Here is a 57,237-nt window from a genome sequence, read left to right on the forward strand (position 1 = left end):
GGCGTCCCGCTAGTTGCCTAGCGAGGACGCCTTTGTCCTGGTCCCGTTCTCTCGGGCAGCGCAGCTTTCTACGTTGAAGGCCGGGCTTTATGTATGTTGGGAAAGGTAATGCAGTGGTTGTGCCAAGTTTCGCAAGGGCCCGATTTATGGGCTCTCGTCATGGGAGGAGGGTGTTTGCGTGCACTGGTTCAAGGCGCGACGCCCGGTTTTGAAGCAGAAAAATCAAAAAATCTGTTGGGTGCAGTGAAAAACTCAGCCATGAAACAACAAAAACAGCAGCACCAGATTCACCAGCAAGGACACCAGCGCCAACGTCCGCCAGACTTTCAACGGTTCGTGCTCTAGCAAAGGTTTGGGGCGCACGCTCAAACTGCGTCGTTCTCCCTGTTCCAGCAGCAACAACCATTCTTCCGCTGTTTCAAAGCGCTGATCCGGAGCTGCCGCCACCGCGCGTTCCAGACTTTGCGCGATCCATTCCGGCAGGTCGGGCCGGTAGCGACTGGCGCTGACCGGCACACCAAACCGTGGGCGCTGGAACGCTTCGATTTCGCCGTAGGGATAATGCCCGGTAAGCAGGTAATACAAGGTCACGCCGACCGCATACAAATCCTGTTGCGGTGTCGGTAAATCCCCGCGAAAGGCTTCCGGTGCGATATAGCTGGGCGTTCCGGGCAGGGCGAAGGCTTGATCTTCGGACAGCCCGGGACAGTACGCGAGACCGAAATCCAGCAGGCGCAACTCGCCGTCGTCCCCCAGAAGCAGGTTCTCCGGTTTGATATCACGATGCAGAATCTGGCGTCGATGCAGTATGCCGACCGCTCGCAGCAGGCGTTCGGCCAGGTCCAGCCATTGAGCCAGTGGCAGCGTTCCGACACGCTCCTGCAATTTAGCCAGGGTATATCCGGAATATTCGCGCATCACGTAGTACAAATGCTGACGCTGACTGGCGGCATGAACTTCAGGAAAATGCCGCCCGGCCACACGTTTGAGGAACCATTCCTCCGACAACAATGCCTGCCCGGCCTGATGATCGTCACGAAGCGCACCGGGCAAGGTTTTCAGCAGCCAAGGCTGTTGTTGAGCATCTCGTACCCGGTAGAGCAGTGATTGCTGGCTTTGGCCGAGGATCCCTTCAATCTGCCAGCCTTCGAAGGTCTGGCCTGGCTTCAATGCAGGCGGGAGTGGCCATTGCTGCAGATGAATCAGTGCATCGCCGATGCTGGTTTCGCCAAGGGCATCGACCCGCACCAGCAGGGCGCTGGCGTTGTCCTGACTGCCAGCCAGGTGCGCGGCGCTGACCAACGTCTGCGCGGCACTGTTCAGGTCAGGTTGATCGCGCAAAATGCCCGCAATGGCGGTATCGCCCAGGACGGCCCAGACGCCGTCGCTGAGCAGCACGAAACTCTCGTTCAAACGCAGTTCGCCATCCAGAAAGTCCAGCACCAGATGTTGATCCAGCCCCAGGGCCCGTTTAAGCACATGCTGCATGCCAGGCTGGTCCCAGACGTGATCCTCGCTCACCCGTTGCAGCGTGTCGGCGTGCCAGCGATAAACCCGGCAGTCGCCGACATGTGCCAAGGTAAAACGCCGGCCGCGCATCACCAAGGCACTGACGGTGGTCAGCAGCGGTTGGCCGCCACCGTTAGCCTGCAACCAGCGATTTTGTGCCAGTAGCAGGCGATCCAGTGCCTGGGCGACGCCCCAGGTTTCCGGGGTGGCGTAGTAGTCCAGCGCCAGTGCCTGCAAGGTCGAACGGGCGGCGAGCCCGCCATCGGCACATTGGCTGACACCGTCGGCAATCGCGAACAGGTAACCCTTGCTCGCGGCCAGCGCCGGAGCCGGCGTGACCAGGCGCAGGGCGTCCTGGTTTTCCTCGCGAGGACCGATGGCGCTGGCTTCGGCAAAACTCAGTTGCAGGCTCATCGAGGCGTCAGACCCGCGCAGCCGTCACGGCGGCCGAACCCCAGGTGGTTCTCCAGCGACGTTTCACGCCGTGCAGACCGAACCAGGCCAGGACGCCGAGGCTGGCAAACAACCACAGCGCCAATTGATAACTGCCGGTGCTTTGCTTGATCGCGCCCATGCCGGCCGCGAGGGCAAACCCGCCGATGCCACCAGCCATGCCGATCAGGCCGGTCATCACGCCGATTTCCCGGCGAAAACGCTGGGGCACCAACTGGAATACCGCGCCATTGCCTGCACCCAGACCGAGCATGGTGCAGACGAAAAGTGCCAGTGCGGCGTAGGAACTCGGCAGATTGAAACCGACCACGGCAATGCAGGTCGCCGCGACGGTGTACATCGCCAACAGAGTCCGAATGCCGCCGAACCGGTCAGCCAGTGCACCACCCAAGGGGCGCATCAGGCTGCCGCCGAACACGCAGGCAGCGGTGTAGTAACCGGCAGTCACCGGACTCAGGCCGTACTGGTCGTTGAAGTAACCGGGCAGGGCGCTGGCCAGGCCAATGAAGCCGCCGAACGTCACGCTGTAGAAAAACATGAACCACCAGCTGTCACGGTCACCCAGGGCCTTGAAGTAGTCGGCCATGGATTTGGCTTTTGGCCGCTCGGGGGCATTGCGGGCCAGCCAGGCGAAGACGATCAGGGTCAGGATCAACGGAATCAGGGCAAAGCCGAACACGTTGCTCCAGCCAAACGCCGCCGCCAGCACCGGAGCGATCAATGCGGCGAGCACTGTGCCCGAGTTGCCCGCGCCGGCGATGCCCATGGCCTTGCCTTGATGCTGCGGCGGATACCACTGCGAGGCCAGGGGCAGGGCGACGGCGAACGAAGCGCCGGCCATGCCGAGGAACAGGCCCAGCAGCAACGCCTGCTCGTAGCTGTGGATCCCGAGTTTCCAGGCGCCGAACAGGGCGCAGATCACGATGACCTGGCCGATCAGGCCGGCGGTTTTTGGCGACAGGCGATCAGCCAGCATCCCCATCACGAAGCGCAACACCGCCCCGGCCAGAATCGGCGTGGCGACTACCAGCCCCCTTTGCTGCGTTGTCAGGTGCAGGTCGGCGGCGATCTGCACCGCCAGAGGACCGAGCAGGTACCAGACCATGAAACTCAGGTCGAAATAGAGGAAGGCTGCGAACAATGTGGGGGTATGGCCGGATTTCCAGAAGCTTGAATTCATTGCGCACCTCAGCTGTGAAGAGTCTCGAAAGGAGTCATGAGCTTGCAGGTGGGGCGCCGATACGGCCGCACCACCGACCCCGTGCTGTGGGGCCAAAACGAAAAAACGCCGCCACCCGATCCGCCAAGGGCAAATGAGGTGAGCGACGTCTTTGTCGTAGGTGGGGCAACCGCCGTTGGTTACCTGTGGTGATTACTTAGCGAGATCTGTGCCAACACTCGAAATCGAGTCGCCGCCATTCGCGAGCAGGCTCGCTCCCACAAGGGAATGGCGTCGAACACAAATCACCTGTGGGAGCGAGCCTGCTCGCGATGGCGCCCGGACAGGCGCTACAGGACTTCAGCCGAGCAACTCGCTCATGGCAATGATCTGCTCCGCCACCTGTATCAGCTTCTGCTGGCGGCTCATCGCTTGGCGGCGCATCAGCGTGTAGGCCTCTTCCTCGTTGCAGTCCTTCATTTTCATCAGCAGCCCCTTGGCCAGTTCGATGCGCTTGCGCTCGGCCAATTGCTGGTCACGGGCATGCAACTGGGCACGCAGGGCCTGGTCGCTCTCGAAGCGTGCCATGGCCACATCGAGAATCGGCTGCAGGCGTTGTGCGTGAATGCCTTCGACGATGTAGGCGCTGACCCCGGACTTGATCGCCTGGCGCATCACATCGGGGTCGTGTTCGTCCGTGAACATCACAATCGGTCGTGGCTGGTCGCGCGTCACCAGCACCACTTGTTCCATCACATCGCGACCCGGTGACTCGGTATCGATCAGAATCACATCCGGACGCACCGTTTCGACGCGTTCGGGCAGGTCGATGGTCAGGCCGGATTCATCGATCACTTCGAATCCGGCCTCGGTCAGGGCGGCCTTCAAGCGTCCGACTTTCCTGGCGGTGTCGTTGATCAGCAGGATACGCAGCATGTTCGTGGTCTCCTGTCAGCGGCTGGCGGATCGGTGCGAGCTGTCGCTCATGGCGTGCAGTTTGAAACTGCGGGCGTAACCGGCCGGGTCCGAGCCGTCCCAGATCTTGCCGTCGATCAATTGGCTGCTGCGCATTTCCCCGGCTGATGAAGCGACGCCGACGGCACGAGCGGCTTCACGGTAGAGGTCCAGTTGCTGGACCTGCCGGGCCACCGCGAGATAGTCCGGATCATCGCGCAACAAGCCCCAGCGGCGGAACTGGGTCATGAACCACATGCCGTCGGACAGGTACGGCAGGTTGACCTCGCCATCCCCATGCAAGCGCAGCGCGTGCGGGTCTTGCCAGCGGTGGCCAAGGCCGTCGGCGTACTCGCCCAGCAAGCGTGGTTCGATGCAGTCCAGTGGTGCGTCAAGGTACTGCGCGGCACTGAGCAATTGTGCGGTACTGCGGCGATTCTCGGTGCTTTCTTCGATGAAGCGGCTGGCTTCCAGAACCGCCATCACCAGTACCCGCGCGGTATTGGGGTATTGCTCGACGAACGCACGGGTGCAGCCGAGGACCTTTTCCGGATGATCGGGCCAGATGTTCTGCGTAGTGGCCAGGGTAAAGCCGAGATCCTGCTGTACGGCGCTGGCGGACCAGGGTTCGCCGACGCAAAACCCGTCGATTCGTCCAGCCCGCAGGTGCGCGACCATCTGCGGCGGCGGCACCACCACGCTGTCGACATCCAGCAGCGGGTGTATGCCTTGGCTGGCGAGCCAGTAATACAGCCACATGGCGTGGGTGCCGGTGGGAAACGTCTGGGCGAAGGTGAGTTTTGAGCGAGTTTGGTGCACGTGCCGATCCAGTGCTTCAGGACTGGTCACTCCAAGCGCTTGCAAACCGCGGGACAGGTTGATGCTCTGGCCGTTCTGATTCAGGCCCATCAACACGGCCATGTCGGTCGCGGCCACGCCGCCTATGCCCAGGTGAACGGCGTAAATCAGGCCATAGAGGCTGTGGGCGGCGTCGAGTTCGCCGCTGACCAGTTTGTCCCGCAGGTTGGCCCAGGACGACTGACGCTTGAGGTTCAGGGTCAATCCGTGGGGCTGGGCGAAGCCCTGGGTGGCGGCGACAACCACCGAGGCGCAGTCGCTCAGGGCCATGAAGCCGAGATTGATTTCGGTTTTCTCCGGGGCATCGCTGCCATTGACCCAGGCCAGAGGGCCGGCTGACGGTTCGTTCATCGCGTGTTCACCTTGCAAAAAAAACGTCGTCCCGAGTTCTTGCATGAGCAGGCCGGGGACGACGCCATTGTCTTTGCACCCATTCCGTCGTTGGCATGGGTGTTGGTGCCCAGAGTGGTGCAAGGCATATGCCATTAACCGCTGATTTGATCACGCGCCTCGCTTGCCACCCCGTTGCCCGGCTATAATCGCCGCCTCAATTCGCCGCCAATCGAGTCAAATCCGCCCATGTACACCCTGGCCCGTCAGCTGTTGTTCAAACTCTCCCCGGAAACCTCCCACGATCTGTCCCTGGACCTGATCGGCGCGGGCGGGCGTCTTGGGCTCAACGGCTTGCTGTGCAAGGCCCCGGCGAAGCTGCCGGTGAATGTCATGGGCCTGGACTTTCCGAATCCGGTGGGGCTGGCCGCGGGCCTGGACAAGAACGGCGCGGCCATCGACGGTTTCGCCCAGCTGGGTTTCGGTTTTGTCGAAATCGGTACCATTACGCCGCGTCCGCAGCCGGGCAATCCGAAGCCACGTTTGTTCCGCTTGCCGGAAGCCGAGGCGATCATCAACCGCATGGGCTTCAACAACCTCGGCGTCGATCACCTGCTGGCCCGCGTGGCGGCGGCCAAGTACAAAGGCGTGCTGGGCATCAACATCGGCAAGAACTTCGATACGCCGGTCGAGCGTGCCGTGGACGACTACCTGATCTGCCTGGACAAGGTCTACGCCCACGCCAGCTATGTGACAGTCAACGTCAGTTCGCCGAACACACCGGGCCTGCGCAGCCTGCAATTCGGTGACTCGCTCAAGCAGTTGCTGGCCGATCTGGCCGAACGCCGCGCGGAACTGGCATTGCGTCATGGCAAACATGTACCGCTGGCGATCAAGATTGCGCCGGACATGAACGACGAAGAAACCGCACAAGTTGCGCAAGCGCTGATCGAAACCGGGATGGATGCCGTCATCGCCACCAACACCACCCTGAGCCGCGTAGGCGTCGAAGGCATGGAGCATGGCGAAGAAGCCGGCGGTCTGTCCGGTGCGCCGGTTCGTGACAAGAGCACCCACACCGTGCAAGTGCTGGCGTCGGAGCTGGGCGGGCGTTTGCCGATCATTGCGGCGGGCGGCATTACCGAAGGCAAGCACGCGGCAGAGAAAATCGCCGCAGGCGCGAGCCTGGTGCAGATCTACTCGGGCTTCATCTACAAAGGCCCGGCGCTGATTCGCGAGTCGGTAGACGCCATCGCAGCGCTACGCTGATCCCCTGTAGGAGCGAGCTTGCTCGCGATGGTCGGTAACGATGACGCGTGATTTCTGGATGCACGCGGTGTTCTCGGGTCCATCGCGAGCAAGCTCGCTCCTACAGGGGATTGTTTGGACCAACGAGCAGGCATAAAAAAGGGCTCCATAAAGGAGCCCCTGGGCCGGAGCCCGCCGTCCGGATGGGACGTGCGTGGTTAATTCAGTACAAGTTCAGATTGTCGTGTCGGAGTGTTGTGCCCTGTAATTAGCCGACGGCGTGAAGTTCGTTGAGTCTGTGGATTCCCGCAGTGCCGGTCATACCGTCCCAGTTGTCGCCGCGTCCTTCTCGCCAGCCGTTGATCCAGGCTTGACGTACCGACGGTAGAGTAAATGGGCAAAGCTCACGGGATTTACCACCAACGCCATATTGATATCCGCGCAAAAATGCTCTTTCCAACGGATCACGCTTAAGTCTTCTCATAGGGTGTTGCCCTCACTTGTTGACTGTATTTATCGCGTCGACCTCTATTGAGGTCTGGCAGAAAAACTCTGCCGTTGGGGGCTCGTTGCCGGCGTGACGAGCCAAGGTGTTGGCGTCATTGCGGCGCCAACCTGTATTGAGTTCTAACCAATGCGTCACATCGAGGGAATGATCGTTTTGTCATAAGGACGTAACCATTAATGTGCTAACGCCATAAGTAACAGAGCGTTTGTAGCGTATTTATTGACCAAACCCCGGTATGATCGGCCCTGCGCTGGATGATGGGCTTAATCCTTTAGTGAGAATGGCTCCCGTTGCCGGGATGCACTATTCGACGAAGGGTCGACTTATGACATTTTGTTGCATCAACTTTTTTATCTGTCCTTGCATCTAAGCTCATTTAACCCGGGCAGCAGGGGTGGAGCGGCACACCTTCGTGCCACGCGGGCGCTCTTCGAGAAAAGCGCCTGATTGAAAACCGGACCGGCAATGCGTTGCCCGGTCACTCAGCTAAAGGTTCTGGAATTCCCATGTCCGATCGTTTCGAACTCTTCCTCACTTGCCCAAAAGGCCTTGAAGGCCTGCTCATCGAGGAAGCCGTCGGGCTTGGCCTTGAGGAAGCGCGGGAGCACACCTCCGCCGTGCGCGGCATGGCTACCATGGAAACCGCTTATCGCCTGTGCCTGTGGTCGCGCCTGGCCAACCGCGTGCTGCTGGTGCTCAAGCGCTTTCCGATGAAGGACGCCGAAGACCTGTACCACGGCGTGCTGGACATCGAGTGGCAAGACCACATGCTCAATGACGGCACCCTGGCCGTCGAATTCAGCGGCCATGGCTCGGGTATCGACAACACCCACTTCGGCGCGCTGAAGGTCAAGGACGCCATCGTCGACAAACTGCGCACCCCGCAAGGCGACCGTCCGTCCATCGACAAGCTCAACCCGGACCTGCGCATTCACCTGCGCCTGGATCGCGGCGAAGCCATTCTGTCCCTGGACCTGTCGGGCCACAGCCTGCACCAGCGCGGCTATCGCCTGCAGCAAGGTGCGGCGCCGCTCAAGGAAAACCTCGCGGCCGCCATCCTGATCCGTTCCGGCTGGCCACGAATCGCGGCCGAAGGCGGCGCACTGGCTGACCCGATGTGCGGTGTCGGCACCTTCCTGGTGGAAGCGGCGATGATCGCCGCCGACATCGCGCCGAACCTGCGCCGCGAGCAGTGGGGCTTCACCGCCTGGCTCGGTCACGTCCCGGCGCTGTGGAAAAAACTCCACGAAGAAGCGTCCGAGCGCGCCGCTGCCGGCCTGGCCAAGACTCCGTTGTGGATCCGCGGCTACGAAGCCGATCCACGGCTGATTCAACCGGGTCGCAATAACGTTGAGCGCGCCGGCCTGAGCGAGTGGATCAAGATCTACCAGGGCGAAGTCGCGACTTTCGAACCGCGCCCGGACCAGAACCAGAAAGGCCTGGTCATCTGCAACCCTCCGTACGGCGAGCGTCTGGGCGATGAGGCGAGCCTGCTCTACCTCTACCAGAACCTCGGCGAGCGCCTGCGTCAGGCCTGCCTGAACTGGGAAGCGGCGGTGTTCACCGGCGCGCCGGACCTGGGCAAGCGCATGGGTATCCGCAGCCACAAGCAGTATTCGTTCTGGAACGGTGCCTTGCCGTGCAAGCTGCTGCTGATCAAGGTGCTGCCGGACCAGTTCGTCACCGGCGAGCGTCGTACTCCGGAACAGCGTCAGGTCGAGCGCGAGCAAGCCGCCTACGATCAGACACCGAATGAACCGCAGGAACGCAAGTTCAACAAAAACGGTAATCCGATCAAACCGACGCCGACACCGGCTCCGGTGGTCGAGCAGCCGCGCCTGAGCGAAGGCGGGCAGATGTTCGCCAACCGCCTGCAAAAGAACCTCAAGGCCCTGGGCAAGTGGGTCAAGCGTGAAGGCATCGACTGCTACCGCGTGTACGATGCCGACATGCCGGAATATTCCATGGCCATCGACCTGTATCACGATTGGGTCCACGTGCAGGAATACGCTGCGCCGAAATCCATCGATCCGGAAAAGGCCTCGGGTCGTATGTTCGATGCCCTGGCGGCGATTCCGCAGGCGTTGAACATCGACAAGGGCCGCGTGGTGGTAAAACGTCGTGAGCGCCAGAGCGGCACCAGGCAGTACGAGCGCCAGGCGGCACAGGGCAAGTTCGTCGAGGTCAATGAAGGCGGGATCAAGCTGCTGGTGAATCTCACCGACTACCTCGACACCGGTCTGTTCCTCGACCACCGGCCGATGCGCATGCGTATCCAGAAAGAGGCGGCCGGCAAACGCTTCCTCAACCTGTTCTGCTACACCGCGACGGCCAGTGTGCATGCGGCCAAGGGCGGTGCGCGCAGCACCACCAGTGTCGACCTGTCGAAAACCTACCTGGACTGGGCTCGGCGCAACCTGTCGCTGAACGGTTTTTCCGACAAGAACCGCCTGGAGCAAGGTGATGTGATGGCCTGGCTTGAAGCCAGTCGTGACGAGTACGACCTGATCTTCATCGACCCGCCGACGTTCTCCAACTCCAAGCGCATGGAAGGTGTCTTCGACGTGCAGCGCGACCAGGTGCAACTGATCGACCTGGCCATGGCGCGGTTGGCGCCCGGCGGCGTGTTGTACTTCTCCAACAACTTCCGCAAGTTCGAACTGGAAGCCAATCTCGGCGAGCGCTATGCGGTCGAGGAGATCACCGCCCAGACCATCGATCCGGACTTTGCCCGCAACACCAAGATCCATCGCGCCTGGAAAGTCACGGCTCGCTAAATAGTTGTGCTGACTCACTGTAGGAGCGAGCCTGCTCGCGATGAACCCGAAAGCGCCGCGTGTATTCAGAAAGCATGCGTTATCGTTATCGACCATCGCGAGCAGAGCTCGCTCCTACAGTGCTGGTCAAATTAGTGGCTAATAGCTATAACTCAACTCAGGGCCAAAGGGCTTTCCCGCACCTGGCGTTTTGAGTTGTGTTTTATGTCGTTGCACGCCATGCGCCCAAAGATCCTGGGGTTTATCAGCGAAGATGCCTCGGCCTGGCTGGTCGCACTGCTGGTATTGCTGATCGGCGGGGTGCTCACCGGGTTGCTGGCGTGGTCGACGCTGAATCTGTTTCACCATCAATTGCGGCAACGCTTCCAACTGCTGGTCAGTGAGCGTTACAGCCGTATCGAAGAGCGTTTCGAAGATCAGGAGCAGCGCCTCGACGGCCTGCGCCGTTTTTTCGCCAATTCCGATTCGGTGTCCCGAGCGGAATTCGACGGCTACACCCAACCTTTACTGCTGCGGACCCAGGCGTATTCCTACGCCCAGCGGGTCACCCGTGACGAGCGTTCGGCGTTCGAGCGCCGAGTGCGTGACGAAGGTTTGAGCAGTTTCACCCTGAGAGAACTCAACGCGGACGGCCAATTGCAACTGGCCGGAGAACGAGATGAGTACGTGGCGGTGCTGTACAGCCAGACCCAAAGCAAACTCGGTTCTCCTCTCGGTTACGACTTGCTGGCCCAGCCGCTGCGGCGTGCCACGCTCGATCGGGCCGATCGGCATGGCGGCATGGCGGTGTCGCAACCGATGCATCTGGTGAGTATCGAGCCGGCTTATGCGCGTGGTGTGCTGCTGGTCGCACCGGTCACGCAGCACAACAGTCAAGACCACAAGGCCGTGAAGCCCTACGGTTATGTCATGGCCGTGATCAGCATGCGCCAGTTGCTGGCGGACGGACTGCCGGACGCCAGCCATGACTATCTCTCGGTGCGCATCCTCGATTTGTCTACCGATGACCAGCACGAAGTGCTGTTTGAGTCACCCAACCCGCCGGCCATCGGCGAGCTGTCCACCACGCGCCTGTTGCGCATGGCCGACCACGACTATCAAGTCGATATCCAGCCCAGCGACGCGTTCGTGCAGGCCAACCATTCCTCCGTGACCAGTGTGGTGGTGTTGGGTGGATTGCTCAGCGTGATGCTCAGTGCCTTGCTGTATGTGTTGGTCAGTCAGCGGCAGCGGGCGTTGAAACTGGTGGAGCAACGCACTCGGGAGCTGCGCGATCGAGAGCAGGAGTTGCGTGGCACCCATGGCCAGTTGCGTGGCGTGCTGAATGCCGCCACCCAGGTCGCGATCATTGCCACCGACCTGCGCGGGGTCATCAGCACCTTCAACGCCGGTGCCGAGCAGATGCTTGGCTATACCAGTGCCGAAGTGGTGGGGCATATGACCCTGGAGAACCTGCACCTGCCCCGGGAACTGGTCGCTCGCTCGGCAGAGTTGAGCACCCGCTATGGCAAACCGGTGCCGACCTGCCAGGCGATGCTGGTCGAAGGCGACACGGAGGGCGACCACGAGGCGCGGGAGTGGACGCTGGTACGCGGCGATGGCAGCCATCTGATGGTCAACATGCTCGCCACGCCGGTGCTCGACGAACAAGGCCTGTGGGTCGGGCACCTGGCGGTGTGCATCGACATCACCGAACGCAAGCGGGTCCACGAGGCACTCGCGGCGCGGGACCTGTTGTTGAAAAAGCTCAGCGCCCACGTGCCTGGTGGCATCTACCAGTTCAAGATGGAGTTCGACGGACGCTTCAGTGTGATCTACGCCAGCGACGGCATTCGCGAGATCTACGAGCTCGAACCTGACGTGCTGCTACTCAATGCCGAAGCGATCTTCACCCGGATTCATCCCCAGGACACCACCCGTGTCCGCGCCTCGATCCGAGCCTCGGCCGACACCCTCAGCCCCTGGCGCGAGGAATACCGCGTGCAACTGCCGCAACGGGGTCTGCGTTGGGTGCGTGGCGAGGCCACGCCGGAGGAACTGCCCGGTGGCGGTGTGCTCTGGCACGGCTACATCTCGGACATTTCCGATATGAAGCGGGTGGAAGAAGAATTGCGCGCGCTGTCGGTCACCGATTCGCTGACCGGTATCCACAACCGCCGTTATTTCCAGGAACGCCTGACCATCGAAATGGCCCGGGTGGAGCGTGGCGGTGGGAATCTGTCGGTGATCATGCTCGATATCGACCATTTCAAGCGCATCAATGACCTGCATGGCCATGCCATCGGTGATCGGGTGTTGCAGGCCGTGTGCCAACGGATCGGCCACCGGTTGCGGCGCACCGATGTGTTCTGCCGCCTGGGCGGAGAGGAGTTCATGGTGCTGTGCCCGGATATCAGCGGCGAACAGGCCTATATGTTGGCCCGGCAATTGTGGCAAGGCTTGCGCAGTTCACCCATTGAAGGAGTCGGTACGGTCACCGCCAGTTTCGGGATTGCCGGTTGGCGGGTCGGGGAGGGCGCCGATGCCTTGCTGTTGCGCGCGGATTCGGGGGTTTACGCGGCGAAGCAGGCGGGAAGGGATCGGGTTGAGGGGGAGATGAGCTAAAGGTTGCATGTAATCCATGTAGGAGCGAGCCTGCTCGCGAAAGCGGAGTGTCAGTCACCATCAGTGTTGACTGGGCTGACGCTATCGCGAGCAGGCTCGCTCCTACAGGGGATTTACTGTGTTCTTTAGATCCGGTTACAACACCGAAGCCGTCTGCGGCAGTTTCGGTTGGCGGTACAGGTCCAGCAGCACCTGATCGAGCACCGATGAGGCGCCGAACGGGGCCTTGTCGTTGAGGATCGCCACCACCGCCCAGGTGTTGCCGTTGACGTCGCGACTGAAACCGGCAATCGCCCGCACGGTGTTCAGGGTGCCGGTCTTGACGTGGGCTTCACCGCGCATGGCAGTGGTCTTCAGGCGTTTGCGCATGGTGCCGTCGGTGCCGGCAATCGGCATCGAGCTGATGTATTCGGCGGAATACGGGCTGTGCCAGGCCGCTTCGAGCATCGAAGCCATTTCCCGGGCGCTGACACGCTCGGCACGGGACAGGCCGGAGCCATTCTCCATCACCAGATGCGGCGCGGTGATGCCCTTTTTCGCCAGCCACTGACGCACCACACGCTGGGCGGCCTTGGCGTCGTCACCATCGGCATCGGTGCGGAAGCGTTGGCCGAGGCTCAGGAACAACTGCTGGGCCATGGTGTTGTTACTGTACTTGTTGATGTCGCGGATGATTTCCGCCAGGTCCGGCGAGAACGCCCGGGCCAGGACCTTGGCGTCTTTCGGTGTAGGCGCCAGCACATCCTTGCCCTGAATGCTGCCACCCAGTTCCTTCCAGATCGCGCGGACGGCACCGGCGGTGTAGGTCGCGTGATCGAGCAGCGACAGATAAGTCTGCGAGCTGCAGCCTTCACCCAGCTGACCGCCGACCGTCACGGTCATGCTGCCGTCGGCCTGTGCCACCGGGTTGTAGCGCACGCCACCGGTGCATTGCCTGGAATTGAGGGCCTTGACCTGGTTGTCGATGCGGATGCTCGCAATTGGCGGCTCCACCGAGACCAGTACCTTGCCCGAGTCATTACGTGCGACGAAGCGCAGCGCCTTGAGGTTGACCAGCAGCGAGTCGGGTTTGACCAGGAACGGCTTGTTCTCGTCGTTGCCGTCGTCATTGAATTCCGGCAGTTGCGGTTGCACGAAGAAGGTTTTATCCAGCACCAGGTCGCCGGTGACCTGGGTCACGCCGTTGGCACGCAAGTCGCGCATCAGCAGCCAGAGTTTTTCCATGTTCAGCTTCGGATCGCCGCCGCCCTTGAGGTAGAGGTTGCCGTTGAGGATGCCGCCGCTCAAGGTGCCGTCGGTGTAGAACTCGGTTTTCCACTGGTGGTTCGGACCGAGCATTTCCAGCGCCGCGTAGGTGGTGACCAGTTTCATGGTCGACGCCGGGTTGACCGACACGTCGGCGTTGAACACCGTCGGGGTGCCGGGACCGGTGAGCGGGATCATCACCAGCGACAGGGCGTTGTCCTGCAACTTGCTGGCTTTCAGGGCTTTTTCAACGTTGGGCGACAACGCGGTATTGATGGGAGCGGCGCAAACGGGAAGGGCCAGGGGGAGAAGAAAACCGGCCAACAGCAATGGACGCAAAGATTTGATCATCTGAAATAAAACCCTACAGCCGAGGGGAAATAAGGTGAGGGCATGGAGATAAATTCCCTCAATGGTCATGAAAGTGTCGGCATTATGCCCCAAGGTGCCACCGCTTGGGCCGTGCGTGGGCATTCAGATCGGCTATTTTTTTACCGACGGTAGGCGTGGTGGCCCAGAGAGTCAGGCAATCGGCGGCTTAAACTGCTAAAGTGCCGCCCGTTATTACTTAAGAGGATTGTTCCAATGGCGACTAACCGTTCCCAGCGTCTGCGCAAAAAACTGTGCGTCGATGAATTTCAAGAGCTGGGTTTCGAACTGAACCTGGATTTCAAAGAAGATTTGGCTGATGAGGCCATTGATGCTTTCCTCGACGCGTTCCTCAAAGAAGCCATGGAAGCCAACGGTCTGGGTTATGTTGGCGGCGACGACTACGGTCTGGTTTGCCTGCAGAAGCGTGGCTCGGTCAGCGCTGAACAGCGCGCTGCCGTTGAAGCCTGGCTCAAAGGCCGCACCGAGCTGACCAGCGTTGAAGTCAGCCCGCTGCTGGACGTCTGGTACCCGGAAAAGCCGATCAATCCGGTAGCTTGATGTTCTAAAAAAACGGCGACCCGAGGGTCGCCGTTTTTTTTCTTTTTTTTGTAGGAGCGAGCTTGCTCGCGATGAACCTGAGAGCACCGCGGGGTGTCATGTTCCCAGCGTTATCGTTGACGACCATCGCGAGCAGGCTCGCTCCCACAGTTCAGAATCACCAGGGTCGCCACCCCCGCAACAATCCCCCAGAACGCCGAACCGATGGAAAACAGCGTCAGCCCCGACGCCGTGACCATGAAGGTGATCAGCGCCGCCTCACGTTCTTTCACTTCGCTCATGGCGATGCTCAAACCGTTGATGATCGAGCCGAACAGCGCCAGCGCCGCAATCGACAGCACCAGTTCCTTGGGCAGCGCGGCAAACAATGCCGCGAGCGTCGCGCCGAACACGCTGGCAATCCCATAGAAAATCCCGCACCAGACCGCCGCGGTGTAACGCTTGTTGCGATCCTCATGGGCGTGCGGTCCGGTACAGATCGCTGCGCTGATCGCCGCCAGGTTGATCCCGTGCGAGCCGAACGGCGCCAGCAGCAAACTGGCGATGCCGGTAGTGGTGATCAGCGGCGAGGCGGGCACCGTGTAGCCATCGGCGCGCAATACGGCGATGCCGGGCATGTTTTGTGAGGTCATGGCGACGACAAACAGCGGGATGCCGATGCTGATGGTCGCGGCCAGGGAGAAGTGTGGCGTGGTCCAGACCGGCGTGGCCACTTCCAGGTGGAAACCGCTGAAGTCCAGCAGCCCCATGAAGCCTGACAATGTCGTGCCGATCAGCAATGCCGCCAGCACCGCATAGCGCGGCGACAGGCGCTTGACCAGCAGATAAGTGACGAACATCCCCAGTACCAGGGCGGTGCGGTGTTGCGCCGCGACGAAAATCTCGCTGCCGATCTTGAACAGGATCCCCGCCAACAGGGCGGCGGCCAGGGATGCCGGGATTTTTTTCACCAGCCGCTCGAAGCTGCCGGTCAGCCCGCAAATCGTCACCAGCACCGCGCAGGTAATATAGGCACCAATGGCTTCTCCGTAGCTCACGCCGCCCAGGCTGGTGATCAGCAGCGCGGCGCCGGGGGTCGACCAGGCAATGGTGATCGGCGTGCGATAGCGCAGGGACAGGCCGATGGAGCACACCGCCATGCCGATCGAGATGGCCCAGATCCACGAAGAAATCTGCCCGCTGCTCAGGCCCGCGGCTTGCCCGGCCTGGAACATCAGCACCAGGGAGCTGGTGTAGCCGGTCATCATGGCGATGAACCCGGCGACGATGGCCGAGGGCGAGGTGTCGGCCAGCGGGCGGATTTGCGTGTGGGTGGCGTCGTTCATGACGATGGCGTTCCTTTTACAGATGAAGATGTCCGCAGCAACACTCAACCCAGTGGTTACAAAGGCGGATTCTGCGAACAAGCCTAAACTCAAAAGTAATCAGGCGTTGCAATACAGCCGAGGCAACATTCAGCCGTACAGTCGTGTTGCCACCTTCCATTGTGTACAATTGCAGTGTTTTTTACGCGATACTTGCCAGCGACCCACTGTGCCGTATTACAGTCGCGGTCAATTCGCCGCAGTTCTTCCGACTCGAGTGCCCATGAACGAACAGTTGCAACCCCTAAAGAAACAACCGCGCGCAGGCAAAGCCGGCCGCAGCGGTACCCAGGACGATATTGTCTACGCGCATATCTTCGAGGCCATCCTCGAGCAGCGTCTGGCGCCCGGCACCAAGTTGAGCGAAGAAGCGCTGGGGGAAATTTTCGGGGTCAGCCGCACCATCATTCGCCGCGCCTTGTCGCGCCTGGCCCATGAAGGCGTGGTGTTGCTGCGTCCGAATCGCGGCGCCGTGGTCGCAAGCCCAAGCGTCGAAGAGGCCCGTCAGGTGTTCATGGCCCGTCGTCTGGTGGAGCGTGCGATCACCGAACTGGCCGTTCAACACGCAACCGCCGAGCAGATTGCCGAATTGCGCCAGATGGTCAACGACGAACGTGACAGCTTCTCCCGTGGCGATCGTGGTGCCGGTATCCGCCTGTCGGGTGAATTCCACCTGAAACTGGCCGAAGCTGCGAAAAACGCCCCGCTGATCAGCTTCCAGCGCAGCCTGGTGTCCCAGACGTCGCTGATCATCGCCCAGTACGAAAGCGGCAACCGTTCCCATTGCTCCTACGACGAGCACACCCAGTTGATCGACGCCATCGAGAAGCGCGACTGCGAGCTGGCGGTCAACCTGATGATGCATCACATGGATCACATCGACAGCAAGCTCAATCTCGACGAAGAAAGTGCTTCGGATGATCTGCATGCGGTGTTCTCGCATTTGCTGCAGACCAAGAAGCCTGGGCGCTCGCCGGCGAAAATCTAACACCGCCCCTGTAGGAGCGAGCCTGCTCGCGATGGTCGTTAACGATTACGCGTAAAGCCTGGCACCCCGTGGCGCCCTCAGGTTCATCGCGAGCAGGCTCGCTCCTACAAAGGGCATAAAAAATCCCCCGGATCTGACGATTGCGGGGGATTTTTTTATGCCTGAGGAAATTTAGCGCTGATGCACCAGATTCCCCGCCGCATAGGTCTGCTGCACCGTCCGGTCATCCCCCAGGGTCATCAACACAAACAACGTCTCGGCAATGTTGTTGGCCTGCTTCAGGCGATAGCCCAGCAGCGGCGTGGCGTTGTAGTCCAGCACCAGGAAGTCGGCGTCCGTGCCCGGTTGCAGGGTGCCGATCTTGTCCTCAAGGCGCAGTGCGCGGGCGCCGCCGAGGGTGGCCAGGTACAGCGACTTGAACGGGCTCAGGCGCGCACCTTGCAGCTGCATGACCTTGTAGGCTTCGTTGAGGGTTTGCAGCAGTGAGAAACTGGTGCCGCCGCCCACGTCGGTACCGATGCCGACATTCAGGTTGTGCTTCTCGGCCATCGGCAGGTTGAACAGGCCGCTGCCGAGGAAGAAGTTCGAGGTCGGGCAGAACGAGATGGCCGAACCGGTTTGCGCCAGTCGCGCGCACTCGTCATCGCACAGGTGCACACCGTGGGCGAACACTGAGCGCTCGCCGAGCAACTGGTAGTGGTCGTAGACGTCCAGGTAACCCTTGCGCTCCGGGAACAGCGCCTTGACCCACTCGATTTCCTTGAGGTTTTCGCTGATGTGGGTCTGCATGTACAGATCCGGGTATTCCGTCAGCAATTGGCCGGCCAGAGTCAGCTGTTCCGGGGTGCTGGTCGGTGCGAAGCGTGGAGTGACCGCGTAGTGCAGGCGACCCTTGCCGTGCCAGCGCTCGATCAATGCCTTGCTTTCGACGTAGCTGGATTCGGCGGTGTCGGTCAGGTAGTCCGGGGCGTTGCGGTCCATCATCACCTTGCCGGCGATCATCCGCAGGTCGAGCTGCTCGGCCGCTTCGAAGAACGAGTTCACCGATTGTGGGTGCACACTGCCGAATACCAGCGCCGTGGTGGTGCCGTTGCGCAGCAGTTCCTTGATGAAAATGTCCGCGACCTGGTCGGCGTGGGCCTTGTCGGCGAACTGGCTTTCACACGGGAAGGTGTAGGTGTTGAGCCAGTCCAGCAATTGCTCGCCATAGGCGCCGACCATGCCGGTTTGCGGCAAATGGATGTGGGTGTCGATGAAGCCGGGGGTGATCAGTGCATCCTGATAGTGGGTGATCTCGATGTCGGCCGGCAGGGTCGGCAGCAGTTCGCTGGCGTGGCCCAGGGCACTGATCTGGCCGTTTTCCACAACCAGCAAGCCGTCTTCGAAATACTCGTAGGAGGCTTCGATGCCCACGACGGCTGGGTCGGCGATGCTGTGCAGGATGGCGGCGCGGTAGGCTTTGCGAGTCAGAGGCATGAGGATTCTCAATGGGAGGCTTGGCTGCGGCGTGACGCAGGCAGCAGTTTGGCAATCGATCCGGCGCTGGCGGTGTGCTGACCGAAGTTCGCGTTATAGGTGGCGATGATTTCGCCGGCGATGGAGATGGCGATTTCCACAGGCAACTTGCCTTTGACTTCGCCGATGCCCATCGGGCAGCGCATGCGTTGCACGACGCTGTTGTCGAAACCGCGGTCGCGCAGGCGATGTTCGAACTTCACCCGTTTGGTCTTCGAACCGATCAGGCCGAAGTAAGCAAAGTCGTTGCGCTTGAGGATCGCAGCGGTCAGTTCGAGGTCGAGTTGATGGTTGTGGGTCATCACGATGCAGTAACTGCCAGCGGGCAGGTCGTCGATTTCGTCTACCGGTTCTTCGCTGACGATCTTGCGTACGCCATGGGGGACCTGCTCGGGGAATTCATCTTCGCGCGAGTCGATCCAGCGCACCCGGCAGGGCAGGCTGGCCAGCAGTGGCACCAGGGCGCGGCCGACGTGGCCGGCACCGAACACGGCGATCTGCGCCTGCACCTGGCCCATCGGTTCGAACAACAATACCGTGGCGCCACCGCAGCATTGGCCAAGGCTGGCACCGAGGCTGAAACGCTCCAGATGGGTGTCCTGCTTGCCGCTGGCGAGCATCTCGCGGGCGATCTTCATGGCCTTGTATTCCAGGTGCCCGCCACCGATGGTGTCGAAGCTCTGGTTCGCGCTGATGACCATCTTCGAGCCAGCGTTGCGCGGCGTCGAGCCGAGCTCTTCGATGATGGTCACCAGCACGCAGGGCTCACCGCGGTTTTGCAGGTCGGCGAGGGCGTCGATCCAGTTATACATAAACACCTCAACATCTCTGTTGTCTGTTCCGGCCTCTTCGCGAGCAGGCTCGCTCCCACATTTTGATCTCTGTCATACACAAAATTTGTGCCCGCTGGAGATCCATTGTGGGAGCGAGCCTGCTCGCGAAGGCCGCACCTCGGTCTTAGAGCGAAGCCAACTCGGTCTCAGCCTCGACAGCTTTCGCCGCCTTCAGCTGACGCATCTGCTCACAGCCCCACAACACTCGCTCCGGGGTCGCCGGGGCGTCGATTTTCGGTTGATGTTTGTAGTCGCCCAGGCTCGCCACGGCGTCCTTGATCGCACACCACGAGGCGATGCCGAGCATGAACGGCGGCTCGCCCACGGCCTTGGAATGGAACACCGTGTCTTCCGGGTTCTTGCGGTTCTCCACCAGCTTGACCCGCAGGTCCAGCGGCACGTCCGCCACGGCCGGGATCTTGTAGCTGGCCGGGCCGTTGGTCATCAGCTTGCCCTTGTTGTTCCACACCAGTTCTTCCATGGTCAGCCAGCCCATGCCCTGGATGAAACCGCCCTCGACCTGACCGATGTCGATGGCCGGGTTCAACGAGGCGCCGACGTCGTGGAGGATGTCGGTGCGCAGCATCTTGTATTCGCCGGTCAGGGTGTCGACCAGCACTTCGCAGCACGCCGCGCCAAAGGCGAAGTAGTAGAACGGACGGCCGCGCGCCTGGCTGCGGTCGTAATAAATTTTCGGGGTCTTGTAGAAGCCTGTGCTCGACAGCGACACCTGGGCGAAGTACGCCTGCTGGATCAGCGCTTCGAAGGTCAGGATGTGATCGCGGATTCGCACGTGGCCGTTGTGGAATTCCACGTCTTCTTCGCTGACCTTGTACTGGCGAGCCGCGAATTCCACCAGGCGTTGCTTGATGGTTTCGGCGGCGTTCTGCGCGGCCTTGCCGTTCAGGTCGGCACCGCTGGAAGCGGCGGTTGGCGAGGTGTTCGGTACTTTGTCGGTGTTGGTCGCGGTGATCTGCACGCGGTCCATTTCCACCTGGAACACTTCGGCCACGACCTGCGCGACTTTGGTGTTCAGGCCCTGGCCCATTTCGGTGCCACCGTGGTTCAAGTGGATGCTGCCGTCGGTGTAGACGTGCACCAGCGCGCCGGCCTGGTTGAGGAAGCTGGCGGTGAAGGATATACCGAATTTCACCGGGGTCAGCGCCAGGCCTTTTTTCAGGATCGGGCTGTTGGCGTTGTAGCGACGGATCGCTTCGCGACGCTCGGCGTACTGGCTGCTTTCTTCCAGTTCCGCTGTCATCTCTTCGAGCATGTTGTGCTCGACGGTCTGGTAGTAGTGGGTGACGTTGCGCTCGGTCTTGCCGTAGTAGTTGGCCTTGCGCACGGCCAGCGGATCAAGGGCCAGATGGCGAGAGATGGCGTCCATCACTTCTTCGATGGCGACCATGCCTTGCGGGCCGCCGAAACCACGGTAGGCGGTGTTCGACGCGGTGTTGGTCTTGCAGCGGTGACCGTTGATGGTCGCATCGCCCAGGTAGTACGAGTTGTCCGAGTGGAACATCGCGCGGTCGACGATCGACGCCGACAGGTCAGGCGAGCACCCGCAGTTGCCAGCCAGTTCCAGATTGATGCCGTGCAGGCGGCCGGTGCTGTCGAAGCCCACGTCGTACTCGACATAGAACGGGTGACGCTTGCCGGTCATCAGCATGTCTTCGACCCGTGGCAGACGCATCTTGGTCGGCTGGCCGGTGAGGTGCGCGATCACTGCGCACAGGCACGCCGGGCTGGCTGCCTGGGTTTCCTTGCCGCCAAAACCGCCGCCCATGCGACGCATGTCGACGACGATCTTGTTCATCGACACGTCCAGCACTTCGGCCACCAGCTTCTGCACTTCGGTGGGGTTCTGCGTGGAACAGTAGACGATCATGCCGCCGTCTTCGGTCGGCATCACCGAAGAGATCTGGGTTTCCAGGTAGAAGTGTTCCTGGCCGCCGATGTGCAGCGTGCCCTGGATGCGATGTTCGGCGGTGGCCAGCGCCGTGGCCGAATCGCCGCGCTGATGGGTGTGGCTGTCGAGGACGAAGTGGCGCTTGCGCAGGGCTTCGACCACGTCCAGCACAGGTTCCAGGTCTTCGTATTCGATGATCGCGGCCATGGCCGCCTTGCGCGCGGTTTCCAGGTCTTTCGCCGCCACGGCGATCACCGGTTGACCGACGAACTGCACGGTATCGATGGCCAGCAGCGGATCGCCCGGCAGCAACGGACCGATGTCTTTCAGGCCCGGCACGTCTTCGTGGGTGATGGCGATACGCACGCCTTCGAAGGCGTAGCAGGGCGAGGTGTCGATGCTGATGATCCGCGCGTGGGCACGGTCGGACATGCGCGCATAAACGTGCAACTGGTTCGGAAACTCCAGGCGATCGTCGATGTATTGCGCTTCACCGGCCACATGCTTGGCGGCGCTGTCGTGCTTGACGCTGCGGCCGACACCGGTGGTCAGGTCCTTGGCAAACAGTTCAGCCAATTCGGCTTGGGTCTTCTCTACGGCGTGATGATTAGACATAAGCGGTCACCCGAGTCTCGATGTGCGGTGTTTGCAGTTCGATGAAGTATTTGCGCAGCAGGTTCTGCGCGCTGAGCAGGCGATATTCCTTGCTGGCGCGGAAGTCCGAGAGCGGCGTGAAATCTTCGCCCAGGGCGGCGCAGGCGCGTTCAACGGTAGCGTTGTTGAATGGCGCACCGAGCAGCGCGGCTTCGCAGGCGGCGGCGCGTTTCGGGATAGCCGCCATGCCACCAAAGGCGACGCGGGCTTCGGCCACCACACCGTTTTCCAGGCGAATGTTGAAGGCCGCGCACACCGCCGAAATGTCGTCGTCCAGACGCTTGGAGATCTTGTAGGCACGGAACAGTTTTTCGGCGCTGGCGCGGGGCACGATGATCTTCTCGATGAACTCGCTTTCCTGGCGCGCCGTGACGCGGTAATCGATGAAGTAGTCTTCCAGCGCCAGGGTGCGGCGGGTTTCGCCTTTGCACAGCACGATCTGCGCGCCGAGGGCGATCAGCAGGGGCGGCGAGTCACCAATCGGCGAGGCGTTGCCGATGTTGCCGCCAAGGGTGCCCTGGTTGCGGATCTGCAAGGAGGCGAAGCGGTGCAGCAATTCACCGAAGTCCGGGTACTCGGCGTTCAAGGCTTCGTAGCAATCGGACAGGGCCGTGGCGGCGCCGATTTCCAGACGGTCGTCAAAACGGTCGATGCGCTTCATTTCGGCGACGTTGCCGACGTAGATCATCACCGGCAGGGTGCGGTGGAACTGCGTGACTTCCAGTGCCAGGTCGGTACCGCCAGCCAGCAGGCGGGCCTGTGGATAAGCGTCGTAGAGATCGGCCAGGTCGGCCACGGTCAGCGGCACCAGGCAGCGTTTGTCGCCGCTGTTGAGTTCGCCGATATCGGTCGGGGCAATGGCTTTGAGGCGCGCGATGGTGTCGGCTTCACGAGTGTCGAACTGGTCCGGCTGCTTGGCGCAGCAGGATTGCTCGGCGGCTTCCAGGATCGGCCGGTAGCCGGTGCAACGGCAGAGGTTGCCGGCCAGTGCTTCGTGGGCCTTGGCATGATCCGGTGCATCACTGTTCTTTTGCAGGGCAAACAGCGACATCACGAAGCCGGGGGTGCAGAAACCGCATTGTGAGCCGTGGCACTCGACCATGGCTTTCTGCACGCTGTGCAGTTCACCCTTGTGCTTGAGGTCTTCAACGCTGATCAGTTGTTTGCCGTGCAGGGACGACACGAAGGTCAGGCACGAGTTGAGGCTGCGATAGCGAATGTGTTCGCGGCCGTCATCATCGGTCTGCAATTCGCCGACCACCACGGTGCAGGCGCCACAGTCACCGCTGGCGCAGCCTTCTTTGGTGCCGGGTTTGCCCACATGGTCGCGCAGATAATTGAGCACGGTCAGGTTCGGGTCCAGGGCGTGCTCGCTACGGAGTTCCTGGTTTAGTAAAAACTGGATCACGGAAGGCCTCGCAGACTCATTATTGTTGTTAACCGATAGGAACTGAATTTAGCAGGTCTGACTTTTCGGTCAATGATTTTCTGACTTAAAGGTCAGGAAATTGCAATTTGTCGATTAACCACCTGTTCCTTAATTATTGTCGTTGCTTCGATAGCCTGCCTTTTTGCTTGAATTTGCTTGAATCGTGCCAAAAACCTCCGGGCGGGCACTCCGCCATGGTGCAGCAATTGCGCTACACTGCGCCGCTTGTACAGATCAAAGAGTTTGAAGGACAACCATGACGTTCAAGGCGCCGGACAGCCTCGCCGAGCAAATCGCTCACCACCTCGCCGAACGCATCATTCGCGGTGAAATGAAGCCCGGGGAGCGCATCCAGGAACAGAAGGTCACGCTGGCCCTCAATGTCAGCCGTGGTTCGGTCCGCGAGGCCTTGCTGATCCTCGAGCGTCGGCACTTGATCGCTATTCTGCCGCGACGGGGAGCCCACGTTACCGAGCTCACGCCGCATAAGGTCCAGAGCCTGTGCACGCTGATGAGTGAACTCTATATTCTGCTCGGTAACTCCGTGGCCAGCGGCTGGAAAACCCAGGCCGACATGGCGCCGTTCGTGCAGATCCAGCAACGCCTGACGGCCAGCTTTGAGCGTCAGGACATCCGCACGTTCGTCGACGACAGCTTCAATGTGATGCGCGCCGCGTACCCATTCGCCAACAATCCGTACTTGCAGGAAACAGTCGAGAATCTGCAGCCGGCCATGAGCCGTGCGTATTTCCTCGCGCTGGACCTGCGCAAAGCGTCGATGAGCGAATTCCTCGAGCTGTTCGAACGCTTGCTCGCTGCCGTGCTGGCCCGTGACTTTGCACAGATTCGCGTGGTGCTGACGGCTTACGCCCAGCGCAGTTGCGATCTGGTGATCTCCGCCCTGACGGACGCCTGATCTTGCGGCTCAAGTGCATCAAGCTGGCGGGGTTCAAGTCCTTCGTCGATCCGACCACGGTGAACTTCCCCAGTAACATGGCGGCGGTGGTCGGGCCCAATGGTTGCGGCAAGTCGAACATCATCGACGCCGTACGCTGGGTGATGGGCGAGAGTTCGGCGAAGAACCTGCGCGGCGAGTCGATGACCGACGTCATCTTCAACGGCTCCACCAGCCGCAAGCCGGTGAGCCAGGCGAGCATCGAACTGGTGTTCGATAACTCCGACGGCACCTTGCTCGGGGAATACGCCGCCTACGCGGAAATCTCCATTCGCCGCAAAGTGACCCGCGACAGCCAGACCACCTATTACCTCAACGGCACTAAATGCCGGCGCCGCGACATCACCGACATCTTCCTCGGCACCGGTCTTGGCCCGCGCAGCTACTCGATCATCGAGCAGGGGATGATTTCCAAGCTGATCGAGTCCAAGCCCGAGGACCTGCGCAACTTCATCGAAGAAGCCGCGGGCATCTCCAAGTACAAGGAGCGCCGGCGCGAGACGGAAAACCGCATCCGCCGCACCCACGAAAACCTTGAGCGCCTGACCGACCTGCGCGAAGAGCTTGAGCGTCAGCTCGAACGCTTGCACCGCCAGGCCGAGGCCGCCAAAAAGTATCAGGAATTCAAGGGCGAGGAGCGTCAGCTCAAGGCCCAGCTGTCGGCCCTGCGCTGGCAGGCGCTGAACGATCAGGTCGGCCAGCGTGAAGCGATCATCGGTAACCAGGAAGTTTCTTTCGAAGCCCTGGTGGCTGAACAGCGCAATGCCGACGCAAGCATCGAGCGTCTGCGTGACGGACATCATGATCTTTCGGAACGCTTTAACCTGGTGCAGGGGCGCTTCTACTCGGTCGGCGGCGACATTGCCCGGGTCGAGCAGAGCATCCAGCACGGCCAGCAGCGTTTGCGCCAGTTGCAGGATGACCTGAAAGAAGCCGAGCGCGCACGCCTGGAAACCGAATCGCATTTGGGTCACGACCGCACGCTGCTGCTGACCCTGGGCGAAGAGCTGAACATGCTCACCCCGGAGCAGGAAGTCACCAGCGCCGCCGCCGAAGAGGCCGCTGCCGCGCTGGAAGAATCCGAAACCACCATGCACGGCTGGCAAGAACAGTGGGATACGTTCAACCACACCGCCGCCGAGCCGCGTCGTCAGGCCGAAGTGCAGCAGTCGAGGATCCAGCAGCTGGAAACCAGCCTGGAGCGCCTGGCCGACCGCCAGAAGCGTCTTGGCGAAGAACGCGCCTTGCTCTCGGCGGACCCGGAAGACGCAGCGATCATGGAGCTCAGCGAGCAGCTCGCCGAATCCGAAGCAACGCTCGAGGATTTGCAGACCAGCGAAGAAGCGCAGGTCGAAAAGCTCGAGCAGTTGCGTCAGGAACTGCAGCAGGCGCTGACCGCGCAGCAGCAGGCCCAGGGCGATTTGCAGCGCCTCAACGGTCGGCTGGCTTCGCTCGAAGCCTTGCAGCAAGCGGCGCTCGATCCGGGTACCGGCACCGCCGAATGGCTACGCGAGCAGAATCTTGCGAATCGCCCGCGCCTGGCCGAAGGCCTGAAGGTTGAGGCCGGTTGGGAGCTGGCGGTGGAAACCGTGCTCGGCGCCGACCTGCAAGCGGTGCTGGTGGATGACTTCAACGACTACGATCTGTCGGGTTTTGCCCAGGGCGACTTGCGTTTGCTCAGCCCGTCCAGCGATGGCGTACGGGTGCCGGGCAGCCTGCTGGACAAGGTCGAGGCGCAGCTCGATCTGTCGCCATGGCTGGGGCAAGTCAAGCCGGTGGACAGTCTTGAGCAGGCCTTGGCCTTGCGGGGGCAATTGGCTGCCGGGCAGAGCCTGATCAGCCGTGACGGTTACTGGGTCGGTCGGCATTTTCTGCGGGTGCGTCGGGCCAGTGAAGCGGAAAGCGGCGTGCTCGCCCGTGGTCAGGAAATCCAGCAACTGGGCCTTGAACGCGAAGAGCGCGAAGCCGCCGTCGAAGCACTGGAAACCCAATTACAGAACCTGCGGGCGCAGCAGCGTCAGCAGGAAAACGGTCGCGAACATTTGCGCCGTTTGCTGCAGGACGAAGCGCGTCAACAAGGTGAATTGAAGGCTCAATTGTCCGCCGGCAAAGCCAAGGCCGAACAATTGACCCTGCGCCGTACCCGTCTCGACGAAGAGCTTATCGAGCTCGATGAGCAGCGAGCGTTGGAACACGAAAACATCGGCGAAGCGCGCCTGCAATTGCAGGAAGCCCTCGACAGCATGGCGCTGGACACCGAGCAGCGTGAGTTGCTGCTGGCCCAGCGCGACAGCCTGCGCGAACGTCTGGACCGGGTGCGTCAGGAAGCGCGGCAACACAAGGATCACGCCCATCAGTTGGCGGTGCGTCTGGGCTCGCTCAAGGCGCAGCATGATTCGACACGCCAGGCGCTGGAGCGTCTGGAGATGCAGTCCGAGCGCCTGACCGAAAAGCGCGAGCAATTGAGCCTCAATCTGGAGGAGGGCGAAGCACCGCTGGAAGAGCTGCGCCTGAAACTCGAGGAGTTGCTCGACAAGCGCATGACCGTCGACGAAGAACTCAAGACCGCGCAGATCGCCCTCGAAGACGCCGACCGCGAACTGCGCGACGCCGAGAAGCGCCGCAGTCAGGCCGAACAGCAATCCCAGTTGATTCGCAGCCAGCTCGAAACCCAGCGCATGGAATGGCAAGCCCTGACCGTGCGCCGCAAGACCTTGCAGGACCAATTGCTGGAAGACGGCTACGATCTCCACGGCGTACTCGCGACCCTGACGGCCGAGGCCTGCGAGAAGGATGCCGAGGAAGAGCTCGAGCGCATCGCCGCCAGGATCCAGCGCCTGGGCGCGATCAACCTGGCGGCCATCGATGAGTACCAGCAACAATCGGAGCGTAAGCGTTATCTGGATGCCCAGAACGACGATCTGGTGGAAGCCCTTGAAACCCTTGAGAACGTGATTCGCAAGATCGACAAGGAAACCCGCAACCGTTTCAAGGATACCTTTGATCAGATCAATGGCGGTTTACAGGCGCTTTTCCCAAAAGTTTTCGGTGGTGGCCGCGCATATTTGGAACTGACGGGCGAAGATTTACTCGATACAGGGGTAACAATCATGGCGCAGCCGCCAGGAAAGAAGAACAGCACCATCCATTTGCTCTCCGGCGGCGAAAAAGCCCTGACTGCATTGGCCCTGGTTTTTGCGATCTTCAAATTGAACCCGGCGCCGTTCTGCATGCTCGATGAGGTTGACGCGCCACTGGATGACGCTAACGTTGGACGCTACGCGCGATTGGTAAAAGAGATGTCACAGACAGTGCAGTTCATCTATATCACCCACAACAAGATCGCCATGGAAATGGCTGAACAACTGATGGGTGTGACGATGCACGAACCCGGTTGTTCACGTCTGGTGGCGGTGGATGTCGAGGAGGCGATGGCGATGGTGGATGCCTGAGTCGTGGTTGTAGGAGGAATGTTTGCGGTCTGTAGGAGGTCTGTAGGACTCTTTTCCTGCCTTCGACTTGCTGGCCAATCGACATATTCGCGCTAGCCAAGGTGGTAGACGGTGTAAAGTTGCCTTTGGTCGTGCTAGTTTAATGTCAATTTTTCGTATACGTGGGCAAAACGCCTGTCAGAACATAGAGTTGGCGCCACGTTTTAAAGCGGTTTGCAGGTTGTAAACCCCTTATTTTTCAGCATTTTTTATAGAGGCACGGGATTACATGGAAATCGGTCTGCGCGAGTGGCTGATCGTCATCGGCATTATTGTCATTGCCGGTATTCTTTTCGATGGCTGGCGCCGTATGCGCGGCGGCAAGGGAAAACTGAAGTTCCGTCTTGATCGAAGTCTGTCCAACCTGCCGGACGAGGACAGCAGCGCCGAACTGCTGGGCCCGCCGCGTGTGCTGGACGGACATAAAGAGCCGCAGCTGGACGAGCAGGACCTGCCTTCGGTCAGCATGCCGGCCCGCGAGCCTCGCGAGTCGGGTTCCAAGCGCGGCAAGCGTGGCCACAGCGAGCCTTCCCAGGGCGACATGAACCTCAGCCTGGACCTGGACGGCGGCCCGAGCTTCAGCAGCCGCGACGACGATTTCCCGGATGACAGCAAGTCCGCGCCAGCAGTCAACGACAAGGATCAGCCGCAAGCGGAAGAAGTGCTGGTGATCAGCGTGATCTGCCGCGACGCTGCCGGCTTCAAGGGCCCGGCGCTGTTGCAGAACATTCTGGAGAGCGGTTTGCGTTTCGGCGAGATGGACATTTTCCATCGCCACGAAAGCATGGCCGGCAACGGTGAAGTGCTGTTCTCCATGGCCAACGCCGTCAAGCCTGGCGTATTCGACCTGGACGACATCGACCACTTCAGCACTCCGGCGGTGAGCTTCTTCCTGGGGCTGCCAGGCCCTCGCCATCCGAAGCAAGCCTTCGACGTGATGGTGGCAGCGGCACGTAAATTGTCCCAGGAGCTCAACGGTGAGCTGAAGGACGACCAGCGCAGCGTACTGACCGCCCAGACGATCGAGCACTACCGTCAGCGCATCGTCGAGTTCGAGCGCCGCGCCCTGACCCAGAAACGTTGATTGAAATGGTTATTCCCGCGCGGTGCGCGGGATAATCGGCAAAACAGATTGAGCAGCCTCGGCTGCTCTTTTGCTTTATGAGAGAACACCCATGACCGCCGCCAAGAACCGTATTTTAGAGCTGCGCGCTGAGCTGGATCAGCACAACTATCGTTACCACGTGCTCGACGAGCCGAGCATTCCGGACGCCGAGTACGACCGCTTGTTCAACGAGCTCAAGGCTCTGGAAGCGGCCAACCCCGAACTGATCACCAGCGACTCGCCAACCCAGCGAGTGGGCAGCGCGGCGCTGTCGGCGTTTACCCAGGTGCGTCACGAAGTGCCGATGCTCAGCCTCGGCAACGCCTTCGAAGAAACCGACATGCGTGAGTTCGACCGCCGGGTGACCGAAGGCCTGGACCTGCCGGCCGGTGATCTGTTCGGTGGCGGCGCGACAGTCGAGTACAGCTGTGAGCCCAAGCTCGATGGCCTGGCCGTCAGCCTGCTGTATCAGGACGGCATCCTGGTGCGCGGCGCCACCCGTGGCGATGGCACCACCGGCGAAGATATCAGCGTCAACGTGCGCACCGTACGCAATATCCCGCTCAAGCTGCACGGTACCGGCTGGCCGGCGACCCTGGAAGTGCGCGGCGAAGTGTTCATGTCCAAGGCCGGTTTCGAGCGGCTCAACGCCACGCAACTGGAGGTCGGCGGCAAGACCTTCGCCAACCCGCGCAACGCAGCGGCAGGCAGTTTGCGCCAGCTGGATTCGAAGATCACCGCCAATCGCCCGTTGGAGTTCTGCTGCTACGGCATCGGCCAGGTGTCGGCGGACATTGCCGATACGCACATCGGCAATTTGCAGCAGCTCCAGGCCTGGGGCATGCCGATCAGTCATGAGCTGAAACTGGCGCACGGCATCGCCGAGTGCCTGGATTACTACCGCGACATCGGTGAGCGTCGCAATGCGCTGCCGTATGAAATCGACGGCGTCGTATTCAAGGTCAACAGCATTGCCTCCCAGCGCGAACTGGGCTTTCGCGCCCGTGAGCCGCGTTGGGCCATCGCCCACAAATTCCCGGCGATGGAAGAACTCACCGAGCTGCTCGATGTGGAATTCCAGGTCGGCCGCACCGGGGCGGTGACGCCGGTGGCGCGTCTGAAACCGGTCAAGGTCGCCGGTGTCACGGTGGCCAACGCCACACTGCATAACATGGACGAGGTCGCGCGCCTGGGCCTGATGATCGGCGACACGGTGATCATCCGCCGCGCCGGTGACGTGATTCCGCAGGTGGTGCAAGTGGTCATGGAGCGCCGTCCGGAAAACGCCCGGCCGGTGCAGATTCCGGAACAGTGTCCGGTGTGCGGTTCCCATGTCGAGCGCACGCAGCTGATCAAGCGCAGCAAGGGCCGCGAGACGGTCAGCGAAGGCGCGGTGTATCGCTGCGTCGGTCGTCTGGCCTGTGGCGCGCAACTCAAGCAGGCGATCATTCACTTCGTTTCCCGTCGTGCCATGGACATCGAAGGCTTGGGTGAGAAGAGTGTCGAGCAACTGGTCGACGAAGGCCTGGTGAGCTCGCCGGCCGATCTGTACGCCCTGACCTTCGAGCAAATCGTCGATCTGGAAGGCTTTGCCGAACTGTCGAGCAAGAACCTGCTCGGCGCCATCGAAGACAGCAAGAGGCCGGGCCTGGCGCGGTTCATCTACGCCCTGGGGATTCCCGATGTCGGCGAGGAGACAGCCAAGGTCCTGGCTCGCTCCCTGGGTTCGCTGGAGCGGGTGCAACAGGCTTTGCCCCAGGTGCTGACGTACTTGCCGGATGTCGGCCTGGAAGTCGCGCACGAGATCCACAGCTTCTTCGAGGATGCGCATAACCAGCAGGTGATCGCTGATTTGCTCAGGCATGGTATGCAGATTCAGGATCAGGGCGAGTTGGGTGCCGAGTTTTCGGCGAGCACCACCCTGGGTGGTTTCCTCGACAAGCTGCATATCCCCTTGGTCGGGCCGGGCGGGGCGCAGAAACTGGCGGACAAATTCGGCTCGCTGCAGGCGGTGATCGGCGCGGACTGGCTGGACATGCGCCAGGCGCTGCCGGAGAAGCAGGCCAATTCGGTGCGCGAGTTCTTTGCGGTCGAAGACAATCGCCAATTGGCCGAGGCGGCGGAGAAGCAACTGGCCGATTTCGGCATGCACTGGCAGAGCGAGAAGAAGGTCGTCGAAGGCTTGCCGCTGGCCGGGCAGACCTGGGTGTTGACCGGCTCGCTGGAGTTGATGAGTCGCGATATCGCCAAGGACAAACTCGAAAGCCTCGGCGCCAAGGTCGCCGGCTCGGTGTCGGCCAAGACCCATTGCGTGGTGGCCGGGCCGGGGGCTGGTTCGAAGTTGACCAAGGCCAATGAATTGGGGTTGAAAGTGCTGGATGAAGAGGCGTTTGTTGAAACATTGCGCGGGTACGGCAAGGTAGATTGAGCAGCAATTCAACCTGTAGGAGCGAGCCTGCTCGCGATGGTGGATCAGGCGCATTGATGTCGACTGACACTCCATCGCGAGCAGGCTCGCTCCTACAGGTGTTGCGTTCGACCTGGGAACGATCCTGTCTGGTAAATGATCTAGTCTCTGCAAGCCTCAGGGAGAGATCGCCATGTACCGTTTTTTCGAGCAGCTCAGCTCGCGCATCGCCGCGCCGTTCGTGGCCGAAAATTTGCGCAACAGCAAGGTCTGGTCCTGTCGTTGCGGGCAGTCGCTGTTCTTTCGCAACAGCCAGTGCCTGGCCTGTTCGGCTGCGTTGGGCTATCAGCCGGAGCAGAGTCGCTTGTCCTCGCTGCAGCCGGGTGTACAAGCGGGCACCTGGCTGCTCGATGCCGATCCCGGGGCTGGCCTGTTTCGACGCTGCTCCAACCTCGACTCCCCGGCGGCCTGTAATTGGTTGCTGCCTGCCAATGACCATGACGTCTTGTGCCTTGCCTGCAGCCTCAACCGCACCATTCCCGACCTGTCGATAACCGACAACCACGAGCGCTGGCGCAAGGTGGAAACCGCCAAGCGGCGTCTGGTCGCGCAACTGCTCAGCCTGGGGTTGCAGGTGATTCCCAAGACCGTCGATGAAGACACGGGCCTTGCCTTCGACTTCATCGGCGTGGACCTCGAAGGCAAACCGCCCACCACCGGGCACGCCAATGGTCTGGTCACCCTCGATATCAAGGAAGCCGACGATGCCCACCGCGAGCAGGTGCGGGTGCAAATGCACGAACCCTATCGCACCTTGCTCGGGCATTTTCGTCACGAAGTCGGGCATTACTACTGGGATCGATTGATCGCCAATAGCCAGTGGCTTGAACCGTTTCGCGCAGTGTTCGGCGATGAGCGCGCCAGCTATGCCGAAGCCCTCGAGCGGCATTATCAGCAGGGCGCACCGCTCGACTGGCAGCAGCACTACGTCAGCGCCTACGCCACCATGCACCCGTGGGAAGACTGGGCCGAAACCTGGGCGCATTACCTGCACATGATGGATGCGGTGGACACCGCGCTGGGCTTTGGCATGAGTGCCCGGGAAATGGACTTCGACTATCAGCCGTTTCCGTTGGATACCCTCTACGATCCACAGCATCCCGGCGGCGCGGCGTTCCTGTCGTTCGTCAATGCGTGGATCGAACTGGCGGGCATGCTCAATGAGCTGTCACGCAGCATGGGGCAGCCGGATTTCTATCCGTTCGTCCTGCCGCCAGCCGTCATTGCCAAGCTGCACTTTATTCACCTGGTGATTCAGCAGGAGGGCGGCAGGGCGGACGAAGTGCTAGAGGCGCAATAGCAAGTGCTTGAAGCCCCTCATATTTTTATTCCGAAACCAACGGTTGTAACTTCGTCTCAGATAGGTACAATGGCGCGGCTCGCCGACAGGTGAGCGTCGTTATGGTGACCCCATCGGTCCCCCCGCAACGATTACCCGTGAACCTGGTCAGATCCGGAAGGAAGCAGCCACAGCGGGAACATTGTGTGCCGGGGTGTGGCTGGTGGGGTTACCACCTTAACGCCACGCGAGTGTTCTCTCGCGTTATCTCTCTGAAATCAGGCTTTCGCTAGCTGCCAGGATCTTCTCCGAGGCGGTTTTTTGTCGTTTCCGATTTATCCACGGCCGCAGGCTCGCTACCGATATACAGCCGAACAATCTCATCGATCTCCCCAGACATCTTCATCCGCCCCAATGTGCGCAGGACGCTCTGCACCGGGAGCCTCGGGTCGTTGCGAACGTAGCAACCGATCTGGTTTTCCTGCAGCACTGCCACGCCTTGCAGTTGCTGCTCCGGCAGAAGGCGGTGATTGAACCAGTCCAGGCTCCATTGATTGCTGACGGCATAGTGATTGCGGCCGGCCAGGAGCTTTTCCAGCACTTGTTCCTGATTGCGTGCGTCGTCGCGCTGCAGTTGGCCGGTGTCGAACAGCGGCTGCAGGGTCGGGTAGTTGTAGCCCAGCACGGTGCCAATGGACTGTTGCGGCAAGTCGGCGGGTTTGACCGCGCCGGGCGGCGCATGCAGGGTGATCAACACATCCGGTTGAGTGAAGAGCGGGATGCTCCAGAGATAATCATCAGGCTGATCGGGCAGCCACGATTGCGTGACATAACAGCGGACATCGACCTCGCCTTGCTCCATGGCAATTTGTATGCGCCGGCGGGGCAATACATGGAATTCGGCCGGTACGCCGACCTGGGTCGCGAGGCTGAGCATCATGTCATACAGGATGCCCTGGGTTGGTTTGCCCCGTTCAAGCTGCACCATGGGCATGCTCCAGCTGTCGGGTATCACGAAGCGCAGCGGTGCTTGCGCAGCCACGCCGTCCAGGCTGATCAACAGCAATGCCCCCAAGGCCAGCCGCATAAACACTCCGTTAATAGCCTCCGATGTGCAGCTTAGCCACAATACACGAGCGCACCGGATGCAATTTGTCCCTTGCTCCGCTAGCATTAGCCGCTTCTGCTTCCTTCGCTGCGACGGTTTTCGATGAGTTATCAGGTTCTTGCACGTAAATGGCGTCCGCGCTCGTTCCGCGAAATGGTCGGCCAGACCCATGTGCTCAAGGCTCTGATCAATGCCTTGGACAGCCAGCGGCTGCACCACGCCTACCTCTTTACCGGTACCCGTGGGGTCGGCAAGACCACCATCGCTCGGATCATTGCCAAATGCCTTAACTGCGAGACAGGTATCACTTCGACCCCCTGTGGCGAGTGTTCGGTGTGTCGCGAAATCGACGAAGGCCGCTTTGTCGACCTGATCGAGATCGACGCCGCGAGCCGCACCAAGGTCGAAGATACCCGCGAACTGCTCGACAACGTGCAGTACGCCCCGAGCCGCGGGCGCTTCAAGGTCTACCTGATCGACGAAGTGCACATGCTCTCCAGTCATTCCTTCAACGCACTGCTCAAAACCCTTGAAGAGCCGCCACCCTACGTCAAGTTCATCCTGGCGACCACCGACCCGCAGAAACTTCCTGCAACGATTCTGTCGCGGTGCCTGCAGTTCTCCCTGAAGAACATGACGCCTGAGCGCGTCGTCGAGCACCTGACCCACGTACTGGGTGTCGAGAACGTGCCGTTCGAAGACGATGCGCTGTGGCTGCTGGGCCGCGCCGCCGACGGGTCGATGCGTGATGCCATGAGCCTGACCGACCAGGCGATTGCCTTCGGTGAAGGCAAGGTCATGGCCGCCGACGTGCGGGCGATGCTTGGGACCCTCGATCACGGGCAGGTCTACGACGTGCTGCATGCGCTGATCGAAGGCGATGCCAAGGCGTTGCTCGAAGCCGTCCGCCACCTGGCCGAACAAGGCCCGGACTGGAACGGCGTGCTCTCGGAAATTCTCAATGTGCTGCACCGCGTTGCCATCGCCCAGGCCTTGCCGGAAGGTGTCGACAACGGTCACGGCGACCGTGATCGCGTGCTGGCACTGGCCCAGGCCTTGCCGGCCGAAGACGTGCAGTTCTACTACCAGATGGGCCTGATCGGCCGCCGCGACCTGCCGCTGGCGCCGGATCCGCGGGGCGGTTTTGAAATGGTGTTGCTGCGGATGCTGGCGTTCCGGCCCGCAGACACCGCGGATGCCCCGAGGCAACCGCTAAAGCCAGTGGGGATCAGCCAGGCCACAGTTGATTCCGCAAACTCAGTGGCTGCCGCGCCGGTGGTTGTGCCGGTAGTCGCTGCGGCCGTTGCACCGGTAGCGGCTGCGCCAGTGACGGCTCCAGCGCCTGCACCGGAACCGGTTGCGCCGGTCGTTGTGCCAGAACCTGTGCCAGAACCTGCGCCTGTGGTTGAAGCGGTCGTGGTCGAAGAAGTTGTCGACCTGCCGTGGAATGACCCGGTCGAGCCGGCGCCCGTCCAGCAACCGGCGGTGGAATCGGTGCTGGAAACCGCCAGCGAACAACCCGAATTACCGCCGATGCCGTTGCCGACGCCGGACAGCGTGGTGCCGGACGCGCCTGAATGGGCTGCCGCGCCGATCCCGGAACCCTCGGTGGCCGCTGTCGATGCCGCGACGCCGGGGATGGACCTGGATGACGAGCCGCCGCTGGACGAGGATTACATCGAGCCGGACATGGATTCGGCCTACAGTTACCTCGACGAACTGGCCAGCGAGCATACCGCCGACCCGGCTCCGGAGCCCGAGCCGGAGCCCGCGGCAATGCCGGCCACCGGATTGGCCCTGCAATGGCTGGAGCTGTTCCCGAAATTGCCGATCTCCGGCATGACCGGCAGCATCGCCGCCAACTGCACGCTGATCGCGGTGGATGGCGACAATTGGCTGATGCACCTGGACCCGGCCCACAGTGCCTTGTTCAACGCCACGCAACAGCGCCGCCTCAACGATGCGCTGAACCAGTATCACCAGCGCACGCTGACCCTGAGCATCGAGCTGATCAAGCCCGAGCAGGAAACCCCGGCACAAGCGGCTTCGCGCCGCCGCGCCAACCGTCAGCGCGAGGCGGAGGAATCGATCCACGGTGATCCGTTCATCCAGCAAATGATGCAGCAGTTCGGTGCGGTGGTCCGTAACGATACTATTGAACCTGTCGACGCCCTGGTCGCTCAGGGCTAATAACTGAAGGCGTCCGGCCGCATGGGCCGGGCGCTGTTTTAATCCAAGTACTTTTGAGGTGATTACCATGATGAAAGGTGGCATGGCCGGCCTGATGAAGCAGGCGCAGCAGATGCAGGAAAAAATGGCCAAGATGCAGGAAGAACTGGCCAACGCCGAAGTCACCGGTAAGGCCGGTGGCGATATGGTCACCGTGGTGATGACCGGTCGTCATGACGTCAAGAGCGTGACCATCGACCCAAGCCTGGTCGAAGGCATGAGCGAAGACGACAAGGAAATGCTGGAAGCGGTCATCGCATCCGCGGTCAACGATGCCGTGCGCAAGATCGAAGCCAACAGCCAGGACAAGATGGGCAGCATGACTGCCGGCATGCAACTGCCGCCGGGCATGAAACTGCCATTCTGATTCGCCTTCAGGCGGCAGATGAGTTACAAAAAGTGCCAGGCATAGCGCCTGGCATTTTTGTTTCTGGCCATGGGAAATGTGGTGTCTGGAATGCCGCCATCGAGCAAGCTCGCTCCCACAGGGGATCGCATTCCAAATGTGGGAGCGAGCCTGCTCGCGAAGAACTCACCCTGGTCCAACTGAAAACACATCGAACGCCCTACCGCCACAAAGGTCTGCTCCCTATATCACCGAACCCCATCGATCACAGGAGACGCTGCCATGTCCGACCCCATGACCCTCAATCAACGCATTGTCCTGGCTTCTCGCCCGGTGGGTGCGCCAACGCCGGAAAACTTCCGCATGGAGCGGGTGGCGCTGCCGGACCTGGCCGAGGGTCAGGTGCTGCTCAAGACCGTTTTCCTGTCGCTGGATCCCTACATGCGCGGACGCATGAGTGACGCACCTTCCTACGCCGCGCCGGTGGAAATCGGCGAAGTCATGACCGGGGGCGCTGTCAGCCGGGTCGAGCGTTCGCTCAATCCGAAGTTTCAGGAAGGTGATCTGGTGGTCGGTGCCACCGGTTGGCAAAGCCACAGCATCAATGACGGTCGCAGCATCATTCCGATTCCCGCGCTGCCAAGCCCTTCGATGGCCCTTGGGGTACTGGGTATGCCGGGCATGACCGCGTACATGGGCCTGATGGACATCGGCCAGCCCAAGGCCGGCGAAACCCTGGTGGTCGCGGCGGCGTCCGGGGCGGTGGGGTCGGTGGTCGGGCAGGTGGCGAAGATCAAGGGCCTGCGGGTGGTTGGTGTGGCGGGTGGTGCGAAAAAGTGCCGCTATGTGGTCGACGAGTTGGGTTTCGACGCCTGCATCGATCACAGGAGCCCGGATTTTGCTGAGGAACTGGCGCAAGCCTGTCCCAAGGGCATCGACATTTATTATGAAAATGTCGGTGGCAAGGTATTCGACGCCGTGGTGCCGTTGCTCAATCCCAAGGCGCGGATTCCACTCTGCGGCCTGATTGCCTCCTATAACGCCCATGAGGCGCCGAGCGGCCCGGATCGCCTGCCACTGTTGCAGCGCACCCTGTTGACCAAGCGGGTGCGCATCCAGGGCTTCATCGTGTTCGATGACTATGGTGATCGCCAGCCGGAATTCCTCAGTGCCATGGCACCCTGGGTACGTGATGGCAAGGTGAAGTTCCGCGAAGACGTGGTCGATGGCCTGGAACAGGCGCCCGATGCGTTCATCGGCATGCTGGAAGGGCGCAACTTCGGCAAGCTGGTGGTTCGGGTTTCCCGGGACTGAGTAATTGACGCTGCAATTTGACGCTCAACCGAGGCGCGGGTATAAACCGCGTCTCGTTGTTTTGTCGGACTTTTCCACCATGAGCTTCAGCCCTTTGATTCGCCAACTGATCGACGCCCTGCGAATTTTGCCAGGCGTGGGTCAGAAAACCGCCCAGCGCATGGCGTTGCAGTTGCTCGAGCGCGACCGCAGCGGCGGTTCGCGACTGGCGCTGGCCCTGAGCCAGGCCATGGAAGGGGTCGGTCACTGCCGCTTGTGCCGTACGCTGACGGAAGATGATCTGTGCCCGCAATGCGCCGATACCCGTCGCGACGACACCTTGCTTTGCGTAGTGGAAGGCCCAATGGACGTCTATGCCGTGGAGCAGACCGGTTTTCGCGGGCGCTATTTTGTGCTCAAGGGGCATCTGTCGCCGCTCGACGGCTTGGGGCCGGAGGCCATCGGCATTCCGCAATTGATGGCGCGGATCGAAGAGGCCGGTACATTCGCCGAAGTCATCCTGGCCACCAACCCGACCGTGGAAGGTGAAGCCACAGCGCACTACATCGCCCAATTGCTCAGCAGCAAAGGCCTGATCGCCTCGCGTATCGCCCATGGCGTACCGCTGGGTGGCGAGTTGGAACTGGTGGATGGCGGGACGCTGGCGCATTCGTTTGCCGGGCGTAAGCCGATCAACCTGTAATTCGTGTTGTTCGGGCTGGCGCCATCGCGAGCAGGCTCGCTCCTACAGGGGGTCTGCGGTGCACACAAAGCCAATGTAGGAGCGAGCCTGCTCGCGATAAGGGCACCTCGGTCTACCTGATTCACACAATCCAGTTGAAAACCAAGCAAGCGCTCGGTTAACTTCACTGACCCCTTCAGTGGAGCTCGCCGATGTCTGCCTTTCAGGAATACTTCGACCCCAGCCACCAATTGGTCCGTGACAGCGTCAGACGTTTCGTCGAGCGCGAGATCCTTCCTGATATCGAGCAGTGGGAAGAGGCCGAAAGCTTTCCTCGCGAGCTCTACCTCAAGGCCGGCGCGGCAGGGATTCTCGGCATCGGCTACCCGGAGGCATACGGAGGCAGCCACGAAGGGGATCTGTTCGCCAAGGTTGCCGCCAGTGAAGAGTTGATGCGCTGCGGCTCAGGCGGGCTGGTTGCCGGCCTGGGCTCGCTGGATATCGGCCTGCCGCCCATTCTCAAGTGGGCCCGGCCCGAAGTGCGTGATCGTGTGCTGCCCCAGGTGCTGTCGGGAGAGAAGATCAGCGCCCTGGCAATCACAGAACCTGGCGGCGGCTCCGACGTCGCCAACCTGCAAACCCGTGCCGTGCGCGAAGGTGATTTTTACCGGGTCAGTGGCAGCAAGACCTTTATCACCAGCGGCGTGCGTGCGGATTTCTACACTGTTGCAGTGCGAACGGGCGAGCCAGGTTTCGCTGGCATCAGCCTGCTGCTGATCGAGAAGGGCACGCCCGGTTTCACCGTAGGGCGGCAGCTGAAGAAAATGGGCTGGTGGGCCTCAGACACCGCTGAACTGTTCTTCGATGATTGCCGGGTGCCTGCAGGAAACCTGATCGGCACACAGAACATGGGCTTTGCCTGCATCATGGGCAACTTCCAGAGCGAACGCCTGGCCTTGGCGTTGATGGCTAACATGACCGCACAGCTTGCTCTGGAGGAAAGCCTGAAATGGGCGCGCCAGCGCGAGGCCTTCGGCAAACCGATCGGCAGGTTTCAGGTGATCAAGCATCGCCTCGCCGAGATGGCGACCGCGCTGGAAGTGTCCCGGGAGTTCACTTACCGGCAGGCCGCGAAAATGGCGGCGGGGCAGAGCGTGATCAAGGAAATTTCCATGGCCAAGAATTTTGCGACGGATACCGCGGACCGGATCGTCACCGATGCGGTGCAGATACTCGGTGGGCTGGGTTACATGCGCGAGAGCCTGGTGGAGCGGTTGTATCGCGATAACCGGATCCTGTCGATTGGCGGTGGAACGCGGGAAGTGATGAACGAGATCATCAGCAAGCAGATGGGGCTTTGAAGATATCTGGTGAGGCTACTGACGTCATCGCGAGCAGGCTCGCTCCTACAGTGGATTGCATTCTTCCTGACAGAACGCGGTCGAATGTGGGAGCGAGCCTGCTCGCGATGGCGGTCTGACAGACGCCGCTTACTTGTCGCTCAACGCAAACTGCGTCAGGCAGAACGTAGGAATGCCCATGTCTTCCAGACGCTGCGAGCCACCCAGTTCCGGCAGATCGATGATCGCTGCCGCTTCATGCACCCGGGCGCCCATGCGGCGGATCAGGTTGGCGGCGGCGATCAGGGTGCCGCCGGTGGCGATCAGGTCATCGAACATCACCACCGAATCCCCTTCGCACAGGCTGTCGGCGTGCACTTCCAGGAAGGCTTCGCCGTATTCGGTCGCATAGCCCTCGGCCAGCACGTCAGCCGGCAGCTTGCCTTGCTTGCGGAACAGCACCAGCGGCTTGTTCAGCTGATAGGCCAGCACCGAGCCGATCAGAAAACCACGGGCGTCCATCGCGCCGATGTGGGTGAAGTCTGCCTCGACATAACGGTGGGCGAAACTGTCCATCACCAGGCGCAGGGCCGTGGGCGACTGGAACAGCGGGGTGATGTCGCGAAAGATCACACCCGGTTTCGGGAAGTCGATGACAGGGCGGATGAGGGATTTGATGTCGAAGGAGTCGAAGACCATCGTCGTGGTGTCCTGGCAGGGCTGCAAACGACGCAGTATAACGGCGGCTGAACCCTTTCGCTCAGCCGCAACGGTTTGTTTCAGCCTTCCAGTGAGCCACCGGCCAGGGCGCACAGCTGGATCGGGTCGAGAATCCGGATTTCCTTGCCTTCCGCCGCAATCAGTTCGTTTTGCTGGAAGCGGGTAAAGACCCGGGACACGGTTTCTACCGCCAGGCCCAGGTAGTTGCCGATTTCGTTGCGCGACATGCTCAGGCGGAACTGATTGGCGGAAAAACCCCGGGCGCGGAAACGTGCCGAGAGGTTGACCAGGAAGGTGGCGATGCGTTCGTCGGCGGTCTTTTTCGACAACAGCAGCATCATCTGCTGGTCGTCACGGATTTCGCGGCTCATCACGCGCATCAGCTGACGGCGCAACTGCGGCAATTGCAGGGCCAGTTCGTCGAGGCGTTCGAAAGGAATTTCACACACCGAAGTGGTTTCCAGGGCTTGTGCCGACACCGGGTGCTTTTCGGTGTCCATGCCCGACAGGCCGACCAGTTCGCTGGGCAGGTGGAAGCCGGTGAGCTGTTCTTCACCGGTATCGCTCAGGCTGAAGGTCTTGAGGGCGCCGGAACGCACTGCGTAGACAGAATCGAAGGTATCGCCCTGGCGGAACAAAAACTCGCCTTTTTTCAGCGGCCGGCCGCGTTTGACGATGTCGTCCAGCGCATCCATGTCTTCCAGATTCAGCGAAAGTGGCAGGCAAAGAGGGGCCAGGCTGCAATCCTTGCAATGGGCTTGATTATGAGCGCGCAGTTTTACTGGCTCGGACATTTCTTCAATCCTTGTGGGAATTCACACATAAGACGTAAGGGTAACTCACCATAGGAGATCGAGGCCAGTCTGAGTCGCTTGCTTGCAGAATTAGATTACTCGTGAAAAACGCTGGCGACTGTGTTGTTCCAGGTACGCGTCGAACACCATGCACACCGAGCGCGCCAACAACCGCCCGGCGGGCAGGATGGTGATCCTGTCGCAATCGAGTTCGATCAGCCCGTCTTTGGTCATGTCTTGCAACTGGGGCCAGAGATCGCCGAAGTAGCCCTGGAAATCGATGTTGAAGGCTTGTTCGATATCGCAAAACTCCAGGCTGAAATTGCAGATCAATTGCTGGATGACCGCGCGCCGCAGCCGGTCATCGGCATTGCACAGCAAGCCGCGGCTGGTGGCCGGTTGCATTGATGCAAGGACGTTCTGATACTCGTTCAGGTCGCTGCTGTTCTGGCAGTACAGGTCGCCGATCTGGCTGATTGCCGACACGCCGAGGCCGATCAGGTCGCAATGACCATGGGTGGTGTAGCCCTGGAAATTGCGTTGCAGGGTCGACTCTTCCTGGGCAATCGCCAGCTCGTCGTCGGGCAGGGCGAAGTGGTCCATGCCGATGTAGCGGTAGCCGGCGCTGATCAGTTGCTCGATGGTGCGCTGCAGCATTTCCAGTTTCTGCGCGGGTGTCGGCAGTTCATGGCTGTTGATGCGCCGCTGGGGCATGAATCGTTCCGGCAAGTGGGCGTAGTTGAACACCGATAACCTGTCTGGTTGCAGGTTGATGACCTCTTCCACGGTGCGGGCGAAATTCTCCGGCGTCTGTCTCGGCAGGCCGTAGATCAGGTCGATATTGATCGAGCGAAACTGCAAGGTGCGGGCGGCATCGATCACCGCGCGGGTTTCTTCCAGGCTTTGCAGGCGATTGACTGCGCGTTGCACCGCCGGGTCGAGGTCTTGCAGGCCGATGCTGACCCGATTGAAACCCAGTTCGCGCAGCAGGCCCATGGTCGACCAGTCGGCCTCGCGCGGGTCGATCTCGATGCCGTAGTCACCGGAGTCGTCGTCCAGCAAATTGAAGTGTTTGCGCAAATGCGCCATCAATTGGCGCAGTTCGTCGTGGCTGAGAAAGGTCGGTGTGCCGCCACCGAAGTGCAGTTGCTCGACTTTCTGCGTGGGGTCGAGGTGGCAGGCGATCAACTGGATTTCCTGTTCCAGGCGCTGCAAATACGGCTGCGCCCGGCCGCGATCCTTGGTGATGACCTTGTTGCAGGCGCAGTAATAGCAAATGTTCGCGCAGAACGGTACGTGCACGTACAGCGACAATGGACGCTGGGCCTTGCGGCTGTCGCGCAGGGCATGGAACAGGTCGAAGGTGCCGACCTGGCTGTTGAATTGCACGGCGGTCGGATACGAGGTGTAGCGTGGTCCCGCCAGGTCATAACGGCGGATCAGATCGGTGTCCCAACGAATGGCGTCGAGCATCATGCGGACATTCCCCCGGATAGGCTGGCAATGTCAGCCACTTTATGCGAAGGCGGGGTGGGGCATCTTGATTTGCATCAAGGTCAGAATCTTTGTTGTTTATGAGGGCCCCATCGCGAGCAAGCTCGCTCCCACATTTGGAATGCGTTCCCCTGTGGGAGCGAGCCTGCTCGCGATGGGCGCGCCGCCGATTTAATGTCCCATGAGCCAATGCTGATGCGGACCCGGCAAGGTCCAGATGCCGAACAGCATCACCAGCAATCCGCCTGCCATGCGCACGCTGCGTTTGCGCAACAGTGCGGTGATGCGCTCGGCGGCAAGGCCTGTCGCCAGCAGCACCGGCCAGGTGCCGAGCCCGAACGCGAGCATCAACAACGCGCTATCCAGTGCGTTGCCCTGGCTGGCCGACCATAGCAAGGTGCTGTAGACCAGGCCGCACGGCAGCCAACCCCAGAGCGCGCCCAACAACAACGCACGGGGAACGTTCGACACCGGCAGCAACCGGTTGGCGACTGGCTGGATGTGCCGCCACAAGCCGCGACCGAGGCTTTCGATACGGGTCAGGCCGCTCCACCAGCCGGCCAGGTACAGGCCCATGGCAATCAGCAGCAACCCGGCGAGGATGCGCAGGAACATCGCCGCCGGGCTGCTGGCCACGGCCCATCCGGCCAGGCCGATCAGCAGTCCGGCGCAGGCATAGCTCAGAATTCGGCCCAGGTTGTAGGCCAGCAGCAGGCGAAAGCGGCGGCTGCGTTGTTCCTTGGGAATCGCCAGGGTCAGCGCGCCCATCAAGCCGCCGCACATGCCCAGGCAGTGGCCGCCGCCGAGCAAGCCGAGGATCACCGCAGACACCAGCAGGGGCGCCAATTCAAGCATGAGGTGGGGCCTTGTCTTGCGGTTTGGCCGGTTGGCCGCTGGCCTCATCGACGGCAGCGGTGTGGTTCGGGTCCTGGTCGTCGAACAGGATGCTGTGGGCCGGGCCGTCGAGATCGTCGTACTGACCGCTGTCCACCGCCCAGAAGAAGATATAGACGGCAATGGCCACAATCAGCAGCGCAGCGGGAATCATCACGTAAAGAGCTGGCATCTGGACTCCATGCCCGCACGGCTCAGGCCGGCAGCGGGCGGGTTTCTGGCATGGTGCAGGGGGCGGGCGCGCTCGGCATGCGAGTCAGGCGCAGCGCGTTCAACACCACGGTCAACGAACTGATCGACATGCCCACCGCCGCCCAGACCGGAGTGATCCAGCCGAGGGCGGCGAAGGGCAACATGAGGCCATTGTACAACCCGGCCCACAGAAGGTTCTCGATAATGACCCGGCGGGTGCGCCGCGCCAGGCTGAAGGCTTGCACCAGGGCGTCGAGGCGGTTGGACAGCAACACGGCGTCGGCACTGGTTTTCGCAAGGTCGGTGGCCGAGCCCATGGCGACGCTGATATCCGCAGCCGCCAGCACTGGCACGTCATTGACCCCGTCCCCGAGCATCAACACCTTGCGACCTTCCTTGTGCAGTTGTTGCAGGACCTGCAGTTTATCGTCCGGACGCAAACCGCCACGGGCTTCGTCGATACCGAGTTCCGCCGCCACGCTGGCGACCATCGGCGAGCTGTCGCCGGACAACAACAGCGTGCGCCAGCCACGCGCCTTGCACGCGGCCAACAATGCGGGCGCATCGGCCCGCAAGCGATCATCGAGGACGAGCCAGGCCAGCGGTCCCTGGCTGTCGCCAAGCAGCAGCCATTGGCCGGCTTCTTCGGGCATCGACGGCACCACGGCGCCGCTGAGTTCGCAGACGAAACACGGTTGGCCAATGCGCAGGCGTCGCCCTTCAACCAGACCCTCCAGGCCAAGGCCCGGTGTGCTGTGGACTTCTTCGGCAGCCATCGGCGCGCGTCCGAAAGCACGGGCGATCGGGTGTTCGGAGCGGTTTTCCAGGGCGGCGGCGAGGCTCAGGCATTGGTCGCTGTCGAGCGCGCCGAGGGGGCGGATCGAGCGCAGCGCCAGGCGCCCTTCGGTGAGGGTGCCGGTCTTGTCGAAAATCACCGTGTCGATCTGGTTCAGTCCTTCCAGGACATGGCCGCGGGTCAGCAACAGACCGAGTTTGTGCAGTGTGCCAGTAGCCGCGGTGAGGGCGGTCGGCGTCGCCAGCGACAAGGCGCACGGGCAGGTCGCCACCAGCATCGCCAGCACGATCCAGAAGGCTCGCGAGGCATCCAACTGCCACCACAACAGGCCAATCGCGGCGGCAGCGATCAACGACAACAGCAGGAACCATTGCGCGGCGCGGTCGGCGATTTCCGCCAGTCGCGGTTTTTCGGCCTGGGCACGATCGAGCAGGCGAACGATGGCCGAGAGGCGAGTGTCCTGGCCCAGGGCCTGGACCTCGACGGTCAGTGCGCCTTCGACGTTCATTGTGCCGGCGGTGACCGCATCGCCCAGGGTGCGGGGTTGCGGCAGGTATTCGCCGGTCAGCAGCGACTCGTCGACACTCGACTGGCCGTCGAGGATCTTGCCGTCAGCCGGGAGAATGGCGCCCGGATGAACCAGCACCTGATCGCCAACACGCAGTTCACTGAGCAGAATGCGTTCGCTCTGGCCGTCGGCGGTCAATCGCAGGCACGAGGCGGGCAACAGATTCACCAGCTGCGCGGTGGCGGCGGCGGTGCGCTCGCGGGCGCGTCGCTCCAGATAACGCCCGGCCAGCAGGAACAGGGCAAACATGCCGACGGCATCGAAATACAGTTCGCCGACCCCGGTGATGGACGTCCAGATCCCGGCGATGTAGGCGCTGCCGATGGCCAGCGACACCGAAACGTCCATGGTCAGATGGCGGGTGCGCAGATCGCGCATGGCACCTTTGAAGAACGGCGCGCAGCTGTAGAACACGATCGGGGTGGTGAGGAACAGTGCGACCCAGCGCAGGATGGTGTGCAGTTCGGGGCTGAGGTCGATGTTGAATTCAGGCCAGGTGGCCATGGTTGCCATCATTGCCTGGAACCACAGCAACCCGGCCACGCCGAGCTGGCGCAGGGCCAAGCGGTTTTCGCTGGCCAGTTGTTCACTGGCCCGGTCGGCCTGATACGGGTGTGCGGCGTAACCGATGTGGCGCAGTTCGCTGAGGATCTGGCTCAGCGGTAATTGCGCGTCGGACCAGCGTACATGCAGGCGATGGTTGGACAGGTTCAGGCGCGCTTCAGCCACGGCCGGCAAGGTACGCAGGTGTTTTTCGATCAGCCAGCCGCAGGCGGCGCAGCTGATGCCTTCCATCAACAGTGTGGTTTCGGCGAGTTCGCCGTCGTGGCGAACGAAGGGTTGCTGCACATCGGCACGGTCGTACAGCGCCAGTTCATCCACCAGTTGCACCGGCAGCGCCTCGGGGTTGACCGAGGCTTCACTGCGGTGCTGGTAATAGCTTTCCAGACCGCCGGCCACAATGGCTTCGGCCACGGCCTGGCAACCCGGGCAGCAGAATTCGCGGGTTTGCCCGAGGACCGCGGCGGTGAAGCGGCTGCCGGCCGGGACGGGGAGCGCGCAGTGGTAGCAGGGGAGTTGGGTGGTCATGAAGTGGAGTCTACATCGTCCGGGAGGGCCTCATCGCGAGCAGGCTCGCTCCCACATTTGATCGGTGTCGTGCACGGGATGCGGGTGCACAGGCGATCCACTGTGGGAGCGAGCTTGCTCGCGATGTGCGAAGCGCGGCTTTATTTCTTCAGATCTTCGGCACCTTGCAGCGGCTCGTCGCCCAGCAGCAGGTCCTTGTCATGGCTGACCATTTCCTCTTCGAACATGCGCCAGATGTGCTCGTCCTGAGTGCCAAGCAATTCGACAAAACGCCGGCCTTCGATCTTGTCGCTCAACTGGCCGATGTAGCGGCCCTGTTCGGTTTCGCTGCGGGTCAGGGTGATCTTGCGATCCTTTTCCGGCTGGGTCGGCGAGATCAGGTTCAGCTCCAGGGTCCCGGGCTGGCTGTCGCCGCTCAGGCGCAGGTCAACCTCGCCGGTCATGCCGTCGAGATGAACACTGGCACGCATTTTCAGGGTCTGGGCCAGAAGCTCACGGTCAAGGGAGCGGTTGATGCCTTTGCCGGCCTCGTAGTAGTTGTCGTTGACCAGGTTGTCCGGGTTGTTCACCGCGATGGTCACCATGGACAAGGTCAAGGCCACCGAGCAGGCCAGGATCCCGATGATGATCCACGGCCAGAGGTGCTTGTACCAGGGACTTGCGGCAGTTGCTGCGGGCATGTTCAGTTCTCTCAACGATTCTGTGGGCCGATGAACCGGCTCTTGGCTTCAATGTGGACGCTGTCGTCATCGGCGTCCTTGAGGATGAATTTCACCTCGTTGGTGCTCGACGGCAGTTTTTCCGGTGCGACGGACAGCTCGACAGGCTGGCTGACGATGTCGCCGGCCGCGACCTTGATCTCGCGTCGACCCTGCAATTTGAGATCCGGCAGGCCGGAGGCGTCGAGCAGGTAGGTATGGTCGCGCTGGTCCTTGTTCATGATTTTCAGGCTGTAGACGTTTTCGATTCGGCCTTCGGCGTTCTCGCGGTACAGCACGCGGTCCTTGCTGACATCGAAGCCCACCAGCGCACGCATGAAGAATGCCGTCACCAGCAGGCTGATCATTGCCAGCAGCACAATGGCATAGCCAATCAGGCGCGGACGCAGTTTATGGGTTTTCTGCCCGGACAGGTTGTGCTCGGTGGTGTAGCTGATCAGTCCGCGCGGGTATTCCATTTTGTCCATGATGGCGTCGCAGGCATCGATGCACGCGGCGCAACCGATGCACTCGATTTGCAGGCCGTCGCGGATGTCGATACCGGTCGGGCAGACCTGGACGCACATGGTGCAGTCGATGCAGTCACCCAGGCCCTGGGCCTTGTAGTCGATGCCTTTCTTGCGCGGGCCACGGCCTTCGCCACGGCGTGGGTCGTAGGAAACGATCAGGGTGTCCTTGTCGAACATCACGCTCTGGAAGCGTGCGTACGGGCACATGTAGATGCACACCTGTTCGCGCAACCAGCCGGCGTTGCCGTAAGTGGCGAGGGTGAAGAAACCGACCCAGAAGTACGACCAGCCATCCGCCTGGCCGGTGAAGAAGTCGAACATCAGTTCGCGGATCGGCGAGAAGTAGCCGACGAAGGTCATGCCGGTGACGAAACCGATCAACAGCCACAGGGTGTGCTTGCTGAGTTTGCGCACGAACTTGTTGGCGCTCATTGGCGCTTTGTCGAGCTTGATGCGTTGGTTGCGGTCACCTTCGGTGACTTTTTCGCACCACATGAAGATCCAGGTCCAGACGCTTTGCGGGCAGGTATAGCCGCACCAGACCCGTCCGGCGTACACGGTGATGAAGAACAGGCCGAACGCGGCGATGATCAACATGCCGGACAGCAGAATGAAGTCCTGGGGCCAGAAGGTGGCGCCGAAAATGAAGAACTTGCGCTCCGGCAGGTTCCACCACACAGCCTGATGACCGCCCCAGTTCAGCCACACCGTGCCGAAATACAGCAGGAACAACAGGGCTCCGCCGGTCATCCGCAGGTTGCGAAACAGGCCGGTGAAGGCGCGGGTGTAGATTTTTTCCCTGGCGGCGTAGAGGTCGACGCTGTTGTTCGCGTTCCTGGTGGGTGGAGTGACGTCGTGTACCGGAATCTGGTTGCTCATCATTGCATCCCACGGCAGTGGAAAAATGCCTCGGTCAGTACGTGCCAACCGCGGTCAAAAAGGGGTGTTGCAGTGGCGCAATGATACGCCTGTCGCTCTAGCCAGCGGGTGCGACCTTTGGTCACGTTTGGCAAAATCATTTGATAGTGTAATGACTTGAATCAATTGACTTGGGAATTATGGACGGTTTTGCGCATGTCGCCGGTCATTCGACCCATGGGTTAATCAGTTGTACGCCGCTGGACTGAAAGTCTGCGACATTGCGTGTTACGACGGTCAATCCATGAACCAGCGCCGTAGCTGCAATCAACGCGTCACTTTCATTGGCGCGGTCTGGGACATGCAGCCCTGCACAGCGTATAGCTACGGCCGTATCGACCGGCAGGATGCGGGAATCGAATGCCGGCATAACATGATGCTTCAACCAAGTGCGCAGTACCTTCCCTTGGGTGGCATCCCGGCGCTCTATTCTCAGGACGCCAGTCTCCAGCTCCTTCAAGGTGATAGCCGAAATGAACAGGCGTGGCGCGATCACACTTTTGGCCCATGCAACGACGTTCGCGTCGGCATGCGGTTTGCGCAGTTCAGAAATCACGTTGGTGTCGAGTAGATACATCAGGTCAGATCCACAGGGCGATGGTTGATCACAGCGCGCTCGGTTTCGAATTCAATGTCTGCCGCGTCCGGCATCACCAGCAATTCAACGATATCAGCGTTGGTGCCAGTCAGTTTTTGGTAGTCCTCAATGCTTAGCAGTACATGGGCCGGTTTGCCTCGATCAGTGATGAAAACGGGCCCCTGACGAGTGGCTTTTTTGGCACCACTTGTGTCCTGGTTGAATTCGCGGCTGGATATTGTGGTGATGGCCATCACGGTTGGCCCTCCTGAAGCAGCTTTGTAGAAACGTTACTACTATGCGTGGCGATCGACAACCTCGAAGTAGGTGCCGGGCATTACCGTCGGTCGAAACCAACACTGCCGAACAAACAAAACGGCCCCGCCAATTCACATTGGCGGGGCCGTTTTTTGTTGCTTCAAGCGTTTGCCTTACTCGGCGTCCGCTGCCTTCTCACCGTGAGACAGGCTGTAGACATAAGCGGCCAGCAGGTGAACCTTGTCGTTACCCTGCATTGCCTCTTGCGCAGGCATCTGGCCCTGACGGCCGTAACGGATGGTCTGCTGCAACTGAGCGAAGCTCGAACCGTAGATGAACGCTGCCGGGTGAGTCAGGTCAGGTGCGCCCATCGCTGGGGTGCCTTTGCCTTCCGGGCCGTGGCACGCCACGCAGTTGGTAGCGAACAGTTTCTGTCCGGCAACCGGGTCGGCCTTGGTGCCTTCCGGCAGCTTGCGGCCATCAAGGTTGGTCAGGACAAACGCGGCCACGTCGGCCACGCCTTGCTCGCCGATCACTTCAGCCCACGCAGGCATTACCGCATGACGGCCGCCCATGATGGTGGTCTTGATGGTTTGCGGCTCGCCGCCCCAGCGCCAGTCGGCGTCGGTCAGGTTCGGGAAGCCATAGGCGCCTTTGGCGTCGGAACCGTGGCAAACCGAGCAGTTGGAGGCGAACAGGCGGCCACCCATCTTCAGGGCTTGCGGGTCCTTGGCCACTTCTTCGATTGGCATGGCCGCGAACTTGGCGAAGATCGGACCGAACTTGGCGTCCGACCTGGCCATTTCCTTTTCCCACTCGTGAACGCCGGTCCAGCCGGTCTGACCGTTGGCGAACGCGGTCTGCTTCTCGTTATCGAGGTAGTTGTAACCCGGCAGCAGGCCTTTCCAGTTGCCCAGGCCCGGGTACAGTACCAGGTAGCCGAGGGCGAAGATGATGGTGCCCACGAACAGCATGAACCACCATTTCGGCAGCGGGTTGTCGTACTCCTCGATCCCGTCGAAGGAGTGACCAACCGTCTCGTCGGTTTGCTCGGCGCGCTGGCCCTTGCGGGTGGACAGCAGCAGCCAGGTCAGGGCGAAGATGGTGCCGAGACTGAGGACTGTGACGTACAGACTCCAGAATGTAGTCATTCTTTGTTACTCCTAGAAGCTTGCTCGACGTGCTTGATGGCTTCGGGATCATCCGCGAAAGGCAGCAAGGTCGCGTCTTCAAACTCCGACTTGCGCTTGGGACTGAACACCCACAGTGCCAGTCCGATGAAGGCCACCATCACGACAACGGTGCCCAGGCCACGAATCATCCCGATATCCATCCAATTCACCGTTTGCTTTTGATGATGGTGCCCAGGCCTTGCAGATAGGCCACCAGCGCGTCCATTTCGGTTTTGCCCTTCACAGCATCCCTGGCGCCGGCGATGTCTTCGTCGGTGTAAGGGACGCCGAGCGTGCGCAAGACTTCCATTTTCTTGGCGGTGTCTTTGCCGTCGAGCTTGTTTTCCACGAGGAACGGGTAGGCCGGCATTTTCGACTCGGGCACTACGTTGCGCGGGTTGTACAGGTGCGCACGCTGCCAGTCATCGGAGTAACGGCCGCCGACGCGGGCCAGGTCCGGACCGGTACGCTTGGAACCCCACAGGAACGGGTGGTCCCAGACGCTTTCACCGGCGACCGAGTAGTGGCCGTAGCGTTCGGTTTCAGCACGGAACGGGCGGATCATCTGCGAGTGGCAGCCGACACAACCGTTGGCGATATAAACGTCCCGGCCTTCCAGTTCAAGGGCGGTGCGGGGCTTCATGCCCTCGACCGGCTTGTTGGTGACATCCTGGAAAAACAGCGGAACGATCTGGGTCAGGCCGCCGATGCTGACGGCGATGACCATGAAGAAGGCCAGCAGGCCAATATTCTTCTCGACTGCTTCATGCTTCATCAGTGAGCTCCAACTACGGCAATCTGTTCGGCGGCTTTGGCTTCAGCCGGGTTCGAGGCGCGTACGGTACGGAATACGTTGTAGGCCATGAACAGCATGCCGGTGGCGAAGAACGCACCGCCCAGGGCGCGGACGATGAAGCCCGGGTGGCTGGCTTGCAGCGCTTCGACGAACGAGTAGGTGAGGGTGCCGTCATCGTTGATTGCACGCCACATCAAACCCTGGGTGATGCCGTTGACCCACATCGAAGCGATGTAGAGCACGGTACCGATGGTCGCGAGCCAGAAGTGGGTGTTGATCAGGCTGGTGCTGTGCATCTGCGCACGACCGAACAGTTTCGGGATCATGTGGTAGATGGCGCCGATCGAGATCATTGCAACCCAGCCCAGAGCGCCGGCATGTACGTGGCCGATGGTCCAGTCGGTGTAGTGCGACAGGGAGTTGACGGTCTTGATGGCCATCATCGGACCTTCGAAGGTCGACATGCCGTAGAACGCCAGGGAGACCACCAGGAAGCGCAGGATCGGGTCGGTGCGCAGCTTATGCCAGGCGCCCGACAGGGTCATCATGCCGTTGATCATGCCGCCCCAGCTTGGCGCCAGCAGGATGATCGACATCGCCATGCCCAGCGACTGAGCCCAGTCCGGCAAGGCGGTGTAGTGCAGGTGGTGTGGACCCGCCCAGATGTACAGGGTGATCAGCGCCCAGAAGTGCACGATCGACAGGCGATAGGAGTAGATCGGGCGTTCGGCCTGTTTCGGCACGAAGTAGTACATCATGCCCAGGAAGCCGGTAGTCAGGAAGAAGCCCACGGCGTTGTGGCCGTACCACCACTGGATCATCGCGTCCGTCGCGCCCGAGTAGGCCGAGTAGGACTTGAACAGGCTGACCGGCAGCGACATGTGGTTGACGATGTGCAGCATCGCGGTCACGACGATGAATGCGCCGTAGAACCAGTTACCCACATAGATATGCTTGGTCTTGCGCTTGACGATGGTGCCGAAGAACACCAGACCGTAGGTGACCCAGACAATGGCCAGCAGAATAGCCAGGGGCCATTCCAGTTCCGCGTATTCCTTGGTGGTGGTGAAACCCATCGGCAAGGTAATGATCGCGCCGACGATCACCGCTTGCCATCCCCAGAAGGTGAAGGCAGCGAGGCTGTCGGAAATCAGTCGCGTTTGGCAGGTTCGCTGCACGACGTAATAAGAAGTGGCAAACAGTGCACATCCACCGAAGGCGAAAATCACCAGGTTGGTGTGCAGCGGGCGCAGGCGTCCAAAGCTCGTCCATGCCAGACCGAAGTTCAACTCCGGCCAGACCAGTTGCGAGGCAATGAAGACACCGAGCCCCATGCCAAGGATCCCCCAGACCACCGTCATGATGGCGAACTGGCGGACTACCTTATAGTTATAAGCAGTCGGACTGATTGCTGTGCTCATTCTAAGGTTCCACGGTTTGGGTGTTTTATTAGGATTAAAAATCGGCCGCAAGTATGGAGAAAGCAAGGGGTCATTGCAACGCGCCATGACCTGGGTCAATGCTTTCAAAAGCTGATTCTGCGGCCTTTCCATGCGCCGCGTAAGGACAAAATTGCCCGCGGGCAAAACATCCCGGCGGACTGATCAGGCGAGGGGGTCAGGTCGGATGTAACGGGGTGTGTTCAAACGCAACGTTTGGCTGACCGAAGGCAATTGGTGCGACAGCCGGTATCTACCAGCCTTTGCGGCCTGTCATCGGGCAGATTCGTCGAACACATCGTTCAGGGTCGACCTGGAACCGGCACCGGCCAGTCCGCATCGGGGGAAGCTTAGACCCGAATCCCGGGATCCGAAAGAAAGAGTCACAGAGGGTGCGACAATGCGTCGCAAAGGGGCAGGGAACTGCCGCATCCGGGAGAATGCGGCAGCAGAGCGGTCGGGATTTATTTGCGGTTGTCTTCAGCCTGCAGGCGCTCGGTATTCAAACCGTGGGACAGGCTGTACACATACGCGGCCAGCAATTGCACCTTGTCATTGCCCAGCAGTTCGTTCTGCGCCGGCATATGGCCTTGGCGACCATGCCGAATCGTCTGTTCAAGCTGCGTCAGGCTTGTCCCGTAAATGAAGCCGGCAGGGTGTGTCAGGTTCGGCGCGCCCATGGCTTCCGTGCCCTGACCGTTTGCCCCATGGCAGGCGACGCAGGTGGTGCTGAAGGCTTGCTGTCCGGCTTGCAGGTCGGCTTTGTTGTCGGCGGGCAACGACAGGCCGGCCAGATCATGGCGCACATAGGCGGCGACGTTTTTCACACCTTCCTCCCCCAGGACTTCACCCCAGGCCGGCATCATCGCCATCCGGCCACCCATGATGGTTGTCTTGATGGTTTCTGCATTGCCGCCCCAGCGCCAGTCGCTGTCGGCCAGGTTGGGGAAGCCGTAGGCGCCCTTGGCGTCCGAGCCGTGGCACACCGAGCAGTTGGAGGCAAACAGGCGGCCGCCCATTTTCAGTGCTTGCGGGTCCTTGGCCACTTCCTCCACGGGCATCGCCGCGAATTTGGCGAAGATCGGCCCAAACTTCGTGTCAGCCCTGGCCATTTCCTTTTCCCATTCGTGCACCCCGGTCCAGCCGTTTTCGTAGCCGGGGAGGATGCCTTTCCAATTGCCCAGGCCCGGATAGAGGATCAGATAACCGACGGCGAATACCAGGGTGCCAACGAACAGCATGAACCACCATTGCGGCAGCGGGTTGTCGTACTCCTCGATGCCGTCGAAGCTGTGGCCCATGGTCTGGTCGACGCTGCCCTTGGTTTCGCCCTTGCGGGTGCTGAGCAGCAGCCAGGTCAGGCCGACCAGGCTGCCGATGGTCAGCACGCAGATCCACGTACTCCAGAAGGTGGTCATGGCCGGGTACTCCTTGTTGCTGATTCTTCAGTGATGTCGGGTTGTGGCTCGTCGGCGAACGGCAGCAGGCGCGCTTCGGCGAATTCCGGGCCACGCTTGCCGTTGAATACCCACAGGGTCAGGCCGACGAAGGCCACGAACACCACGACGGTGCCCAGGCCGCGGATCATTCCAGTGCTCAATTCAAACATTGCTCACCTCTTGCTCTTGATGGCAGTGCCGAGCACTTGCAGGTAGGCGACCAATGCATCCATTTCGCTCTTGCCCTTGAGCGAAGCGACGGCACCGGTGATGTCCTCGTCGGTGTACGGCACGCCCAGGGTGCGCATGGCCTTGATCTTGGTCTCGGTATGACTGCTGTCGACCGGGTTGGCCACCAGCCACGGGTAGGCCGGCATCTTCGACTCCGGCACGACGTTGCGCGGGTTGTACAAGTGCGCGCGGTGCCAGTCATCGGAGTAGCGCGCCCCAACTCGCGCCAGGTCTGGTCCGGTGCGTTTGGAACCCCACAGGAACGGGTGATCCCACACGCTTTCGCCTGCCACCGAGTAGTGCCCGTAACGTTCGGTCTCGGCGCGGAACGGACGGATCATCTGCGAGTGGCAGCCGACGCAGCCTTCGCGGATGTAGATGTCTCGACCTTCCAGTTGCAGCGCGGTGTAGGGCTTCATGCCTTCCACCGGCTTGTTGGTCACGTCCTGGAAGAACAACGGGACGATCTGGGTCAGGCCACCGATGCTCACGGCCAGGATCATCAGCAGCAGCAACAGGCCGACGTTTTTCTCGATAGTTTCGTGTTTCATGGCGGACTCCTCAGGCCATCTGCGCGGCAGCGGCGACTTCGGCAGGCTGCGAGGCCCGCACGGTGCGCCAGGTGTTGTAGGCCATCAGGAACATGCCGCTGAGGAAGATCGCGCCACCCACCAGCCGCACGACGAAGCCAGGGTGGCTGGCCACCAGGGTTTCGACGAAGGAGTAGGTCAGCGTGCCGTCCTCGTTCACCGCACGCCACATCAGGCCCTGGGCGATGCCGTTGACCCACATCGAGGCGATGTACAGAACGGTGCCGATGGTGGCGAGCCAGAAGTGCGCGTTGATCAGGCCGATGCTGTGCATCTGCTCGCGGCCGAAGACTTTCGGGATCATGTGGTACAGCGCGCCGATGGAAATCATCGCCACCCAACCCAAGGCGCCTGCGTGTACGTGGCCGATGGTCCAGTCGGTGTAGTGGGAGAGGGCGTTGACCGTCTTGATCGCCATCATCGGCCCTTCGAAGGTCGACATGCCGTAGAACGCCAGCGACACCACGAGGAAACGCAGGATCGGGTCGCTGCGCAACTTATGCCAGGCGCCCGACAGGGTCATCATGCCGTTGATCATGCCGCCCCAGCTTGGTGCCAGCAGGACCAGCGACATCACCATGCCCAGCGATTGCGCCCAGTCCGGCAGCGCGGTGTAGTGCAAGTGGTGGGGGCCTGCCCAGATGTACAGGGTGATCAGCGCCCAGAAGTGCACGATCGACAGGCGATAGGAGTAAACCGGGCGCTCGGCCTGTTTCGGCACGAAGTAGTACATCATCCCGAGGAAGCCGGCGGTGAGGAAAAAGCCTACGGCGTTGTGCCCGTACCACCATTGCACCATCGCGTCGGTGGCGCCGGAGTACAGCGAGTAGGACTTGGTGAAGCTGACCGGCAATTCCATGTTGTTGACGATGTGCAGGATCGCCACGGTGACGATGAACGCACCGAAGAACCAGTTACCGACATAAATGTGTTTGGTCTTGCGCTGCATGATCGTGCCGAAGAACACGATGGCGTAGGCGACCCAGACGATGGTGATCAGGAGGTCGATCGGCCATTCCAGCTCGGCGTATTCCTTGGAGCTGGTGTAGCCCAGCGGCAGGCTGATGGCCGCCAGAAGGATCACAAGCTGCCAGCCCCAGAAGCAGAACGCGGCGATCTTGGGCGCAAACAATTGGGTCTGGCAGGTGCGTTGCACCGAATAGAAGGAACTGGCGAACAGCGCGCAGCCACCGAAGGCGAAGATCACCGCGTTGGTGTGCAGCGGGCGCAAACGGCCGAAGCTGGTCCACGGCAAATTGAAGTTGAGTTCGGGCCAGACCAACTGGGCAGCGAGAAAAACCCCGAGCCCCATGCCGACGATGCCCCACACCACCGTCATAATGGCAAATTGGCGGACCACCTTGTAGTTGTAGGCGGTACTGATAGAAGTGTTCATGGTTCCCCATCCACGGTTCAGCGGAAGTGAGCGCGCAGCGCAAGGCAGTGCACCCTTCGGCCGGAGTTATAGGCAGACTAAAAGCGAGGCAAGCATGGACAAAGGGCACAAGGCCGGTATTGACGGGGATCAATGGGCGCAGTGCGTGCGGGATCATGGATGGTTGTGGAATGCCGCCGCTGGCAAGACTGCGGCGACGCTGATTCTTGCCCATGGCGCCGGCGCACCGATGGACAGCGACTGGATGAGCGACATGGCTGCACGCCTCGCCGCGCAAGGCGTCAACGTGTTGCGCTTCGAGTTTCCCTACATGGCGCAGCGGCGCCTCGATGGCGGCAAACGCCCGCCAAATCCGGCGCCGAAACTGCTGGAGTGCTGGCGCGAGGTGTATGCCCAGGTGCGACGCCATGTCACTGGGCCACTGGCCATCGGCGGCAAGTCCATGGGCGGTCGCATGGCCAGTTTGCTGGCCGATGAGTTGGGCGCGGATGCCCTGGTGTGCCTGGGTTATCCGTTCTATGCGGTGGGTAAACCGCAGAAGCCGCGGGTTGAGCATCTGGCGGGGCTGAAGACTCGGACCTTGATCGTGCAAGGTGAACGCGATGCGTTGGGCAACCGGGAGGCGGTCGAGGGGTATGCGCTATCGCCGGGTATCGAGGTGTTTTGGCTGGTGGCGGGGGATCATGACTTGAAGCCGTTGAAGGCTTCGGGGTTTAGCCATGAGCAGCATTTGGCGGCTGCGGCGCAGAAGGTAGCCTCATTTCTTCAGTGAGGTTTTGTGCAGGCTGTGATGGCCCCATCGCGAGCAGGCTCGCTCCTACATTGGATCAACTGTAGGAGCGAGCCTGCTCGCGATGAGGGACTACCAGACAACATCACTTTCACTGGCTCAATCAGCGGTTAAACCGCTCCACCAATGAATACTGTGTATTGGCAGTCTTGGTCAGCTCTTCACTCAGCAACGCCGAGTTCTGCGCCTGTTCCGAGGTCTGGTCCGCCAGTTGCGAAATGTTGCTGATGTTGCGGCTGATCTCTTCGGCCACGGCGCTTTGCTCTTCGGTCGCAGCGGCGATCTGGGTGGTCA

47 protein-coding genes, 1 other RNA gene and 1 pseudogene (1 of these 49 running past the window's edge) are annotated in these 57,237 nt (G+C 61.1%); 17 read left to right on the top strand and 32 right to left on the bottom strand.

Going from position 1 to position 57,237, the window contains the following annotated elements; all coding sequences use genetic code 11:
- Window positions 1-252: 252 nt before the first annotated feature.
- The 4 genes from ACM6J5_RS04885 to ACM6J5_RS04900 form a co-directional block, all read right to left on the bottom strand.
- Window positions 253-1,923, bottom strand: a complete 1,671-nt coding sequence (locus ACM6J5_RS04885; RefSeq protein WP_414927927.1) for a protein kinase domain-containing protein — start codon at window positions 1,921-1,923, stop codon at window positions 253-255.
- A gap of 7 nt (window positions 1,924-1,930) precedes the next feature.
- Entirely contained in the window at window positions 1,931-3,142 is a 1,212-nt protein-coding gene (locus ACM6J5_RS04890; RefSeq protein ID WP_008048622.1) for a nitrate/nitrite transporter, read from the bottom strand.
- 339 nt (window positions 3,143-3,481) lie between these two features.
- Window positions 3,482-4,057, bottom strand: coding sequence for an ANTAR domain-containing response regulator (locus tag ACM6J5_RS04895; protein WP_150671837.1), 576 nt, complete (start codon window positions 4,055-4,057; stop codon window positions 3,482-3,484).
- A 15-nt stretch (window positions 4,058-4,072) separates the two neighbouring features.
- On the bottom strand, window positions 4,073-5,284 hold the full coding sequence (locus ACM6J5_RS04900) for a CmpA/NrtA family ABC transporter substrate-binding protein (protein ID WP_414927928.1): 1,212 nt from the start codon (window positions 5,282-5,284) through the stop codon (window positions 4,073-4,075).
- A 228-nt stretch (window positions 5,285-5,512) separates the two neighbouring features.
- Here ACM6J5_RS04900 and ACM6J5_RS04905 point away from each other — a divergent pair, with 228 nt between their 5' ends.
- Window positions 5,513-6,532: a quinone-dependent dihydroorotate dehydrogenase gene (locus ACM6J5_RS04905; RefSeq protein WP_095945159.1), complete on the top strand. Its 1,020-nt coding sequence runs from the start codon at window positions 5,513-5,515 to the stop codon at window positions 6,530-6,532.
- Between the two features lie 247 nt (window positions 6,533-6,779).
- On the opposite strand, the gene rmf is transcribed toward ACM6J5_RS04905, so the two are convergent.
- A complete protein-coding gene (gene rmf / locus ACM6J5_RS04910; protein WP_003223300.1) occupies window positions 6,780-6,995 on the bottom strand; it encodes a ribosome modulation factor in 216 nt (71 codons plus the stop codon).
- Between the two features lie 530 nt (window positions 6,996-7,525).
- Here rmf and rlmKL point away from each other — a divergent pair.
- Together rlmKL and ACM6J5_RS04920 are read left to right on the top strand one after the other, a co-directional pair.
- Entirely contained in the window at window positions 7,526-9,796 is a 2,271-nt protein-coding gene (gene rlmKL / locus ACM6J5_RS04915) for a bifunctional 23S rRNA (guanine(2069)-N(7))-methyltransferase RlmK/23S rRNA (guanine(2445)-N(2))-methyltransferase RlmL (protein ID WP_414927929.1), read from the top strand.
- A gap of 204 nt (window positions 9,797-10,000) precedes the next feature.
- The gene (locus ACM6J5_RS04920) at window positions 10,001-12,400 is read left to right on the top strand and encodes a GGDEF domain-containing protein (protein ID WP_150671832.1); all 2,400 of its coding nucleotides are present in this window, start codon (window positions 10,001-10,003) and stop codon (window positions 12,398-12,400) included.
- Window positions 12,401-12,535: 135 nt separating this feature from the next.
- On the opposite strand, the gene dacB is transcribed toward ACM6J5_RS04920, so the two are convergent.
- Window positions 12,536-13,996: a D-alanyl-D-alanine carboxypeptidase/D-alanyl-D-alanine-endopeptidase gene (gene dacB, locus ACM6J5_RS04925; protein ID WP_095943264.1), complete on the bottom strand. Its 1,461-nt coding sequence runs from the start codon at window positions 13,994-13,996 to the stop codon at window positions 12,536-12,538.
- Between the two features lie 234 nt (window positions 13,997-14,230).
- Here dacB and ACM6J5_RS04930 point away from each other — a divergent pair, with 234 nt between their 5' ends.
- Window positions 14,231-14,575: a YggL family protein gene (locus ACM6J5_RS04930; protein WP_007971486.1), complete on the top strand. Its 345-nt coding sequence runs from the start codon at window positions 14,231-14,233 to the stop codon at window positions 14,573-14,575.
- Between the two features lie 49 nt (window positions 14,576-14,624).
- Here ACM6J5_RS04930 and ACM6J5_RS04935 read toward each other — a convergent pair.
- A pseudogene (locus ACM6J5_RS04935) lies at window positions 14,625-14,702 on the bottom strand (outer membrane lipoprotein carrier protein LolA); the annotation flags it as partial.
- Entirely contained in the window at window positions 14,686-15,900 is a 1,215-nt protein-coding gene (locus ACM6J5_RS04940; RefSeq protein WP_414927930.1) for a benzoate/H(+) symporter BenE family transporter, read from the bottom strand. The gene ACM6J5_RS04940 and the pseudogene ACM6J5_RS04935, both read right to left, overlap by 17 nt.
- A gap of 262 nt (window positions 15,901-16,162) precedes the next feature.
- Between ACM6J5_RS04940 and ACM6J5_RS04945 the strand changes: the two genes are divergently transcribed.
- On the top strand, window positions 16,163-16,927 hold the full coding sequence (locus ACM6J5_RS04945; protein ID WP_095943266.1) for a GntR family transcriptional regulator: 765 nt from the start codon (window positions 16,163-16,165) through the stop codon (window positions 16,925-16,927).
- A gap of 171 nt (window positions 16,928-17,098) precedes the next feature.
- Here ACM6J5_RS04945 and guaD read toward each other — a convergent pair whose 3' ends face one another.
- The 4 genes from guaD to xdhA form a co-directional block, all read right to left on the bottom strand.
- On the bottom strand, window positions 17,099-18,403 hold the full coding sequence (gene guaD / locus ACM6J5_RS04950; protein WP_095943267.1) for a guanine deaminase: 1,305 nt from the start codon (window positions 18,401-18,403) through the stop codon (window positions 17,099-17,101).
- An 8-nt stretch (window positions 18,404-18,411) separates the two neighbouring features.
- Window positions 18,412-19,254, bottom strand: coding sequence for a xanthine dehydrogenase accessory protein XdhC (xdhC, locus tag ACM6J5_RS04955; RefSeq protein WP_414927931.1), 843 nt, complete (start codon window positions 19,252-19,254; stop codon window positions 18,412-18,414).
- Window positions 19,255-19,399: 145 nt separating this feature from the next.
- Window positions 19,400-21,799, bottom strand: a complete 2,400-nt coding sequence (xdhB, locus tag ACM6J5_RS04960) for a xanthine dehydrogenase molybdopterin binding subunit (RefSeq protein ID WP_414927932.1) — start codon at window positions 21,797-21,799, stop codon at window positions 19,400-19,402.
- Window positions 21,792-23,246: a xanthine dehydrogenase small subunit gene (gene xdhA, locus ACM6J5_RS04965; protein ID WP_414927933.1), complete on the bottom strand. Its 1,455-nt coding sequence runs from the start codon at window positions 23,244-23,246 to the stop codon at window positions 21,792-21,794. The genes xdhB and xdhA overlap by 8 nt, the downstream gene beginning before the upstream one ends.
- Before the next feature lie 277 nt (window positions 23,247-23,523).
- Between xdhA and ACM6J5_RS04970 the strand changes: the two genes are divergently transcribed.
- From ACM6J5_RS04970 to ffs, 6 genes are all read left to right on the top strand, one after another.
- Window positions 23,524-24,183, top strand: coding sequence for a GntR family transcriptional regulator (locus tag ACM6J5_RS04970; RefSeq protein ID WP_095943271.1), 660 nt, complete (start codon window positions 23,524-23,526; stop codon window positions 24,181-24,183).
- Between the two features lie 2 nt (window positions 24,184-24,185).
- Window positions 24,186-27,674 (top strand): chromosome segregation protein SMC, encoded by a 3,489-nt coding sequence (gene smc, locus ACM6J5_RS04975; protein ID WP_414927934.1) that lies wholly within the window; start codon window positions 24,186-24,188, stop codon window positions 27,672-27,674.
- Between the two features lie 268 nt (window positions 27,675-27,942).
- A complete protein-coding gene (zipA, locus tag ACM6J5_RS04980) occupies window positions 27,943-28,797 on the top strand; it encodes a cell division protein ZipA (RefSeq protein WP_095943273.1) in 855 nt (284 codons plus the stop codon).
- Window positions 28,798-28,888: 91 nt separating this feature from the next.
- Window positions 28,889-31,246 carry an NAD-dependent DNA ligase LigA gene (gene ligA / locus ACM6J5_RS04985; protein WP_414927935.1) on the top strand — a complete coding sequence of 786 codons (2,358 nt, stop codon included), beginning with the start codon at window positions 28,889-28,891 and terminating at the stop codon, window positions 31,244-31,246.
- A 172-nt stretch (window positions 31,247-31,418) separates the two neighbouring features.
- Entirely contained in the window at window positions 31,419-32,585 is a 1,167-nt protein-coding gene (locus ACM6J5_RS04990) for a putative zinc-binding metallopeptidase (protein WP_414927936.1), read from the top strand.
- Between the two features lie 111 nt (window positions 32,586-32,696).
- Window positions 32,697-32,793, top strand: an RNA gene (gene ffs, locus ACM6J5_RS04995) — signal recognition particle sRNA small type.
- 60 nt (window positions 32,794-32,853) lie between these two features.
- Here the strand turns inward: ffs and ACM6J5_RS05000 are convergent.
- Entirely contained in the window at window positions 32,854-33,651 is a 798-nt protein-coding gene (locus ACM6J5_RS05000) for a substrate-binding periplasmic protein (RefSeq protein ID WP_414927937.1), read from the bottom strand.
- 123 nt (window positions 33,652-33,774) lie between these two features.
- On the opposite strand from ACM6J5_RS05000, the gene dnaX reads away from it, so the two are divergent.
- The 5 genes from dnaX to ACM6J5_RS05025 all read left to right on the top strand — a co-directional run bounded on the left by dnaX (window position 33,775) and on the right by ACM6J5_RS05025 (window position 39,583).
- Window positions 33,775-35,862: a DNA polymerase III subunit gamma/tau gene (gene dnaX / locus ACM6J5_RS05005; protein ID WP_414927938.1), complete on the top strand. Its 2,088-nt coding sequence runs from the start codon at window positions 33,775-33,777 to the stop codon at window positions 35,860-35,862.
- Window positions 35,863-35,929: 67 nt separating this feature from the next.
- Entirely contained in the window at window positions 35,930-36,268 is a 339-nt protein-coding gene (locus tag ACM6J5_RS05010) for a YbaB/EbfC family nucleoid-associated protein (protein ID WP_007971455.1), read from the top strand.
- Window positions 36,269-36,529: 261 nt separating this feature from the next.
- On the top strand, window positions 36,530-37,561 hold the full coding sequence (locus ACM6J5_RS05015; protein ID WP_150671825.1) for an NADP-dependent oxidoreductase: 1,032 nt from the start codon (window positions 36,530-36,532) through the stop codon (window positions 37,559-37,561).
- Between the two features lie 79 nt (window positions 37,562-37,640).
- Window positions 37,641-38,243 (top strand): recombination mediator RecR, encoded by a 603-nt coding sequence (gene recR / locus ACM6J5_RS05020; RefSeq protein WP_414927939.1) that lies wholly within the window; start codon window positions 37,641-37,643, stop codon window positions 38,241-38,243.
- A 191-nt stretch (window positions 38,244-38,434) separates the two neighbouring features.
- On the top strand, window positions 38,435-39,583 hold the full coding sequence (locus ACM6J5_RS05025) for an acyl-CoA dehydrogenase family protein (protein ID WP_414927940.1): 1,149 nt from the start codon (window positions 38,435-38,437) through the stop codon (window positions 39,581-39,583).
- Between the two features lie 129 nt (window positions 39,584-39,712).
- Here ACM6J5_RS05025 and ACM6J5_RS05030 read toward each other — a convergent pair whose 3' ends face one another.
- The 18 genes from ACM6J5_RS05030 to ccoN (ACM6J5_RS05115) all read right to left on the bottom strand — a co-directional run bounded on the left by ACM6J5_RS05030 (window position 39,713) and on the right by ccoN (ACM6J5_RS05115) (window position 56,153).
- Complete coding sequence (locus tag ACM6J5_RS05030) at window positions 39,713-40,261, bottom strand: adenine phosphoribosyltransferase (protein ID WP_008057870.1); 549 nt, start codon at window positions 40,259-40,261, stop codon at window positions 39,713-39,715.
- An 80-nt stretch (window positions 40,262-40,341) separates the two neighbouring features.
- A complete protein-coding gene (gene fnr / locus ACM6J5_RS05035) occupies window positions 40,342-41,076 on the bottom strand; it encodes a fumarate/nitrate reduction transcriptional regulator Fnr (protein ID WP_414927941.1) in 735 nt (244 codons plus the stop codon).
- A gap of 90 nt (window positions 41,077-41,166) precedes the next feature.
- Complete coding sequence (hemN, locus tag ACM6J5_RS05040) at window positions 41,167-42,549, bottom strand: oxygen-independent coproporphyrinogen III oxidase (protein WP_414927981.1); 1,383 nt, start codon at window positions 42,547-42,549, stop codon at window positions 41,167-41,169.
- 192 nt (window positions 42,550-42,741) lie between these two features.
- Window positions 42,742-43,425 carry a sulfite exporter TauE/SafE family protein gene (locus ACM6J5_RS05045; RefSeq protein WP_095943282.1) on the bottom strand — a complete coding sequence of 228 codons (684 nt, stop codon included), beginning with the start codon at window positions 43,423-43,425 and terminating at the stop codon, window positions 42,742-42,744.
- A complete protein-coding gene (ccoS, locus tag ACM6J5_RS05050; protein WP_007971444.1) occupies window positions 43,418-43,636 on the bottom strand; it encodes a cbb3-type cytochrome oxidase assembly protein CcoS in 219 nt (72 codons plus the stop codon). Before ccoS ends, ACM6J5_RS05045 begins: the two co-directional genes overlap by 8 nt.
- Before the next feature lie 22 nt (window positions 43,637-43,658).
- Entirely contained in the window at window positions 43,659-46,109 is a 2,451-nt protein-coding gene (locus ACM6J5_RS05055; protein ID WP_414927942.1) for a heavy metal translocating P-type ATPase, read from the bottom strand.
- A 140-nt stretch (window positions 46,110-46,249) separates the two neighbouring features.
- Window positions 46,250-46,789 carry a FixH family protein gene (locus tag ACM6J5_RS05060; protein WP_095943284.1) on the bottom strand — a complete coding sequence of 180 codons (540 nt, stop codon included), beginning with the start codon at window positions 46,787-46,789 and terminating at the stop codon, window positions 46,250-46,252.
- Window positions 46,790-46,800: 11 nt separating this feature from the next.
- A complete protein-coding gene (gene ccoG / locus ACM6J5_RS05065) occupies window positions 46,801-48,216 on the bottom strand; it encodes a cytochrome c oxidase accessory protein CcoG (protein WP_414927943.1) in 1,416 nt (471 codons plus the stop codon).
- Between the two features lie 205 nt (window positions 48,217-48,421).
- Entirely contained in the window at window positions 48,422-48,832 is a 411-nt protein-coding gene (locus tag ACM6J5_RS05070; protein WP_095943286.1) for a type II toxin-antitoxin system VapC family toxin, read from the bottom strand.
- The gene (locus tag ACM6J5_RS05075) at window positions 48,832-49,086 is read right to left on the bottom strand and encodes a type II toxin-antitoxin system Phd/YefM family antitoxin (protein WP_095943287.1); all 255 of its coding nucleotides are present in this window, start codon (window positions 49,084-49,086) and stop codon (window positions 48,832-48,834) included. The genes ACM6J5_RS05070 and ACM6J5_RS05075 overlap by 1 nt, the downstream gene beginning before the upstream one ends.
- 177 nt (window positions 49,087-49,263) lie before the next feature.
- Window positions 49,264-50,241, bottom strand: coding sequence for a cytochrome-c oxidase, cbb3-type subunit III (ccoP, locus tag ACM6J5_RS05080; RefSeq protein ID WP_095943288.1), 978 nt, complete (start codon window positions 50,239-50,241; stop codon window positions 49,264-49,266).
- The gene (locus ACM6J5_RS05085; RefSeq protein WP_003175465.1) at window positions 50,238-50,423 is read right to left on the bottom strand and encodes a CcoQ/FixQ family Cbb3-type cytochrome c oxidase assembly chaperone; all 186 of its coding nucleotides are present in this window, start codon (window positions 50,421-50,423) and stop codon (window positions 50,238-50,240) included. The genes ccoP (ACM6J5_RS05080) and ACM6J5_RS05085 overlap by 4 nt, the downstream gene beginning before the upstream one ends.
- A gap of 5 nt (window positions 50,424-50,428) precedes the next feature.
- On the bottom strand, window positions 50,429-51,037 hold the full coding sequence (ccoO, locus tag ACM6J5_RS05090) for a cytochrome-c oxidase, cbb3-type subunit II (RefSeq protein ID WP_095943289.1): 609 nt from the start codon (window positions 51,035-51,037) through the stop codon (window positions 50,429-50,431).
- Window positions 51,037-52,479: a cytochrome-c oxidase, cbb3-type subunit I gene (gene ccoN, locus ACM6J5_RS05095; protein WP_414927944.1), complete on the bottom strand. Its 1,443-nt coding sequence runs from the start codon at window positions 52,477-52,479 to the stop codon at window positions 51,037-51,039. The genes ccoO (ACM6J5_RS05090) and ccoN (ACM6J5_RS05095) overlap by 1 nt, the downstream gene beginning before the upstream one ends.
- Window positions 52,480-52,961: 482 nt before the next feature.
- A complete protein-coding gene (gene ccoP, locus ACM6J5_RS05100) occupies window positions 52,962-53,915 on the bottom strand; it encodes a cytochrome-c oxidase, cbb3-type subunit III (RefSeq protein ID WP_414927945.1) in 954 nt (317 codons plus the stop codon).
- Entirely contained in the window at window positions 53,912-54,106 is a 195-nt protein-coding gene (locus ACM6J5_RS05105) for a cbb3-type cytochrome oxidase subunit 3 (protein ID WP_150671820.1), read from the bottom strand. The genes ccoP (ACM6J5_RS05100) and ACM6J5_RS05105 overlap by 4 nt, the downstream gene beginning before the upstream one ends.
- Window positions 54,107-54,109: 3 nt before the next feature.
- Complete coding sequence (ccoO, locus tag ACM6J5_RS05110) at window positions 54,110-54,718, bottom strand: cytochrome-c oxidase, cbb3-type subunit II (protein ID WP_057715669.1); 609 nt, start codon at window positions 54,716-54,718, stop codon at window positions 54,110-54,112.
- Window positions 54,719-54,728: 10 nt separating this feature from the next.
- On the bottom strand, window positions 54,729-56,153 hold the full coding sequence (gene ccoN / locus ACM6J5_RS05115; RefSeq protein ID WP_095943292.1) for a cytochrome-c oxidase, cbb3-type subunit I: 1,425 nt from the start codon (window positions 56,151-56,153) through the stop codon (window positions 54,729-54,731).
- Window positions 56,154-56,247: 94 nt separating this feature from the next.
- On the opposite strand from ccoN (ACM6J5_RS05115), the gene ACM6J5_RS05120 reads away from it, so the two are divergent.
- Entirely contained in the window at window positions 56,248-56,925 is a 678-nt protein-coding gene (locus ACM6J5_RS05120; RefSeq protein WP_414927946.1) for an alpha/beta fold hydrolase, read from the top strand.
- A 121-nt stretch (window positions 56,926-57,046) separates the two neighbouring features.
- On the opposite strand, the gene ACM6J5_RS05125 is transcribed toward ACM6J5_RS05120, so the two are convergent.
- Window positions 57,047-57,237, bottom strand: partial view of a methyl-accepting chemotaxis protein gene (locus ACM6J5_RS05125; RefSeq protein ID WP_414927947.1) — the 3' portion only. 1,375 nt of this gene lie beyond the right edge of the window; 191 of the gene's 1,566 nt are visible here — the last part of the coding sequence; its start codon lies off the right edge, out of view; its stop codon occupies window positions 57,047-57,049.

It is taken from the genome of Pseudomonas sp. IT-P74 (assembly GCF_949768175.1).
Classification (GTDB): Bacteria; Pseudomonadota; Gammaproteobacteria; order Pseudomonadales; family Pseudomonadaceae; genus Aquipseudomonas.

Coding starts and splice junctions, on each gene's coding strand:
- ACM6J5_RS05030 (WP_008057870.1), bottom strand. CDS start 40,261: ATGGTCTTCGACTCCTTCGACATCAAATCCCTCATCCGCCCTGTCATC.
- hemN (WP_414927981.1), bottom strand. CDS start 42,549: ATGCTCGACGCCATTCGTTGGGACACCGATCTGATCCGCCGTTATGAC.
- ACM6J5_RS05105 (WP_150671820.1), bottom strand. CDS start 54,106: ATGTTTGAATTGAGCACTGGAATGATCCGCGGCCTGGGCACCGTCGTG.
- ccoP (WP_414927945.1), bottom strand. CDS start 53,915: ATGACCACCTTCTGGAGTACGTGGATCTGCGTGCTGACCATCGGCAGC.
- ACM6J5_RS04900 (WP_414927928.1), bottom strand. CDS start 5,284: ATGAACGAACCGTCAGCCGGCCCTCTGGCCTGGGTCAATGGCAGCGAT.
- ccoO (WP_095943289.1), bottom strand. CDS start 51,037: ATGAAGCATGAAGCAGTCGAGAAGAATATTGGCCTGCTGGCCTTCTTC.
- recR (WP_414927939.1), top strand. CDS start 37,641: ATGAGCTTCAGCCCTTTGATTCGCCAACTGATCGACGCCCTGCGAATT.
- ccoO (WP_057715669.1), bottom strand. CDS start 54,718: ATGAAACACGAAACTATCGAGAAAAACGTCGGCCTGTTGCTGCTGCTG.
- ACM6J5_RS05055 (WP_414927942.1), bottom strand. CDS start 46,109: ATGACCACCCAACTCCCCTGCTACCACTGCGCGCTCCCCGTCCCGGCC.
- ccoG (WP_414927943.1), bottom strand. CDS start 48,216: ATGAGCAACCAGATTCCGGTACACGACGTCACTCCACCCACCAGGAAC.
- rlmKL (WP_414927929.1), top strand. CDS start 7,526: ATGTCCGATCGTTTCGAACTCTTCCTCACTTGCCCAAAAGGCCTTGAA.
- ACM6J5_RS04990 (WP_414927936.1), top strand. CDS start 31,419: ATGTACCGTTTTTTCGAGCAGCTCAGCTCGCGCATCGCCGCGCCGTTC.
- zipA (WP_095943273.1), top strand. CDS start 27,943: ATGGAAATCGGTCTGCGCGAGTGGCTGATCGTCATCGGCATTATTGTC.
- guaD (WP_095943267.1), bottom strand. CDS start 18,403: ATGCCTCTGACTCGCAAAGCCTACCGCGCCGCCATCCTGCACAGCATC.
- ACM6J5_RS05015 (WP_150671825.1), top strand. CDS start 36,530: ATGTCCGACCCCATGACCCTCAATCAACGCATTGTCCTGGCTTCTCGC.
- fnr (WP_414927941.1), bottom strand. CDS start 41,076: ATGTCCGAGCCAGTAAAACTGCGCGCTCATAATCAAGCCCATTGCAAG.
- ACM6J5_RS05060 (WP_095943284.1), bottom strand. CDS start 46,789: ATGCCCGCAGCAACTGCCGCAAGTCCCTGGTACAAGCACCTCTGGCCG.
- ccoS (WP_007971444.1), bottom strand. CDS start 43,636: ATGCCAGCTCTTTACGTGATGATTCCCGCTGCGCTGCTGATTGTGGCC.
- ACM6J5_RS04885 (WP_414927927.1), bottom strand. CDS start 1,923: ATGAGCCTGCAACTGAGTTTTGCCGAAGCCAGCGCCATCGGTCCTCGC.
- ACM6J5_RS04970 (WP_095943271.1), top strand. CDS start 23,524: ATGACGTTCAAGGCGCCGGACAGCCTCGCCGAGCAAATCGCTCACCAC.
- xdhB (WP_414927932.1), bottom strand. CDS start 21,799: ATGTCTAATCATCACGCCGTAGAGAAGACCCAAGCCGAATTGGCTGAA.
- ACM6J5_RS05075 (WP_095943287.1), bottom strand. CDS start 49,086: ATGGCCATCACCACAATATCCAGCCGCGAATTCAACCAGGACACAAGT.
- ACM6J5_RS04890 (WP_008048622.1), bottom strand. CDS start 3,142: ATGAATTCAAGCTTCTGGAAATCCGGCCATACCCCCACATTGTTCGCA.
- ACM6J5_RS05010 (WP_007971455.1), top strand. CDS start 35,930: ATGATGAAAGGTGGCATGGCCGGCCTGATGAAGCAGGCGCAGCAGATG.
- ccoN (WP_095943292.1), bottom strand. CDS start 56,153: ATGAACACTTCTATCAGTACCGCCTACAACTACAAGGTGGTCCGCCAA.
- ACM6J5_RS05120 (WP_414927946.1), top strand. CDS start 56,248: ATGGACAAAGGGCACAAGGCCGGTATTGACGGGGATCAATGGGCGCAG.
- rmf (WP_003223300.1), bottom strand. CDS start 6,995: ATGAGAAGACTTAAGCGTGATCCGTTGGAAAGAGCATTTTTGCGCGGA.
- ACM6J5_RS05025 (WP_414927940.1), top strand. CDS start 38,435: ATGTCTGCCTTTCAGGAATACTTCGACCCCAGCCACCAATTGGTCCGT.
- ACM6J5_RS04920 (WP_150671832.1), top strand. CDS start 10,001: ATGTCGTTGCACGCCATGCGCCCAAAGATCCTGGGGTTTATCAGCGAA.
- ACM6J5_RS05070 (WP_095943286.1), bottom strand. CDS start 48,832: ATGTATCTACTCGACACCAACGTGATTTCTGAACTGCGCAAACCGCAT.
- ACM6J5_RS04930 (WP_007971486.1), top strand. CDS start 14,231: ATGGCGACTAACCGTTCCCAGCGTCTGCGCAAAAAACTGTGCGTCGAT.
- ACM6J5_RS05045 (WP_095943282.1), bottom strand. CDS start 43,425: ATGCTTGAATTGGCGCCCCTGCTGGTGTCTGCGGTGATCCTCGGCTTG.
- dacB (WP_095943264.1), bottom strand. CDS start 13,996: ATGATCAAATCTTTGCGTCCATTGCTGTTGGCCGGTTTTCTTCTCCCC.
- xdhC (WP_414927931.1), bottom strand. CDS start 19,254: ATGTATAACTGGATCGACGCCCTCGCCGACCTGCAAAACCGCGGTGAG.
- ACM6J5_RS04945 (WP_095943266.1), top strand. CDS start 16,163: ATGAACGAACAGTTGCAACCCCTAAAGAAACAACCGCGCGCAGGCAAA.
- ACM6J5_RS04940 (WP_414927930.1), bottom strand. CDS start 15,900: ATGAACGACGCCACCCACACGCAAATCCGCCCGCTGGCCGACACCTCG.
- ACM6J5_RS05085 (WP_003175465.1), bottom strand. CDS start 50,423: ATGGATATCGGGATGATTCGTGGCCTGGGCACCGTTGTCGTGATGGTG.
- ACM6J5_RS04895 (WP_150671837.1), bottom strand. CDS start 4,057: ATGCTGCGTATCCTGCTGATCAACGACACCGCCAGGAAAGTCGGACGC.
- ACM6J5_RS04905 (WP_095945159.1), top strand. CDS start 5,513: ATGTACACCCTGGCCCGTCAGCTGTTGTTCAAACTCTCCCCGGAAACC.
- ccoN (WP_414927944.1), bottom strand. CDS start 52,479: ATGAGCACAGCAATCAGTCCGACTGCTTATAACTATAAGGTAGTCCGC.
- ligA (WP_414927935.1), top strand. CDS start 28,889: ATGACCGCCGCCAAGAACCGTATTTTAGAGCTGCGCGCTGAGCTGGAT.
- dnaX (WP_414927938.1), top strand. CDS start 33,775: ATGAGTTATCAGGTTCTTGCACGTAAATGGCGTCCGCGCTCGTTCCGC.
- ACM6J5_RS05000 (WP_414927937.1), bottom strand. CDS start 33,651: ATGCGGCTGGCCTTGGGGGCATTGCTGTTGATCAGCCTGGACGGCGTG.
- ccoP (WP_095943288.1), bottom strand. CDS start 50,241: ATGACTACATTCTGGAGTCTGTACGTCACAGTCCTCAGTCTCGGCACC.